Annotated in this window: 54 protein-coding genes and 3 tRNA genes (1 of these 57 running past the window's edge); 24 read left to right on the plus strand and 33 right to left on the minus strand. The window is 68.8% G+C overall.

All coding sequences use genetic code 11. The features are described from left to right. Positions 1 to 1,326, minus strand: a 1,326-nt coding sequence (locus tag ACSF8R_RS12120) for a BTAD domain-containing putative transcriptional regulator (RefSeq protein ID WP_434812134.1), incomplete at its 3' end; no start/stop codon positions are given. Positions 1,327 to 1,485: 159 nt separating this feature from the next. Between ACSF8R_RS12120 and ACSF8R_RS12125 the strand changes: the two genes are divergently transcribed. The 9 genes from ACSF8R_RS12125 to ACSF8R_RS12165 all read left to right on the plus strand — a co-directional run bounded on the left by ACSF8R_RS12125 (position 1,486) and on the right by ACSF8R_RS12165 (position 8,754). Next, positions 1,486 to 2,994 (plus strand): ATP-binding SpoIIE family protein phosphatase, encoded by a 1,509-nt coding sequence (locus ACSF8R_RS12125; RefSeq protein WP_434812135.1) that lies wholly within the window; start codon positions 1,486 to 1,488, stop codon positions 2,992 to 2,994. Further along, a complete protein-coding gene (locus ACSF8R_RS12130; RefSeq protein WP_434812136.1) occupies positions 2,991 to 3,299 on the plus strand; it encodes an STAS domain-containing protein in 309 nt (102 codons plus the stop codon). Before ACSF8R_RS12125 ends, ACSF8R_RS12130 begins: the two co-directional genes overlap by 4 nt. A gap of 9 nt (positions 3,300 to 3,308) precedes the next feature. Continuing rightward, positions 3,309 to 3,656, plus strand: coding sequence for an STAS domain-containing protein (locus tag ACSF8R_RS12135; RefSeq protein WP_312677308.1), 348 nt, complete (start codon positions 3,309 to 3,311; stop codon positions 3,654 to 3,656). 10 nt (positions 3,657 to 3,666) lie between these two features. Further along, on the plus strand, positions 3,667 to 4,362 hold the full coding sequence (locus tag ACSF8R_RS12140; RefSeq protein ID WP_312677310.1) for a hypothetical protein: 696 nt from the start codon (positions 3,667 to 3,669) through the stop codon (positions 4,360 to 4,362). Further along, the gene (locus tag ACSF8R_RS12145) at positions 4,359 to 5,489 is read left to right on the plus strand and encodes a hypothetical protein (RefSeq protein ID WP_434812137.1); all 1,131 of its coding nucleotides are present in this window, start codon (positions 4,359 to 4,361) and stop codon (positions 5,487 to 5,489) included. The genes ACSF8R_RS12140 and ACSF8R_RS12145 overlap by 4 nt, the downstream gene beginning before the upstream one ends. Then, complete coding sequence (locus ACSF8R_RS12150) at positions 5,477 to 6,745, plus strand: hypothetical protein (protein ID WP_434812138.1); 1,269 nt, start codon at positions 5,477 to 5,479, stop codon at positions 6,743 to 6,745. The genes ACSF8R_RS12145 and ACSF8R_RS12150 overlap by 13 nt, the downstream gene beginning before the upstream one ends. Next, positions 6,742 to 6,927 (plus strand): hypothetical protein, encoded by a 186-nt coding sequence (locus tag ACSF8R_RS12155; RefSeq protein WP_434812139.1) that lies wholly within the window; start codon positions 6,742 to 6,744, stop codon positions 6,925 to 6,927. Before ACSF8R_RS12150 ends, ACSF8R_RS12155 begins: the two co-directional genes overlap by 4 nt. A 164-nt stretch (positions 6,928 to 7,091) precedes the next feature. Next, on the plus strand, positions 7,092 to 7,337 hold the full coding sequence (locus ACSF8R_RS12160) for an alpha/beta fold hydrolase (protein ID WP_434812140.1): 246 nt from the start codon (positions 7,092 to 7,094) through the stop codon (positions 7,335 to 7,337). Next, positions 7,330 to 8,754 (plus strand): phytoene desaturase family protein, encoded by a 1,425-nt coding sequence (locus ACSF8R_RS12165; RefSeq protein ID WP_434812141.1) that lies wholly within the window; start codon positions 7,330 to 7,332, stop codon positions 8,752 to 8,754. Before ACSF8R_RS12160 ends, ACSF8R_RS12165 begins: the two co-directional genes overlap by 8 nt. Positions 8,755 to 8,842: 88 nt before the next feature. Here the strand turns inward: ACSF8R_RS12165 and ACSF8R_RS12170 are convergent. From ACSF8R_RS12170 to rplU, 10 genes are all read right to left on the minus strand, one after another. After that, positions 8,843 to 8,918 (minus strand) — tRNA-Ala (locus ACSF8R_RS12170). A 65-nt stretch (positions 8,919 to 8,983) separates the two neighbouring features. Then, positions 8,984 to 9,355, minus strand: coding sequence for a ribosome silencing factor (gene rsfS / locus ACSF8R_RS12175; protein WP_434812142.1), 372 nt, complete (start codon positions 9,353 to 9,355; stop codon positions 8,984 to 8,986). Then, positions 9,355 to 10,404, minus strand: coding sequence for a hypothetical protein (locus ACSF8R_RS12180; RefSeq protein WP_434812143.1), 1,050 nt, complete (start codon positions 10,402 to 10,404; stop codon positions 9,355 to 9,357). Before ACSF8R_RS12180 ends, rsfS begins: the two co-directional genes overlap by 1 nt. Continuing rightward, complete coding sequence (gene nadD / locus ACSF8R_RS12185) at positions 10,401 to 10,997, minus strand: nicotinate-nucleotide adenylyltransferase (protein ID WP_434812144.1); 597 nt, start codon at positions 10,995 to 10,997, stop codon at positions 10,401 to 10,403. Before nadD ends, ACSF8R_RS12180 begins: the two co-directional genes overlap by 4 nt. A gap of 10 nt (positions 10,998 to 11,007) precedes the next feature. Beyond that, positions 11,008 to 11,229, minus strand: coding sequence for a hypothetical protein (locus tag ACSF8R_RS12190; RefSeq protein WP_434812145.1), 222 nt, complete (start codon positions 11,227 to 11,229; stop codon positions 11,008 to 11,010). Positions 11,230 to 11,275: 46 nt separating this feature from the next. Further along, positions 11,276 to 12,541, minus strand: a complete 1,266-nt coding sequence (locus ACSF8R_RS12195) for a glutamate-5-semialdehyde dehydrogenase (protein ID WP_434812146.1) — start codon at positions 12,539 to 12,541, stop codon at positions 11,276 to 11,278. Positions 12,542 to 12,569: 28 nt separating this feature from the next. Beyond that, the gene (gene proB, locus ACSF8R_RS12200) at positions 12,570 to 13,394 is read right to left on the minus strand and encodes a glutamate 5-kinase (protein WP_434812147.1); all 825 of its coding nucleotides are present in this window, start codon (positions 13,392 to 13,394) and stop codon (positions 12,570 to 12,572) included. Next, positions 13,391 to 14,899, minus strand: coding sequence for a GTPase ObgE (gene obgE / locus ACSF8R_RS12205; RefSeq protein WP_434812148.1), 1,509 nt, complete (start codon positions 14,897 to 14,899; stop codon positions 13,391 to 13,393). Before obgE ends, proB begins: the two co-directional genes overlap by 4 nt. Before the next feature lie 81 nt (positions 14,900 to 14,980). Beyond that, complete coding sequence (gene rpmA / locus ACSF8R_RS12210; protein WP_434812149.1) at positions 14,981 to 15,238, minus strand: 50S ribosomal protein L27; 258 nt, start codon at positions 15,236 to 15,238, stop codon at positions 14,981 to 14,983. Between the two features lie 17 nt (positions 15,239 to 15,255). Next, positions 15,256 to 15,564, minus strand: coding sequence for a 50S ribosomal protein L21 (gene rplU, locus ACSF8R_RS12215; RefSeq protein ID WP_434812150.1), 309 nt, complete (start codon positions 15,562 to 15,564; stop codon positions 15,256 to 15,258). A gap of 193 nt (positions 15,565 to 15,757) precedes the next feature. On the opposite strand from rplU, the gene ACSF8R_RS12220 reads away from it, so the two are divergent. Then, on the plus strand, positions 15,758 to 16,030 hold the full coding sequence (locus tag ACSF8R_RS12220) for a DUF4031 domain-containing protein (RefSeq protein ID WP_434812151.1): 273 nt from the start codon (positions 15,758 to 15,760) through the stop codon (positions 16,028 to 16,030). Positions 16,031 to 16,035: 5 nt separating this feature from the next. Here the strand turns inward: ACSF8R_RS12220 and ACSF8R_RS12225 are convergent, their stop codons facing one another. After that, a complete protein-coding gene (locus ACSF8R_RS12225; RefSeq protein WP_434812152.1) occupies positions 16,036 to 18,330 on the minus strand; it encodes an Rne/Rng family ribonuclease in 2,295 nt (764 codons plus the stop codon). Positions 18,331 to 18,612: 282 nt separating this feature from the next. Here ACSF8R_RS12225 and ACSF8R_RS12230 point away from each other — a divergent pair, with 282 nt between their 5' ends. After that, the gene (locus tag ACSF8R_RS12230; RefSeq protein WP_434812153.1) at positions 18,613 to 19,212 is read left to right on the plus strand and encodes a vitamin K epoxide reductase family protein; all 600 of its coding nucleotides are present in this window, start codon (positions 18,613 to 18,615) and stop codon (positions 19,210 to 19,212) included. Positions 19,213 to 19,461: 249 nt separating this feature from the next. Here ACSF8R_RS12230 and ACSF8R_RS12235 read toward each other — a convergent pair whose 3' ends face one another. The 5 genes from ACSF8R_RS12235 to ileS all read right to left on the minus strand — a co-directional run bounded on the left by ACSF8R_RS12235 (position 19,462) and on the right by ileS (position 26,599). Continuing rightward, complete coding sequence (locus ACSF8R_RS12235) at positions 19,462 to 20,877, minus strand: DUF222 domain-containing protein (RefSeq protein ID WP_434812154.1); 1,416 nt, start codon at positions 20,875 to 20,877, stop codon at positions 19,462 to 19,464. Between the two features lie 227 nt (positions 20,878 to 21,104). Beyond that, positions 21,105 to 21,518 (minus strand): nucleoside-diphosphate kinase, encoded by a 414-nt coding sequence (ndk, locus tag ACSF8R_RS12240; RefSeq protein ID WP_434812155.1) that lies wholly within the window; start codon positions 21,516 to 21,518, stop codon positions 21,105 to 21,107. 1 nt (position 21,519) lies between these two features. Continuing rightward, entirely contained in the window at positions 21,520 to 21,924 is a 405-nt protein-coding gene (locus ACSF8R_RS12245; RefSeq protein WP_434812156.1) for a DUF4233 domain-containing protein, read from the minus strand. Next, the gene (locus tag ACSF8R_RS12250; RefSeq protein WP_434812157.1) at positions 21,912 to 23,264 is read right to left on the minus strand and encodes a bifunctional folylpolyglutamate synthase/dihydrofolate synthase; all 1,353 of its coding nucleotides are present in this window, start codon (positions 23,262 to 23,264) and stop codon (positions 21,912 to 21,914) included. The genes ACSF8R_RS12245 and ACSF8R_RS12250 overlap by 13 nt, the downstream gene beginning before the upstream one ends. Then, positions 23,261 to 26,599: an isoleucine--tRNA ligase gene (ileS, locus tag ACSF8R_RS12255; protein ID WP_434812158.1), complete on the minus strand. Its 3,339-nt coding sequence runs from the start codon at positions 26,597 to 26,599 to the stop codon at positions 23,261 to 23,263. Before ileS ends, ACSF8R_RS12250 begins: the two co-directional genes overlap by 4 nt. 258 nt (positions 26,600 to 26,857) lie before the next feature. On the opposite strand from ileS, the gene ACSF8R_RS12260 reads away from it, so the two are divergent. The 3 genes from ACSF8R_RS12260 (at position 26,858) to ACSF8R_RS12270 (ending at position 30,394) form a co-directional block, all read left to right on the plus strand. After that, positions 26,858 to 27,511 (plus strand): hypothetical protein, encoded by a 654-nt coding sequence (locus ACSF8R_RS12260; RefSeq protein WP_434812159.1) that lies wholly within the window; start codon positions 26,858 to 26,860, stop codon positions 27,509 to 27,511. A 79-nt stretch (positions 27,512 to 27,590) separates the two neighbouring features. Continuing rightward, the gene (valS, locus tag ACSF8R_RS12265) at positions 27,591 to 30,167 is read left to right on the plus strand and encodes a valine--tRNA ligase (protein WP_434812160.1); all 2,577 of its coding nucleotides are present in this window, start codon (positions 27,591 to 27,593) and stop codon (positions 30,165 to 30,167) included. Continuing rightward, positions 30,164 to 30,394, plus strand: a complete 231-nt coding sequence (locus tag ACSF8R_RS12270; RefSeq protein WP_434812161.1) for a hypothetical protein — start codon at positions 30,164 to 30,166, stop codon at positions 30,392 to 30,394. The genes valS and ACSF8R_RS12270 overlap by 4 nt, the downstream gene beginning before the upstream one ends. Positions 30,395 to 30,520: 126 nt before the next feature. On the opposite strand, the gene ACSF8R_RS12275 is transcribed toward ACSF8R_RS12270, so the two are convergent. From ACSF8R_RS12275 to ACSF8R_RS12285, 3 genes are read right to left on the minus strand one after another with little or no spacing between them, the layout of a single operon-like run. Further along, on the minus strand, positions 30,521 to 31,831 hold the full coding sequence (locus ACSF8R_RS12275) for an MFS transporter (RefSeq protein ID WP_434812162.1): 1,311 nt from the start codon (positions 31,829 to 31,831) through the stop codon (positions 30,521 to 30,523). After that, positions 31,828 to 32,028, minus strand: coding sequence for a hypothetical protein (locus tag ACSF8R_RS12280; RefSeq protein ID WP_434812163.1), 201 nt, complete (start codon positions 32,026 to 32,028; stop codon positions 31,828 to 31,830). Before ACSF8R_RS12280 ends, ACSF8R_RS12275 begins: the two co-directional genes overlap by 4 nt. Further along, entirely contained in the window at positions 32,025 to 32,657 is a 633-nt protein-coding gene (locus ACSF8R_RS12285; RefSeq protein ID WP_434812164.1) for a helix-turn-helix domain-containing protein, read from the minus strand. Before ACSF8R_RS12285 ends, ACSF8R_RS12280 begins: the two co-directional genes overlap by 4 nt. 79 nt (positions 32,658 to 32,736) lie before the next feature. Between ACSF8R_RS12285 and ACSF8R_RS12290 the strand changes: the two genes are divergently transcribed. After that, entirely contained in the window at positions 32,737 to 34,788 is a 2,052-nt protein-coding gene (locus ACSF8R_RS12290; RefSeq protein ID WP_434812165.1) for a M3 family metallopeptidase, read from the plus strand. Between the two features lie 17 nt (positions 34,789 to 34,805). Continuing rightward, positions 34,806 to 35,303, plus strand: coding sequence for a GyrI-like domain-containing protein (locus tag ACSF8R_RS12295; RefSeq protein WP_434812224.1), 498 nt, complete (start codon positions 34,806 to 34,808; stop codon positions 35,301 to 35,303). Here ACSF8R_RS12295 and ACSF8R_RS12300 read toward each other — a convergent pair. The 6 genes from ACSF8R_RS12300 to ACSF8R_RS12325 form a co-directional block, all read right to left on the minus strand. After that, positions 35,284 to 35,847 carry a dihydrofolate reductase family protein gene (locus ACSF8R_RS12300; protein ID WP_434812166.1) on the minus strand — a complete coding sequence of 188 codons (564 nt, stop codon included), beginning with the start codon at positions 35,845 to 35,847 and terminating at the stop codon, positions 35,284 to 35,286. The two genes, ACSF8R_RS12295 and ACSF8R_RS12300, sit on opposite strands and share 20 nt — an antisense overlap. A 38-nt stretch (positions 35,848 to 35,885) precedes the next feature. After that, positions 35,886 to 37,154: an ATP-dependent Clp protease ATP-binding subunit ClpX gene (gene clpX / locus ACSF8R_RS12305; RefSeq protein ID WP_434812167.1), complete on the minus strand. Its 1,269-nt coding sequence runs from the start codon at positions 37,152 to 37,154 to the stop codon at positions 35,886 to 35,888. 154 nt (positions 37,155 to 37,308) lie between these two features. After that, entirely contained in the window at positions 37,309 to 37,983 is a 675-nt protein-coding gene (locus tag ACSF8R_RS12310; RefSeq protein WP_434812168.1) for an ATP-dependent Clp protease proteolytic subunit, read from the minus strand. Positions 37,984 to 38,000: 17 nt separating this feature from the next. Next, positions 38,001 to 38,585 (minus strand): ATP-dependent Clp protease proteolytic subunit, encoded by a 585-nt coding sequence (locus ACSF8R_RS12315; RefSeq protein WP_434812169.1) that lies wholly within the window; start codon positions 38,583 to 38,585, stop codon positions 38,001 to 38,003. A 159-nt stretch (positions 38,586 to 38,744) separates the two neighbouring features. Next, positions 38,745 to 40,280: a trigger factor gene (gene tig, locus ACSF8R_RS12320; RefSeq protein ID WP_434812170.1), complete on the minus strand. Its 1,536-nt coding sequence runs from the start codon at positions 40,278 to 40,280 to the stop codon at positions 38,745 to 38,747. A gap of 73 nt (positions 40,281 to 40,353) precedes the next feature. After that, positions 40,354 to 40,427 (minus strand) — tRNA-Pro (locus tag ACSF8R_RS12325). Between the two features lie 95 nt (positions 40,428 to 40,522). Between ACSF8R_RS12325 and ACSF8R_RS12330 the strand changes: the two genes are divergently transcribed. Then, positions 40,523 to 40,596 (plus strand) — tRNA-Gly (locus tag ACSF8R_RS12330). Positions 40,597 to 40,907: 311 nt separating this feature from the next. Here the strand turns inward: ACSF8R_RS12330 and nhaA are convergent. Beyond that, a complete protein-coding gene (gene nhaA / locus ACSF8R_RS12335; RefSeq protein WP_434812171.1) occupies positions 40,908 to 42,755 on the minus strand; it encodes a Na+/H+ antiporter NhaA in 1,848 nt (615 codons plus the stop codon). Further along, positions 42,752 to 43,288: a gamma carbonic anhydrase family protein gene (locus ACSF8R_RS12340; RefSeq protein ID WP_434812172.1), complete on the minus strand. Its 537-nt coding sequence runs from the start codon at positions 43,286 to 43,288 to the stop codon at positions 42,752 to 42,754. The genes nhaA and ACSF8R_RS12340 overlap by 4 nt, the downstream gene beginning before the upstream one ends. A 132-nt stretch (positions 43,289 to 43,420) precedes the next feature. On the opposite strand from ACSF8R_RS12340, the gene ACSF8R_RS12345 reads away from it, so the two are divergent. Then, positions 43,421 to 43,906 carry a Dps family protein gene (locus ACSF8R_RS12345; protein WP_434812173.1) on the plus strand — a complete coding sequence of 162 codons (486 nt, stop codon included), beginning with the start codon at positions 43,421 to 43,423 and terminating at the stop codon, positions 43,904 to 43,906. Positions 43,907 to 43,960: 54 nt separating this feature from the next. Here ACSF8R_RS12345 and ACSF8R_RS12350 read toward each other — a convergent pair whose 3' ends face one another. The 5 genes from ACSF8R_RS12350 to ACSF8R_RS12370 are packed head-to-tail and all read right to left on the minus strand — an operon-like array spanning position 43,961 to position 48,886. Further along, the gene (locus ACSF8R_RS12350; RefSeq protein WP_434812174.1) at positions 43,961 to 45,460 is read right to left on the minus strand and encodes an amidohydrolase; all 1,500 of its coding nucleotides are present in this window, start codon (positions 45,458 to 45,460) and stop codon (positions 43,961 to 43,963) included. Further along, positions 45,457 to 46,110, minus strand: a complete 654-nt coding sequence (locus ACSF8R_RS12355) for an FMN-binding negative transcriptional regulator (RefSeq protein WP_434812175.1) — start codon at positions 46,108 to 46,110, stop codon at positions 45,457 to 45,459. The genes ACSF8R_RS12350 and ACSF8R_RS12355 overlap by 4 nt, the downstream gene beginning before the upstream one ends. Before the next feature lie 28 nt (positions 46,111 to 46,138). Beyond that, positions 46,139 to 47,134, minus strand: a complete 996-nt coding sequence (locus ACSF8R_RS12360; protein ID WP_434812176.1) for an Fpg/Nei family DNA glycosylase — start codon at positions 47,132 to 47,134, stop codon at positions 46,139 to 46,141. Beyond that, on the minus strand, positions 47,134 to 47,631 hold the full coding sequence (locus ACSF8R_RS12365) for a ribose-5-phosphate isomerase (RefSeq protein ID WP_434812177.1): 498 nt from the start codon (positions 47,629 to 47,631) through the stop codon (positions 47,134 to 47,136). Before ACSF8R_RS12365 ends, ACSF8R_RS12360 begins: the two co-directional genes overlap by 1 nt. 43 nt (positions 47,632 to 47,674) lie before the next feature. Next, positions 47,675 to 48,886, minus strand: coding sequence for a ferrochelatase (locus ACSF8R_RS12370; RefSeq protein ID WP_434812178.1), 1,212 nt, complete (start codon positions 48,884 to 48,886; stop codon positions 47,675 to 47,677). Positions 48,887 to 49,010: 124 nt separating this feature from the next. Between ACSF8R_RS12370 and pepN the strand changes: the two genes are divergently transcribed. From pepN to ACSF8R_RS12400, 6 genes are all read left to right on the plus strand, one after another. Continuing rightward, positions 49,011 to 51,551, plus strand: coding sequence for an aminopeptidase N (gene pepN, locus ACSF8R_RS12375; RefSeq protein ID WP_434812179.1), 2,541 nt, complete (start codon positions 49,011 to 49,013; stop codon positions 51,549 to 51,551). A 113-nt stretch (positions 51,552 to 51,664) separates the two neighbouring features. Further along, entirely contained in the window at positions 51,665 to 52,576 is a 912-nt protein-coding gene (locus tag ACSF8R_RS12380; RefSeq protein ID WP_434812180.1) for an ABC transporter ATP-binding protein, read from the plus strand. Continuing rightward, on the plus strand, positions 52,573 to 53,367 hold the full coding sequence (locus ACSF8R_RS12385; RefSeq protein WP_434812181.1) for an ABC transporter permease subunit: 795 nt from the start codon (positions 52,573 to 52,575) through the stop codon (positions 53,365 to 53,367). The genes ACSF8R_RS12380 and ACSF8R_RS12385 overlap by 4 nt, the downstream gene beginning before the upstream one ends. 64 nt (positions 53,368 to 53,431) lie before the next feature. Then, entirely contained in the window at positions 53,432 to 54,505 is a 1,074-nt protein-coding gene (locus ACSF8R_RS12390) for a mechanosensitive ion channel family protein (protein ID WP_434812182.1), read from the plus strand. Next, positions 54,502 to 54,981, plus strand: coding sequence for a globin (locus tag ACSF8R_RS12395; RefSeq protein ID WP_434812183.1), 480 nt, complete (start codon positions 54,502 to 54,504; stop codon positions 54,979 to 54,981). The genes ACSF8R_RS12390 and ACSF8R_RS12395 overlap by 4 nt, the downstream gene beginning before the upstream one ends. Further along, positions 54,978 to 56,000 carry the 5' portion of an FAD-binding dehydrogenase gene (locus tag ACSF8R_RS12400; RefSeq protein ID WP_434812184.1) on the plus strand. It continues 651 nt past the right edge of the window, so only the first 1,023 of its 1,674 coding nucleotides appear in the window; its start codon is at positions 54,978 to 54,980; its stop codon lies beyond the right edge, outside the window. Before ACSF8R_RS12395 ends, ACSF8R_RS12400 begins: the two co-directional genes overlap by 4 nt.

Consider the following 56,000-nt stretch of genomic DNA (forward strand, 5'->3'; position numbering starts at 1 on the left):
CCCCCCCCCCCCCCCCCCCCCCCCCCCCCCCCCCCCCCCCCCCAGCGCCGTGCCGAGGGCGACGTACACGCTGACGGTGTTGCGGCCGACTGTCTGCGCGCTGCGCAGCGCATCGACGGCTGCGACGTGGTCACCGGCCCGAGCATGCGCTTCTGCGGCGGTGACGAACCAGACTGCCGCGCTGCCATCGTCTCCCGCCGCGGCGAAATGACGGCCGACGCGGTCCGCGGCGGCCGGGCCGATCCCTGACCGACGGGCGAGTGCGTCAGCCGCACGCGCGTGGAGGAGTCTTTCACGGGCGAGCGGAAGGCCTTCTCGGCAGACGTCGGCGACGAGCCGGTGCGCGACCCGCACCTCCGAGGCATCCGTCGCCCCGGCCACAGTGATCAGCCCCACGCCCGTGCCCTCTGCAATCGCCGCGCCGGTCTCGTCGGCGGTGCGCCCAGCGACGTCACGCAGCAGATCGGTGTCCACAGGTGTCGCGAGCACGGCCAGCGCCTCGATGATCTGCCGTGTGGTGTCGCCGACGGCGAGCAGGCGATTGAGCACCCCCGCCGCCGCTCCCTCTACGGCGGCGAGTTCCTCATCCGGTCGCGCGGGCGCGGTCACCGCCGACCGTGCAATCGCGCGATCTGCGCTCTCCGGAGCCTGGAGCGTGCCGGTGCGCACGCGCTCCATGAGCGCCTGGGTGGTCGGCAGCGGTGCGATGCCGAGCTGGGTGTCCAGCACCTCGACGAGAGTCCTGTACGCGGCGAACGCTCCGGGGCGATCACCTTGGGCCGCGAGCAGGTGGATCAGGTCGACGTGCGCCGGTTCGGCGAGAGGATCCACGGCGATCCGCCGCCGGGCGTGGCCGAGCGCATCACCGGGGCGCCCTCCGCGCAGTGCGTGAGTGACGAGCATGCCCAGCACGAGGGACAGGTCATCGCGAAGGCTCGCAGCGATGGTCACCTGCCACTGGTCGAACTCGCGCGCGTCCCGAAGCGAGAATCCGTCGAGGAAGTCGCCGGTGAAGCGCTCTGCCGCTCGGCCCCAATCCGACGAGGCATCGGAAGCTACCAGGCGTCGAAACTCGACGGCATCGCAGCGAACGCGTCCGCCGTCCAGTGAGATCGCATCCCCGTCGACGATGATCTCCGGCACCGCGGCTGCAGCGACCGAGAGCGTGCGGCGCAGTGCGGCGCGCGCATGCGACCGGTCGAGATCGGTCCAGAGGATCTCGCACAGCGCGTCGCGGCCGATGGTCCGTTCTTCGACGCTGAGGTAGGCGAGGAGTGCGACGGCCTTTCGCGTGTCGAAGCGGACGTTCACCGCATCGCGGCGCACACGGGGTGGTCCGAGCCATCGGAAGTCCAGCATGCAGGCGACGGTAGCGCTCAACCGTAACGGCGGGCAATGCTCGAGTGTCCAGCCGTAACGCTCTCGGAACGCCCGCTGTGGCACCTTCGGGGCATGCCGAAGACCAGCCGTGCGGAGAGACGTGTTATGCGCGCCGAGCAGGTCCAGCCCGCCGAGCACATCGAGATCGAGATCGACGAGCAGGATCCGGTGCTGCGCTACCTCGCCACTACCTCGGGCCCCCTCGACATCGCCGCGCTGCCCCATTCCCCTGCGACTGAGCGGATGCGGGAGCAGGGCGTTCAGGTCATCGTGCCACTGGTCACCAGCGGCGAACTGGTCGCCCTCATCGCGCTCGGCCCGCGACGGTCGGAGCGCGGATACGCCCGCAGCGACAGGCGGCTGCTCGATGCGCTCGCGCGTTACGCCGCTCCTGCGCTCCGGCTCGGGCAGATGATGCGCGCTCAGGAGCGCGAGGCGCGCGACCGCGAGCGGATCGAGCAGGAGTTGCATGTCGCTCAGCTGATCCAGCAGCAGTTCCTCCCCACCGAGCTGCCCGAGCTCGGGGGCTGGCATCTCGACGCCTTCTACATGCCGGCGCGCACCGTCGGCGGCGACTTCTACGACGTGATCGATCTCGGCGGTGACCGTGTGCTGGTCGTCGCCGGAGACGTCACCGACAAGGGCGTGCCGGCCGCGCTCGTGATGGCGAGCACACATGCACTGCTGCGCTCGGCCGCTCAGAACTCGGCGCATCCCGGCGAAGTGCTGCAGCGCGTGAACGAACTGCTCGTGACGCAGATTCCCGCCAGCATGTTCGTGACGTGCCTGGCGCTGAGCATCGATCTGACCACCGGTGCGGCGACGTTCGCGAACGCGGGACACAATCTCCCCTACGTGCGCCGTCGAAGCGGCGAGGTCGAGCAACTCTCTGCCCGCGGCATGCCGCTGGGCTTGATGCCGGGCAGTCAGTACGACGAGACCCGCACCACGATCGGGCTCGGCGAACTCCTGCTGCTCTACAGCGACGGGATCACCGAGCAGCACGACGCGCACGGAGAGATGTTCGACTACTCGCGCACCGAGGCGGTCGTTCGGAATGCGACAGGCAGCGCCGACCTGGTCCACCGTGTCACGGCCGTCCTCGCGGAGTTTCAGGGCGACGTCGAGCAGGAGGACGACATCACGCTGGTGGCGCTCCATCGGGGCGCGGCGGGCGCGAGCACCGACACGGTGCGATTCGCGGTCCCCAGTGAGCTCGGCAACGAGCGCGAAGCCATGGATCGTGTCGCGGCCATCGTCGGCGATGCTCTCGCCGCGGAGCGCCTCGACGCGCTCAAGACCGCCGTGAGCGAGATGGCGATGAACGCGATCGAGCACGGCAACCGCGCCGATCCGCGACTGGACTGCGAAGTGACGGTGCGTCGCACGGCCGAGACCGTGGTCGTGGAGATCGCCGACTTCGGCCGTGGCCGCCACGAGATGCCTGACGTCCCCGACCTCGACCTCAAGCTCGCGGGGCTCCAGTCACCCCGTGGATGGGGCCTCTTCCTCGCCCGGAGCCTCGTCGATGACATCGAGGAGTTCAGCGACGGTGACCGACACCTCGTTCGTCTGACCATGCGCGTTCGCGCGGCCGAAGGAGTCAACCGATGAGCATCGACGTCTCCGTGAAGACCCTCGAGGACGAAGCGGTCCTGCTTCTCAGTGGCCGGATCGACCGCGAAGCCGCTGCCGAACTGGAATCGGCATGGATATCGGCACGCGCGACCTCGCCGTCCACTGTCCTGCTCGACTTCAGCAGGATCGACTACATCAACTCCACCGGCATCGCACTCATCGTGGGCTTCATCACGCAGGCGCGCGCCTCCGGCGTCAGCCTCCGAGCGGCCGGGCTCACTGAGCACTACCGCCACATCTTCGATATCACCCGACTCAGCGACTACATCGAGATCGCCTAGGAGCGCAGCATGCCCGCGAATCCAGCCACATTCATCACCACCGACCTCGGATCGGGCGCAGCATCCGTCGCGGTGCATGGCGAAGTCACGAACGCGTGCGAGCAGCCGCTGCTCACCGCGCACGAGCAGGCCACGGATGCCGGCGCCCGGCGCATCGTGCTCGACTTCACGGGCATGGACTACATGAACAGCGGAGGCATCGGCCTGATCGTCACGATGCTGGTGCGTGCTCAGCGCAGGAATCAGTCCGTCGCCGCGGTCGGTCTCACCGAGCACTACCGGCAGATTTTCCAGCTCACCCGTCTCGACGAGGCGATCGGCCTGTACGACGACATCGAGACCGCGACACGGAGTTGAGGTGGCGAAGATGACGAGTTCCGAGCCGGGCCCGCGCAACGAGGGCCACTGGGCGAAGCCGGTCGATCGCCTGCACGTCGAGGGTGCGGCGAGCGAGAAGGCTTTCAACGTCGAGGGCAAGCGGGTCGCCGGCCCGCAGCAGGCATTCGGCTCCCTCTGGGACCGCACCTTCACCATCGCCCTCGGCACCGCGATCGCCGCGGAGGCGCTGGTCGCCGACTGGAAGGCGCACTTCGGCGACTTCTGGCCGAAGAATGCGACCTTCCACGCCACAGGGACGATCAAGGCCGGCGACGTCACTCCGTTGACGACCGGCGGGCTCAGCACCGGAATCCTCGTGATGTACGAGGATGACACCTCGTTCTCGTACATCACGCCGGAAGGTCACATGTTCGGCGCCATGATTACTTTCTCGGCGCGCAGTGAGGATGCCGGAACGGTCGCCGAGATCCGGATGCTGGTGCGCCCCTACGACCCGGTCATCCAGCTCATGTTCCCCATGGTCGCGAAGGTCGAAGCGGACTTCTGGAAGCAGACGCTGCGCAATATCGCCGCCAAGCACGGTGTCGCGGGGGCAGAGCCGACGGAAGTCACCGTGTGCGTGGACCGGCTGTTCATCTGGCGCAACTGGACGAACGTCTTCCACGGCGTGTTGATGAGCAACGTTCGACACCGCCTGGCCGGGCGGCGGGGATCTTCGCAATGACCGTATCCGGGCCGACCGCTCCCATCCTGCGATACGCGCTGCTCTCGCTCGGTGTGGCCGCGTTCATCGTCGTCGGCGTCATCAGCACGGTGGCCGGCTCCCCGACGATGCTCATCTCCTTCACAGGGTTCTCCGTCGTCGGGGCGCTCATCCTGGCTCGGCAGCCCCGCAACGGCGTCGGCTGGCTGCTGTTCGGCCTGGGACTCATCGCGACGGCATCCGGCCTGCTCGAGATCTTCGCCAGACAGACGGGCTCGGTCCACGTGGAAGCCATCCATACAGGCATGGCGTGGCTCGTCTGGGGGACGATGCCACTGATCGGCCTGTTCTTTCCGACAGGCAGGGTGCAGACGCGATTCGGTCAGTGGGTGCTGCGGGCCGCGATCGCGGTGGTGGGTGTGGCAGCGATCGCAGCCCTCTTCGGCGATGAGTTGGAGTCAGGTCGGGCAAACCCGCTGGCGCGCACCGCGTTGGCGGCGCAGATCGATCTGTTCAACTCCGTTCTCATCTATCCGCTGTTCTTCGTGATCGTCATCTGCATCCTCGTCGACGTCGCGGTGCGCTGGGCGCGTGCCGGCAGCGTCGAGCGCCTGCAGTACCGGTGGCTGGTGTTCGGGCTGGCCGTCGTCATCGTCGACATCATCTCCGTAGGAATCCTGTCCGCGATCCTCCCCGACGATTCGCCGTGGTTCGCGGTCTTCGGCGTGCTCGGGGTTGTCGTCAACTTCATTCCTGTGGCGATCTACATCGCCGTCAGCCGCCATGGTCTCTACGACCTCGGCCGGGTCGTCTCCCGAACCATCAGCTACGGCCTCATCCTGATGGTCGTGGTCGGGATCTACGTCGGGGTGGTGATCGGGGTCGGCTCGCTCGTCCCCGCCGACAACCCGATCCCGGTCGCCGTGGCGACCCTCATCGTCGCGTCCGTGTTCCTCCCGCTGCTGCGCTGGCTGCAGCGCGGTCTGGACCGCCGGTTCGATCGCGCGCATTACAACGCCGAAGCCGTCGTCGAGACGTTCGGCAGCCGCCTCCGCTCCGAAGTCGATCCCGACACGATAGCTCCGGAACTGCTCGCGACCGTCGATCGCACGTTCCAGCCGACCACGATCGGCCTGTGGACGAGATGATCCGCCGGACCTGGATCGCCCATGCGCTCGCCCTCTACACCCTGACCGGGTTCGTCGCCTCCTTCTTCGCTCCGGAGGATCCGATCACCGCCGCGCGCCTGGCAGAGGCCGCGGGCAGCTCGAGCGGTGAGGCTCAGTCGTGGAATTCCGTCGTCGGGCTGCTGGCGATCAGCGTGTTCCTGCTCACCACACTTGCCACAGGCTGGCTGATCGCCTGGAAGCGCCCGGGCAACTCGCTCGGCTGGGTGATCCTCGCCATCCCGGTGCTGTTCGCGACCATGCCGATCCTGACCCTCGCCGGCTACTGGCTCATCCCCGTGGATGAGACCGCCGCAGGCTGGCTCCTGCTGATTGCGGGAGCCAACGGCGAGGCGAACATGAGCTGGCTGCCGCCCATCGGACTGCTCATGACCCAGGTGCCGTTGCGATTCCCCACCGGTCGTCTGCCGTCGGCCCGATGGCGCGCGTGGTCGTGGTTCACGATCGTCTGGATCGTGATCGCGACAGCGATCGGGAGCACCGCGCCCGAGGTCGCGGCACTCGGCGTCGGCTACGGAGTCGACAGTCCTCTCGCGTTCATTGCGTGGGGCGATGCGGCCGGCGTCGTCTCCGCGATCATCTTCAGCGTGCTCGGCATCGCCTTCTTCGGATCGCTCACCTCCCTGTTCGTGCGCTATCGCAGTGCGGATGCCCAGGAGCGCACGCAGCTGCGGTGGATGTTCTGGGGGTGCGCGGTCCCGATCACCCTGCTTGTGCTCTCGTGGGCGATCAGCGGTGCGCTGTCGGCAGAGCCGTGGGCCCGCGAGATGGACGTGACGGCGTTCGTTGCGCTGTCGTACTCGTTCATTCCGCTGTCGATCCTCTTCGCCGTCCTTCGCCTCGGGCTCTATGCGATCGACCGGATCATCTCGCGGACGATCTCCTACGCCCTCGTGCTGCTCACGATCGTCGGCATCTACGTCGGGATCGTGATCGGTGTCGGGTCGCTGTTCGACGGCGCCAACCAGGTGCTGGTCGCTCTTGCGACGCTGATCGCCGCGGCGGCGTTCCTCCCCTTGATGCGCTGGCTTCAGCGCGTGCTCGATCGGCGCTTCGATCGAGCACGGTACGACGCGGAGGCCGTCGTCGAGGAGTTCGGCAGCCGCATCCAGACTCAAGTCGACCCGGAGGCCACCGTCCCCGAACTCCGGCGCGCCGTCGAGCGCACACTGCAGCCCGCGACGGTGGGCGTATGGGTGCGCGGAGCCCCGCGATGACCAGGACCGCCGTGCTCTGGCATTCGATGCTGGTCGATGACCGCATGTGGGACAAGGTCGCGCCGGCGTTCGCTCAATCCCGCTACCTGTTGCGCATCAGCGGGCCGGGCCATCTCGGCGGCCCGCCGGCGCCGCGAGGATCATCACTCGACGACTGCGTGTCACTCGCTCGGAGCGGATGATGATGATCGCGCTCCAAAGCTCATTGCGCATCGTCGGCGCAACGCGCCCGATCCGACGAACAATCGCAGCGGGCATGCTCGCCGATCAGTCGAGGAAGCAGCGAACGGCAACCGCGTACCTGGATGACTGTCTGCTTCGCGCCGACAGATCGAGTCTGGCCCGCATGATCGGGGCAGTGTCGATCCGGCGGGCCGATCTCACCCCGCTGAGCGCCGACCTGACGATGCCCACGTTGTTCGTCTCGGGTGAGGAGGACCGCGTCTGGGGGCAGGAAGCCGCCCCCAGCCTGCGCCCCGCGCAACCGCCGCGCACCGTCGTCACCGTTCCGGGAGCGCGCCACCTCACCCCGTTCGAGGCGCCGACTGCCACGATGGATCTCGTGCACGCCTTCTGGAGTCGCGTTGACTGATCTCGATGCGGTCGTGGTCGGCGCGGGGGTCAACGGGCTCGTCGCGGCGGTCGTGCTGGCTGAGGCCGGGATGCGGGTCACGGTGATCGAGGCCGAGTCGCGCCCCGGCGGGGCGCTGCGATCCGAGGAGCTCACACTTCCCGGGTTCGTCCACGACATCGGGGCTACGGTCCTCTCGCTCGGCCTCGCCTCTCCCGCGATGCGCGCGCTGGGGATCACGCCCGCGGGGGTCGAGTTCCTGCACGCTGCGGCCCCACTCGGCCACGCGATCCGGCCGGGCGAGTCGGTGCTTCTCCGCCGGTCCCATCAGGAGACCGCAGCGGGTCTGGGACGAGACGGGCGACGTTGGTCGGCCGTGCTCGGCGGTCTCGCGGACCGATGGGAGGGACTCGCCGAGTCTGTGCTCGATCTCTCCCACCTCCCGCCCCGCGCCCCGCTCACGCTGGCCAAATTCGGTCTCCATGGCGGCTGGCCGGCGTCGACGCCGATCAGGCACGGCTTCCACCAGGAGCCTGCGCGAGCCCTGTTCGCCGGTCTCGCCGCCCACTCGTTCCTGCCGCTCACAGCCCTCGGGTCATCCGCGTTTGGGATCGTGCTCGGGTCCTTCGCGCACGCCGTCGGGTGGCCGGTCGCCGCCGGCGGGTCCGAGCGACTCGTCGACGCACTCGTCGCACGGTTGCGATCGCTCGGCGGCGACGTCGTCACCGGCACTCGGATCACCGACCTCGGCCAGCTGCCGAGCGCTCGGACCGTCGTCCTCGATGTGGATGCGCGGCAGTTTGCTCGCATCGCTGGAGACCGGCTGCCGGCACGCTACCGGCGTCGGCTCGAGCGCTGGCGCTACGGACCCGCGGCCTACAAGATCGACTGGGCGCTGGATGGGCGTATCCCCTGGACCGACGAGGAACTCGCCGCTGTCGGCACCGTTCACATTGGCGGCACCGCGGAAACAGTGATCGCGTCGGAGTCCGCAGTGGCCGCCGGTCGGGTCTCAGACGATCCGTATGTGCTGCTGGTACAGGCCAGCGTCGCCGATCCGTCGCGCGCGCCGATCGGCAAGCAGACGGGCTGGGCCTACATCCACGTGCCGAACGGCTGGCGCGGCGACGCGACCGTGCTTATCGAAGATCGCATCGAACGGTTCGCACCCGGGTTCCGCGAACGCATCCTCGCCCGCCACGTCTGGACGCCGTCCGCTCTCGAAGCGTGGGACGCGAACCTCGTCGGCGGCGACATCGGCGGCGGCGCGAACGATGTCGCGCAGCTGTTCGCCCGGCCGCGCCTGTCGCACGCGCCGTGGCGCACACCGCTCCGCGGCGTCTACCTGGCATCCACTTCGGTTCTGCCTGGCGGCGGTGCGCACGGGATGGCAGGTTGGAACGCCGCCCACGACGCACTGCGCCACCTCATCTCGTGAAGCACGCCGCAGTCCCCTCAAGTGCAGTGCCCGCAAAGGAGATGGAAGCCTGACCCGGAGTGAAGTTTTGGTGCTTTACCGGGAGTTTTGGTGGACCTGAGGGGACTCGAACCCCTGACCCCCTGCATGCCATGCAGGTGCGCTACCAGCTGCGCCACAGGCCCTCTGTCGCCGTCGAGGCAACTCGTCAAGCCTACTACATGCCGAACCGTGCTGAGGACCATGCCCGCTAATCGGCGCGGGCGGGGAGCTCCACAGGAATGACCGGACAGTCCTTCCACAGACGCTCCAGCCCGTAGAAGGTGCGCTCCTCTTCGTGGAAGACGTGGACGACGAGGTCACCGAAGTCCAGAAGCACCCAGCGCGCCTGGTCGCGGCCCTCGCGGCGCAGCCGCTTGAAGCCGTTCTCCAGCATCTTGTCTTCGATCTCGTCGGCGATCGCAGCGACGTTCCGCTCACTGCGTCCACTCACGAGCAGGAAGGCATCCACGAGCGGAAGAGGCTCCGACACGTCGAGCGCGACGAAGTCCTCTCCGCCCTTGCTGTCGGCGGCGGCCGCGGCGACCTGCACCAGTTCGCGGGTCTGTTCGGTGACGGCCATCAGAGCACTCCTGTCGCGATCGCCAGAATGAGCACGCCGGCGAGGGCCAGCGCGAGGACGCCCGCGGTGATCGCGAGGGCCATCATGAGTCGGCTGCCCTTTTCGGGTGCCGGCGGACGGATGATGTCTTCTGCACTCTTGATCGTGCTGATCGCCGAGCTCGCGGCGATCGGTGTCGGGGAGGATGCTGCCGGGATCTCGCCGTCGACGAGGACGGTGTCGACGTCCTTGCCATCGGCGGATCCTGGGACCGAACCGGTCGAGCCGTAGCTGTCGGGCAGTGAGAAGGTGCCGGTGATGATCACTTCGCCCGTGGCGGTGACGGGCGACGTCAGCGACGACGTCTCAGGCGTCTGAGAGAGGATCAGCGCGTTCGTCGACGACGAGGCGCCGTTGCCCTGGCGGGAAAGCAGGCGGTCGAACGACGGCGGCAATTCGACCTCGAGTGCGACGGGAGCCGGTTCTGCGGGTGCTTCCTCGGCAGCGGGCTGGTCCTCGGCCTGTTCAGCTTCGTCCTCGGCCTGTTCAGCCTCGTCCGCCGGTTCGGTCGATTGCTCGTTCGCGTCGGCGATGTCTTCCGAGACGGCGTCCTCGACGGCATCGGATGCCGACTCGTCCGCCTTCCCCGGGGCCTCGACAGCGGCAGTCGTGTCGGTGTCGTCATCGGATGCCGGTTCGACGACGTCCTCGACGACGTCCGCGTCCTCAGCGACATCCGGTTGCGCGGCGGCCCCATCGGCCGACTCCGGCGCGATGACCGGGATCGATGCGGTGCGCAGACGCTCCTGCTGGCGCGCCTGACGCCGCGTCAGCGCAGGGATCGTGAGGTCGACGGTGGCGTCAGCGACCGGTGGCTCTCCGATCATGGGCGGTACAGCGGGGCGAGGCAACGGCGCCTCGACGGGCGCCTCTGTCGCACGGGCCTCGGCCTCCGCATGGGCGGCCGCCTCGACGTCCGGGGTGATGATCGGGGTCGAAGCGGTGTTGCGCAGCTCGCGCAGCTGTCTGCGCGTGAGTGGAGGAGTCTCCGGCTGGTCGGGTTCAGTCATGCCTTGCTCCGGTAAAGGTGATGCTTCGCAATGTATTGGACGACACCGTCCGGAACCAGGTACCACACCGGGTGTCCGGAATGTACGCGCGCCCGGCAGTCGGTCGACGAGATCGCCAGGGCGGGGATCTCGAGCACGCTCACGTCGTCGCTGGGCAAGTCGGCCACGTTCAAGACGTGCCCCGGTCGCGACACGGCCACGAAATGGGCGAGGTCCCAGAGTCCATCATGATCGCGCCAGCTGAGGATCTGCGCAATGGCGTCCGCACCGGTGATGAAGAAGAGCTCGGCGTCGGGCCGCTGCGCCTTCAGATCGCGGAGGGTGTCGATCGTATAGGTCGGGCCGGAGCGGTCGATGTCGACCCGGCTCACCGTGAACTGCGGATTCGACGCGGTCGCGATGACCGTCATCAGATAGCGGTGCTCGCTCTCGGTGACATCGTCCTTCTGCCACGGCTCCCCCGTGGGCACGAACACGACCTCATCGAGACCGAACGACTGTGCGACCTCACTGGCCGCCACGAGGTGCCCATGATGGATGGGGTCGAACGTGCCACCCATGACCCCGATGCGGGGTCTGCGCGCGGAAGCCATCCGACCGGCCTCAGTGGTGGCCGTGCCCCGCCTGCAGTTCGGCGGCGTGCGACTTCGCGTAGGCCTCGGCCTTCTGCGAGTGGCGGTTCGCCACGTTGCGGAACGAGATGGTGACCAGCCCGAGCGCCAAGAAGATGACGAGGGCGATGATGCCGAAACCGACGTTGTCGAACAAGCCGACGTGGTGCTCCCCCTCGGCAGCGGCGAGGACGGCGGTTGTGGCGAAGGTCATTCCGGCTCCGATCGTGGTGGCGACGTGCGCTGTTCAGTCTATGCGTTCACGGGCGGATCTGCCCGTCGCCGCGCGCCAGCCACTTCGTGCTGGTGAGCTCTGGCAGGCCCATCGGGCCACGGGCGTGGAGCTTCTGCGTCGAGATGCCGACCTCTGCGCCGAATCCGAACTCGCCCCCATCGGTGAAGCGGGTCGACGCATTGGCCATCACCACGGCCGCGTCGACCTCTGCGAGGAATCGCTCGGCGCGTGCTGTGTCGTCCGTGATGATCGACTCGGTGTGCTGTGTGGAGTAAGTACGAATGTGCTCGAGCGCCGCATCCAGATCATCCACGACCCGCATCGAGAGGTCGAGGCTCATGTGCTCGGTGGCCCAATCGGCGTCTGTCGCGGGAACGGCAGACGGCACGAGCGCACGCACTGCCTCGTCTCCGTGGATCGTCACACCGGCGTCGATGAGTCCGGCGGCGACGGCGGGGACGAGGCGATCGGCCGCGTCGGCGAGCACGAGCACCGTCTCGACCGCGTTGCACACACTCGGGCGCTGGGCTTTCGCATTCACGACGATCTCACGCGCCCGCTCGGTCGGCGCCGTGCTGTCGAGCACGATGTGCACGACGCCCGCGCCGGTCTCGATGACCGGGACCGACGACTCGGTCACGACCGTCTCGATCAGTGCCGCGCTCCCCCGCGGAACCAGCACATCGACCAGCCCGCGCGCCTGCATGAGCGCCCGGGCGCCGTCGCGACCGAAGTCGTCGACGGTCTGGATGGCCTCGGGGTCGACACCGGCATCCGCCAGCGCGCTGCGCATCGTGGTGACGAGCGCCTGATTCGTGTGCAACGCGGCGGTGCCGCCGCGGAGGACGACCGCGTTGCCGGAGCGCAGCGCGAGTGCCGCGATGTCGACGGTGACGTTCGGTCGAGCCTCGTAGATCGAACCGACCACGCCGAACGGCACGGACACCTTTTGCAGGTGCAGCCCGTTGGGCAGCGTGCGCTCGTCGAGCACGCGCCCCACCGGGTCGGGCAGCGTGGCGACGGCGCGCACGGCGTCGGCGAGGGCCTGCACGCGGCCGGCATCCAGGGTCAGTCGGTCGAGCAGCCCCGTCGAGATGCCGTCCGTGCGACCGCGTTCCAGGTCGACGGCGTTGGCTGCGACGATCTCGCTGCTGTCGCGTTCGATGGCCGACGCGATGCCGTCGAGCAGTGCGGTCTTCGCCGCGTCGTCCAGCAGTGCGACGCGGCGGGAGGCGGCGCGCGCGAGCTCCATGCGCTCCTGGGCGGAGCGGGCGGCGATGGTCGTCGTCATGTCGCCAGTCTATCGGCGGCCCGCGTGCTCAGACGGTGCGCACCGAGCCCGTCCCAGACACCTGGGGCGCGTCGAGGGCCGGCGCGAACCAGGTGCCCACCGCGGCACCGTCCAGCGCTTCGGCGATGAGGTCGGCGCTCGTGACCAGCGTGCCCACACCCGCGTGCGCGGCCAGGCGAGCGGCCGTCGCCTTCGTCGCAGCACCGCCGGTGCCGACGCTGTTGACGACCACCGAGCCGAACTCGTACCCGGAGAGATCGTCGTCGGCATCCACCCGGTCGATCGGCCGCGCCCCCGGTTCACCGGGCGGGCGCGTGTACAGGCTCTCGATGTCGCTCAGCAGAATCAGCGCGTCCGCACCGATCAGCTGCGCGACGAGCGCCGCGAGCCGGTCGTTGTCGCCGAAGCGGATCTCGTGGGTCGCGACGGTGTCGTTCTCATTGACGATCGGCAGGATTCGAAGTCCCAGCAGACGGTCGAGCGCGCGACGCGCGTTGGAACGGTGTGTCGGGTTCTCGAGGTCGCCCGCCGTCAACAGGACCTGACCGGCGAGGATGCGAAACCGGTCCAGGGAGGTCTGATAGCGCCACATGAGCACGTTCTGCCCGACGGCGGCAGCGGCCTGCTGCGTCGCGAGATCGTTGGGGCGCCCGCCCAGATCGAGGAACGGGATCGCCGTGGCGATCGCACCGGACGAGACGAGCACCACCTCGGTGCCGCGACCGTGCACCGTCGAAATCGCCTCGACGAGAGGATCGATGCGAAAGGCCGCGTCGCCACTGATGGACGACGAGCCGACCTTGACGACGACACGACGAGCTGCGGGGATATCCGCGCGCTCGAGCACGGTCATTCGTCGTCCTCGTCGTCCCAGGTCGCGCCGGCGACGCGTTCGCGCTCGAGCTCCGCGCGTGCCTCGGCCTTCGCATCCATGCGGTCGTGGTACCGCTCGCGACGCTGCGACGTGGTGCGCCGCGGGTTGAGATCCAGACGCGGATCGGTGCCACGCGGCGCCGTCATGAGCTCCGCGGCAGAACTGAGCGACGGATGCCAGTCGAACACGATGCCGTCGCCGGGGCCGATGACGACCGTGGAACCGGCCTGTGCGCCTACGCGGAACAGCTCGTCCTCGACGCCGAGCTTCTCGAGCCGGTCCGCCAGGAAGCCGACAGCCTCCTCGTTCTGGAAGTCGGTCTGCTGCACCCAGCGCACCGGCTTTGCGCCGAGGATGCGATAGATGTTGCCGTACGTGCCGCCCTCGACGCGGATCTCGAACTCGCGTTCGGCGCCCTTGGGGCGGATCACGACACGCTCCGGCGGCACGTCCACGGCCTGCGCGGTGCGGTGCTGCGAGATGATGTCGCCGAGCGCGAACGAGAGCTGCCGCAAGCCTTCGTGGCTGACGGTCGAGATCTCGAACACCCGGTAGCCGCGCGCTTCGAGGTCGGGCCGGACGAGATCGGCAAGATCCTTCGCCTCGGGCACGTCGACCTTGTTGAGCGCGATGAGCTGCGGGCGTTCGAGCAGCGGCACCTGTCCTTCGGGCACGGGATAGTTCTCGAGTTCGCGCAGGATGACGTCGAGATCGCTCAGCGGGTCTCGCCCGGGTTCGAGGGTCGCGCAGTCGAGCACGTGGACGAGCGCGGTGCACCGCTCGACGTGCCGCAGGAACTCGAGCCCGAGGCCGCGGCCCTCGCTGGCTCCCTCGATGAGGCCGGGGACGTCGGCGACGGTGAAGCGGACGTCGCCGGCCTGGACGACACCGAGGTTCGGGTGCAGCGTCGTGAACGGGTAGTCGGCGATCTTCGGTCGCGCTGCTGAGACGGCCGCGATGAGACTGGACTTGCCCGCGGAGGGGAATCCGACGAGTGCAACGTCGGCGACGGTCTTCAGTTCGAGCTGGACATCGCCCTCCCAGCCCGGCGTGCCGAGCAGCGCGAAGCCGGGTGCCTTGCGCTTGGGTGAGGCCAGCGCCGCATTACCCAGCCCACCCTGCCCGCCGGGAGCGACGACGAAGCGCATCCCGGGGGTGACGAGGTCGGCGAGCACGTCGCCGTCTTCGGTCTTGACGACGGTGCCCACCGGCACCGACAGGTCGAGGTGCTCGCCCGCGGCGCCGGAGCGGTTGTCACCCATGCCGAACCCACCGTTGCCCGCCGAGCGGTGCGGCGAGTGGTGGTACGACAGCAACGTGGTGACCTGGGGGTCCGCGACGAGGACGACGTCACCGCCGTTGCCGCCGTTGCCGCCGTCGGGGCCGGCCAGCGGCTTGAACTTCTCGCGGCGCACCGAGACGCAGCCGTTTCCGCCCTTGCCTGCGCGCAAGTGCAGCGTGACGCGGTCGACGAAGGTCACCATGCCTGTCTCCCTCGGTCGATGTCAGGTGGATACAGGTGAGGGGCGAGCCGAAGCCCGCCCCTCACCGAGAAATCGTGTGGCTTACTCGGCCGCTGCGACGATGTTGACGACCTTGCGGCCGCCCTTCGCGCCGAACTCGACCGCACCTGCGGCCAGTGCGAACAGCGTGTCGTCGCCACCGCGGCCGACGTTGGCGCCGGGGTGGAAGTGGGTGCCGCGCTGACGGACGAGGATCTCGCCGGCGTTGACGGTCTGGCCGCCGAAACGCTTCACGCCGAGGCGCTGTGCGTTGGAGTCACGACCGTTGCGGGTGGAGCTTGCGCCCTTCTTGTGTGCCATGTCTGTGTCTCCCTGGCTTACTTGATGCCGGTGATCTTGACGCGCGTGAGGTCCTGACGGTGGCCCTGGCGCTTCTTGTAACCGGTCTTGTTCTTGAACTTCTGGATGATGATCTTCGGGCCGCGCTCCTCGCCGAGGACCTCAGCGGTGACCTTGACCTTCGCGAGCTTGTCGGCGTCGGTCGTCACGGCGTCGCCGTCGACGAAGAGGACGGCGGGAAGCTCGATCTTGTCGCCGACCTTCGCCTGCTGGCGGTCGAGCACGACGATGGTGCCGACTTCGACCTTCTCCTGACGGCCGCCGGCGCGCACAACTGCGTAAACCACTTCACACCTTGTTTCTTCTGTTGGAGCGCACGGCTCCGGTTTGTCCTGTGAGACTGGGAAGTCCTGGTGCGGAAGCTGAGCTCGGTCGCCATAGGCCTGCGACACGTGACGCACCAAGGGTCGAGTTTACCGGATGCGGAACGTGAGAGCAAAAGCGCGCCGCAGCGTGTTGCTCGCGGCTTACGATCACGGGATGACCATCCTCGTCGACGACCCACGCTGGCCCGCACACGGGCGGCTGTGGGCGCACCTGGTCAGCGACAGCGACCTCGACGAACTGCATGTTTTCGCGGCGGCGAACGGCATCCCGCGTCGCGCATTCGACCTCGACCACTACGACGTTCCGGACGACGCAGTCGGGCGGCTGGTCGCGGCCGGCGCCGTACCCGTGTCAGGGCACGAACTCGTGCGGCGGTTGATCGCCTCGGGTCTGCGCGTCACCGCCCGCGAACGTCGGGGGCGGTGACCCACTCACTCCACGTCGGGCGTCGCTGACACCGGCGTGCCGCTGAGTGCGGCAGTCGTGACCCGGCGACGACCGCGGCCCTGGCCCGGTGCTTTCGGCTCGGGGAGGGCGTTCAGCACCGAGTCGAGCAGCATGTCGGTCTCGGTCTTGGGAGCGCCGGCATCCGCCTTCTTGCGACGCGGCTTCTTCGGCCGTTCGACGGGGGCTTCTTCTTCGACGACGGGCGCGGCATCCGGCACCGGATGGATCGTGGATGCCGCGATCTGCGCGAGCGCCGACTTCGCACCCTCGGTGATCACGTGCGTCCCGCCGTTCGATGCGGGCGGCGTCGAGCCGCCACCGTTGGAGGCGTTCGAACCGTTCGAGCCGCGCGAGCGACGCTGGCCGCCGTTCTGCTGCGGTGAGCGGTGCTTGACGACGGGATCGTGGTGCACGATGACGCCGCGGCCGGCGCACACTTCGCAGGCCTCGCTGAAGGTCTCGAGCAGCCCGAGACCGAGCTTCTTGCGCGTCATCTGGACGAGGCCGAGCGAGGTCACCTCGGCGACCTGGTGCTTCGTGCGGTCACGGCTCAGGCATTCGACGAGTCGCCGCAGCACAAGGTCGCGGTTCGACTCGAGCACCATGTCGATGAAGTCGACGACGATGATGCCGCCGATGTCGCGCAGGCGCAGCTGGCGGACGATCTCCTCGGCCGCCTCGAGGTTGTTCTTGGTGACCGTCTCTTCGAGGTTGCCGCCCGATCCGACGAACTTGCCGGTGTTGACGTCGACGACGGTCATCGCCTCGGTGCGGTCGATCACGAGCGAACCGCCGGAGGGCAGCCAGACCTTGCGGTCGAGCGCCTTCTCGATCTGCTCGGTGACGCGGTGGGCGTCGAAGGGATCCTGTTCGTCTTCGTACTTCTCGACCCGCTCGAGCAGATCGGGCGCCACGCCCTTGAGGTACGAGGTGATGGTCGACATCGCCTCGTCGCCCTGGATGAGCATCTTCGAGAAGTCCTCGTTGAACACATCGCGCACGATCTTGACCAACAGGTCGGGCTCAGAGTGCAGCAGCGACGGCGCCTGCCCCGACTCGGACTGCGTGCTGATGTGCTCCCACTGGGACGTCAGGCGCTGCACGTCGCGGGTGAGCTGCTCCTCGGTGGCTCCCTCGGCTGCGGTGCGCACGATGACACCGGAGGACTCGGGCAGCACCTCCTTGAGGATCTTCTTCAAGCGCGCGCGCTCGGTGTCGGGGAGCTTCCGCGAGATGCCGTTCATGGCGCCGCCGGGCACATACACGAGGTAACGGCCGGGCAGTGAGATCTGGCTGGTCAGACGGGCGCCCTTGTGGCCGACCGGGTCCTTCGTGACCTGAACGAGCACCTTGTCGCCAGACTTCAGCGCCAGTTCGATGCGTCGCGGCTGGTTGCCGGTCTCGACGGCGTCCCAGTCCACCTCGCCTGAGTAGAGCACGGCGTTGCGGCCGCGCCCGATGTCGACGAAGGCGGCCTCCATGCTCGGCAGGACGTTCTGCACGCGACCGAGGTAGACGTTGCCGATGAGCGATGCGTCCTGGTTGCGGGCCACGTAGTGCTCGACGAGCACGTTGTCTTCGAGGACCGCGATCTGCACGCGACCGTTCTTGGAGCGGACGATCATGACGCGGTCGACCGCTTCGCGACGTGCGAGGAACTCGGCCTCGGTGACGACCGCGCGACGGCGACCGGCCTCACGGCCGTCACGACGGCGCTGCTTCTTCGCCTCGAGACGAGTCGATCCCTTGATGCGCTGCGGTTCGGTGACGACCTCGACGGCGCGACGGCGCGGTGATCCGCCGCCGCTGTCGGCGCTGGATCCGGAGTCGTCGCCGCCTCCCCCACCGCGACGCCGGCGTCGACGCGAAGATCCGCCAGATGCCGCCTGGTCGTCTCCGTCGGATTCGTCTTCGGGTCGGGCCGGGAGCGGCACGATCGCCGGTGCATAGAACATCAGCTGGGTCGAGACCGCCGAGACGAAGTTCTCGGGCAGGAGTCCGAGCGAGACCGCGGTCACGGGTGTCTCCGCCTCGGGCTCGGCTGCTTCCGCCTCGGGCTCGGCTGCTTCCGCCTCGGGCTCGGCTGCTTCCGCCTCGGGCTCGGCTGCTTCCGCCTCGGGCTCGGCCGCGTCAGGCTCGGCCGCGTCAGGCTCGGCCGCTGCGGGCGCTTCGTCGGTGGCCGGCGCCTCAGCGGTCGTGGCCTCCTCCGGGAAGGTCAGCGTCGGCGCCTCAACGTCGGTCGCATCGGAGTCGGGTGTCGTGTTGTTCTCGTCGGCCATCACTGGCGTACTCCTCGCGGGAGGCCGTGCCGTCCCGCTCATGTATCTGGCGGCGCCGCTGCGGTGAGCTGGTGCCGCGAATGCCATCGGTCTGCAGGCGGCGCGAGGCGCGTCCTGCGTGGGCGCTGTGGGCCCGAAGTCTTCTGCGACGCGGTCCGCGGGCGTTCCCGCGGGGGTGGTCGAGGACCATTATCGCACTAAGACGCGCGGCGCGTGGGATTGGCCTCGGCCGAACGCTTCGTCACGGCGGCCCGCCGCCGGCCCGATGGGATAATCGGGGCCATGCCGACGCGCCTCTCCCACACCCGCCCGCGAGTTCTCGCGATCTGGTTGATCGTCGCCGGTGTGGTCGGCTGGATCGCAGCCTTCGTGCTGACCATCGAGAAGCTGCACGCCGCCGAGAATCCCGGCACCGCGGCCTCCTGCGACTTCAGCATCGTCGTGCAGTGCACCGAGAATCTCGGCTCCTGGCAGGGGGCCGTCTTCGGATTCCCGAACCCCCTGATCGGCCTCACGGCGTGGATGGCGCCCGTCGTCGTCGGGGCGGCGATTCTCGCCGGGGCGCGCTTCGCCCGTTGGTTCTGGCTACTGTTCTGGGCGGGGATGACATTCGCCGTCGGATTCGTGATCTGGCTGATCGGGCAGTCGGTGTACGACCTGCACACGCTCTGCCCGTGGTGCATGGTCACCTGGGCGGTCACGTTCCCGTCGTTCTATGCCGTCACACTGCACGTGCTCCGCTCGGGCGTTGTCCCGCTCCCCGCGAAGGCGCGCGCAACCGCAGACACCCTCATGGGGTGGATGCCGCTGTTGACGGTCGTGACCTATGCGGTCATCGCGCTGATCGCCCAGCTCGAGCTCGACTGGATCTCGTACCTCTAGCCGAACGCCCCGGAGTCGTTCGCGACGGCACTCCCTTTCGCCTCGCTGCGCTCGCCCAACCACCGGGGTGCGCCGGTGTTGGCCGTTGCGCGAGGAGCGCAGCGACGAGACGAAACGCATGGGCGCGATGGCGGACGGCGTTCTGGGCTCGCCGCGCTCGCTCAATGACCGGGAGCACCGTGCGGGGCGGACCGTTTCGTTTCGCTGTGCTCGCTCAACGACCCGGGATGGCGGGTGGGGTGCGTGTCGTCAGAAGGGTGGTGGATCGTCGGGCGACCGTGGCCTGGGTGGGTGGTTGGTTTCGGGTGTGAAGTGGACGCCGAGGACGGGTGGCTTGTCGATGTAGACCCTGCCGAGGGGGCTGGTCCATTCCAGGATCCCGCCGCCGTGTTGTCGGACTTTCCAGGCGGTGAACTGCTTCATCGAATGATGCCGTTGACACAAGTGCTCGAGGTTGCAGACCTCAGTGGGCCCGTCGTGGGCGTGGTCGATGGTGTGGTCCTGTTCGCACCTGACGGCGGGCTGCCGGCACCCGGGGAACCGGCAGTGCCGGTCACGGGCGCGGAGGAACCGGTCGATCGCTGCGGTCCGGTGGTAGGTGTCACAGTGGAGCACGGCCCCGGTGACCGGGTGGGTGATGACCCGTTCCCACGGCCCTTCCATGACGGTGGCGAGTTCGCGGGCGGTGGCGGGGTCGATGGGTGCGTGTCCGACGAGGTCTGCCGGTGCCCGGTCGTCGCCGAGGAGGGTGAGCGCGGGGACCAGGATCTGCACTCTGCCTCGGAGCGCACCCAGCACCCCGGGGCCGTCGTCGGTGCGAGTCGGATCCGCGCCGGGTGCGCCGGTCAGCAGCAGGTCCGTGAACACGTCCGCCCGGAGCTGATCCATCGTCCTCGTATCAGGCCCCAGGCGCAGGTCAGCGTCGCCGGTGTCGGTGTCTGTGTCGGTGGTGCCGGCCCCGTCCGTGTGGGCGCGGGTGCGACCGAACGCGTCCACCAGTTGGGGGTGTTTCGCGGCGTCTTTCACCGCGCGGGCTTGCTGGGTGAGGCGGTCGTAGATCCCATCGGCCAGCACCGACGGGACGATCGAAGTGACTTCCGACATCCCATCCCCGATCGGGGTGACACACACCCGCCGGGCCTCCCTCGCGTCGACATGCCGTTCCTGCAGGGTGCGGGGATGGAGGCGTTCTGCGAGGAGCCGGAGCTCATCGCGGATCCGGCCGGGTGTGTCGTCGACAGCGCGTTGCACCGCGTGCGTTTCGAACGCTGCGCGTTCCCCGGGTGGGATGATCGCACCGGTCTCCGCGATCACCCGCACATGCCCCTGCGTGATCGTGCCCTGCTCCCACGCGATCATCGTGACCGGGAACTGCTCCACCAGGTCGAGGGCCTGCCCGATCCTGGCTTGCACGGTCCGGTCCGTGACCCGCAACACCCCGGCCACCTCCGCCGCGATTCCGCGGAGCGCCATGTCATGATCCCGCACCGCCTGCGGCGACCCCGCAGCCTGCTTCCGCGCCAGGTCACCGGCAGCGGCCAGCGCCCGGGTCTGCCGGGACAGCACCTCGGTCAGGATCGCCTGGGTCTTCTCGATCTCCGCGACGATCTCGGCCAGGACGGCGGTCTCCCCGTCGCTGAACCCGATCACCCCGTTCGAAGACATGTTCGAATCATGTCACGGACCTCCGACACTCACGCCACGCTATCCACAAGGGATCTCGATACACCGCGGCTGCGCCGCGGCACTCGATCACCGGGAGTGCCGGCTGCGCCACGGCACTCGATCACCGGGAGTTTCCGGATCCGCCGGGGCGGGCGATCACGGGGTCGGCGGGGCGTTTCGACTCGCTACGCTCGCGGGGCGACAGGGTCTACGGCATGGGCCGGACGTCAGAACCAGATCGCGAGTTCGCGCGCCGCCGACTCCGGGCTGTCGCTGCCGTGCACGAGGTTCTGCTGCACCTTCAGTCCCCAGTCGCGGCCGAAGTCACCGCGGATGGTGCCAGGGGCGGCGGTGGTCGGGTCGGTGGTCCCGGCAAGTGAGCGGAATCCTTCGATGACGCGGTTGCCGGCGAGGCGGATCGCGACGGACGGTCCCGACATCATGAACTCGAGCAGCGGCTCGTAGAACGGCTTGCCGGCGTGCTCGGCGTAGTGCTGCTCGAGCACGTCGCGGTCCGGTTCGACCAGGCGGATGTCGACGAGCGCATAGCCCTTCGCCTCGATGCGGGCGAGGATCGCGCCGGTCAGGCCCCGAGCCACGCCGTCCGGCTTGACGAGGACGAGGGTCTGTTCGAGGGTCATGTCAGTCTCCGTTCGTGTCGGTCGCCGCCCGCGTCGCATTCGCGCGATCGAGGGCTGCGCCCTTGATCGTCGCATACGCGTACATGGCACCGAAAATCAGGGCGACCACCGCGAGTGCGGGCACGAGGAACGCGCCGGCGCCGACGACCAGTTGCCAGAACCATCCGAGCGCGATCCCCCAGCGGTACCGCACGAAGCGGCCGCTGACGATCATCAGCACCGCCAACACGCTGCCTGCGACGATCCCCCACCAGTCGGGGATCGGGTCGGGCAGCGCTGAGGTGCCATAGATCACGAGGCCCGCGAGGAACGCGACGATCGCCTCGAAGCCGAGCACGATCGACGTGAGGGACTCCTCGGCGCCCCGGCGACGGCGTGGGCGTGGGACGCGAGTCAACGACCCCACCCGCTCTTCCATTCCTCCGACTCGGCAAGAGTGACCGCTTCGCCGGCGAGTACGACGCTGCCGGCGATGATGACGGCGCGACGCTCTGACGACGAGGCCCACTCCCGGGCGGCGTCGGCGGCGTCTGCGAGACCCGGGTGCACGGTGACCGGCAGGCCGGCGGCCTCGACGAGGTCGGCGAGCGTGTCGGGGTCGGCCGCCCGCTCTGAGTCGGGGCCGGTGGCGAACACGTGCGTCGCGACGGGGGCGAGTGCGGCGAGGATGCCGTCGGCATCCTTGTCGCCGAGCACGCCGAGCACGACGCCCCATTCGTCGAAGTCGAACGAGGTGCGCAGTGCCTCCGCGAGGGCCCGCGCGCCGTGCGGGTTGTGCGCGCTGTCGGCGAGCACGGTCGGGGCGACACCCACCAGCTGCAGGCGACCGGGCGAGGTCACCTCGGCGAGGCCCTCGGTGAGCACGTCAGCGGCGAGCGGCTGGGTGCCACCGCCGATGAGCGATTCGACCGCGGCGATCGCCAGGGCGGCATTCTGCCCCTGGTGCGCGCCGTACAGCGGCAGGTACAGGTCGTCGTAGGTGCCGGCCAGGCCGCGCACCGACAGCTGCTGTCCGCCGACGGCCAGGTGCTGGGCGGTCACGCCGAAGTCGGTCGGAGCGACGGCGAGGGTCGCCTCCTGTACCGTCGCGGCGGCACGCAGCACGGACTCGGCCTCGGGCACCTGCGGCGCTGAGACGGCGGCCGCGCCGCGCTTGATGATCCCCGACTTCACTGTCGCGATCTCACCGATCGTGTCGCCGAGCCGGTCGGCGTGGTCGATGTCGATCGGCGCGAACACGGAGACGTCGCCGTCGGCCGTGTTCGTCGAGTCCCATGCGCCGCCCATGCCGACCTCGATCACCGCGACATCGACGGGCGCGTCGGCGAACGCGACGAAGGCGAGTACGGTCAGCAGTTCGAAGAAGGTCAGCGGTGCATCACCGGTGGCCGACAGTTCCTTGTCGACGAGGTCGACGAGCGGGGCGATCTCGTCCCACGCGTCGGCGACCGCGGCGTCGGCGATCGGCTCACCGTCGATCATGATGCGCTCGGTGAACCGCGCCAGGTGCGGGCTGGTGAACAGGCCGGTGCGCAGGCCGTGCGCGCGCACGAGGCTCTCGACGATGCGACTGGTCGAGGTCTTGCCGTTGGTGCCCGTGACGTGCACGACGCGGTAGGTGCGCTGCGGGTCGTCGAGCAGTTCGAGCACACGGCGGGTGCGCTCGACGCGCGGCTGCACCCATTGCTCCCCCTGGCGGGTCAGCAGGGCCGCGTACACGGCGTCGGCGCGAGCTTCGTCTTTCATCGGTTCTCCTCCTGCAGACGGGTGACGGTGACCGTCACGGCGCCGCGGTTCGCGTAGGTGCCGGCATCGACGACCGCCTCGTGCTCGACGGTGTCGGGCAGCTCGCCGGCAGACGCGAGCGTGCCGGACTCGGCGCGAACCACGTACGCGAGCGCAAGCGTCTCCCCCGCCACGTCGGCCGCCTCGAACCCTGCGGTCACGGACTCGGCGTCGGTGGTGTCGGCGAACTGCAGCCCGAGGGCGATGCGGTCACTCACGTCGAAGCCGGCGGCCTTGCGGGTGTCCTGCACGGCGCGCACGATGTCGCGCGCGAGCCCCTCGGCTTCGAGGTCGGGCGTCGTCGCCGTGTCGAGCAGCACGAAGCCGCCGTCGCTCAGCAGCGCGATCGCGGTGCCTTCTGCGACACCGCCGGCCTCCAGGGCGAGCTCGTACTCGCTCGGCTCAAGGCGGATGCCGTCGACGACGACGCCGTCGGCATCCTCGGTCCATAGCCCCGCCTTCGCGCCGGCGATGACGTGCTGCACCTGTTTGCCGAGACGCGGACCAGCCGCGCGCGCGTTGACGGTGAGCCTGCGGGTGATGCCGTACGACTCGGCGACGGATTCGTCGAGTTCGACGAGGTCGACCGACTTCACGTTCAGCTCGTCGCGCAGGATCTCGTCGAACTGCCCGAGCGCCGCCGCATCGGCGACCGCGACCGTGAGACGCGGCAGCGGCAGGCGGACTCGCTTGCCCTCGCGCTTGCGGAGCGCGTTGGCGACGGAGGACACCTCACGCACGGCATCCATCGCCGCGCGGATGTCGCCCGCGTGGGCGAACTCGGCGGCATCCGGCCAGTCCTCCAGGTGCACGCTGCGGCCACCGGTGAGGCCCTGCCACACGCGCTCGGTGATCAGCGGCAGCAGCGGCGCGGCGACGCGGGTGAGCGTCTCGAGCACGGTGTAGAGCGTGTCGAACGCCTCGGTGGATGCCGGGTCGTCGGTCACGCCGACCCAGAACCGGTCGCGGGAGCGGCGGATGTACCAGTTGGTCAGCGCCTCGGTGAACTCGCGCAGCTTCGCGGCGGCCATCGTGGAGTCGAGGGCTTGGAGGTCGGCCGCGACGTCGCGCACCAGGTCGCCGGTGAGCGCCAGGATGTACCGGTCGAGCACGTTCGTCGAGTCGGTGCGCCGGCGCGCGCGGTAGCCGCCGGAGGCGTTCGCGTACGTCGCGAAGAAGTACCACGCGTTCCACAGCGGCAACTGGAACTCGCGGACGCCCGCCCGGATGCCCTCTTCGGTGACGACGAGGTTGCCGCCGCGCAGCACCGACGAGCTCATGAGGAACCAGCGCATCGCGTCGGAACCGTCGCGGTCGAACACCTCGGAGACGTCCGGGTAGTTGCGCAGAGACTTCGACATCTTCTGTCCGTCGCTGCCCAGCACGATGCCGTGGCAGGCGACGCCGCTGAACGCGGGCCGGTCGAACAGCGCGGTCGACAGCACGTGCATGACGTAGAACCAGCCGCGCGTCTGCCCGATGTACTCGACGATGAAGTCGGCCGGCGCATGCGTGTCGAACCATTCGCGGTTGTCGAACGGGTAGTGCACCTGCGCGAACGGCATTGAGCCCGAGTCGAACCAGACGTCGAACACGTCCTCGATGCGGCGCATCGTGGACTGACCGGTCGGGTCGTCGGGGTTCGGTCTGGTCAGCTCGTCGATGTAGGGACGGTGCAGGTCGACCTCGCCTTGCTCGTTGCGCGGCAGCGCGCCGAAGTCACGCTCGAGGTCAGCCAGTGAACCGTACACGTCGACGCGCGGGTGCTCGGGGTCATCGCTCTTCCACACCGGGATCGGCGAACCCCAGAAGCGGTTGCGGCTGATCGACCAGTCGCGCGCACCCTCGAGCCACTTGCCGAACTGGCCGTGCTTGACATTCTCGGGCGCCCAGGTGATCTGGTCATTGTGCGCCAGCATCCGGTCCTTGATCTCGGTCACGCGCACGAACCAGCTCGAGACGGCCTTGTAGATGAGGGGGTTGCGGCACCGCCAGCAGTGCGGGTACGAGTGCTCGTAGCTCGCCTCGCGCAGCAGGCGTCCCTCCGTTTTCAGCAGGCGGATGAGGGGCCGGTTGGCGTCGAGCCACAGTTCGCCGGCGACGTCGGTGACGGGCGAGAGGAACCGTCCGCCGTCGTCGAGGCTCATGATGAGCGGGATGCCGGCGGCTGCCGTGACCCGCTGGTCGTCCTCACCGTAGGCGGGTGCCTGGTGCACGATGCCGGTGCCGTCGCCGGTGGTGACGTAGTCGTCGACCAGGATGCGCCAGGCGCGCTCGGTGCCCCACGTCTCGGCGTCGGCGTAGTAGTCGAACAGCGCGTCGTAGTGGACGTCTTCGAGGTCGGCGCCGCGCACTGTCTGCTCGACGGCGGCGTGCGCTGCCTCGGCATCCGGGTAGCCCAGGTCCTTCGCGTATCCGCCCAGCAGCGGCTCTGCCAACAGGTACCGGTGCGACTCCCCCTCGGCGCGGTCTGCGTGCACATCGGCGGCACCGGACGGTCCGCCGGGGACGACGACGTAGTCGATATCGGGGCCGACGGCGAGCGCGAGGTTTGTCGGCAGCGTCCACGGCGTCGTCGTCCAGGCGAGGGCACGCACACCGGTCAGGCCCAGCGTCTCCGCCTTCGCGCCGACGAGCGGGAAGGTGACGGTGACGGACGGGTCCTGGCGCATCTTGTAGACGTCGTCGTCCATGCGCAGCTCGTGGTTGCTGAGCGGCGTCTCGTCGCGCCAGCAGTACGGCAGCACGCGGTGCCCCTCGTAGGCGAGGTCCTTGTCGTAGAGCTCCTTGAAGGCCCAGAGCACCGACTCCATGAAGTTGGTGTCGAGCGTTTTGTAGCCGCGCTCGAAGTCGACCCAACGCGCCTGGCGGGTGACGTAGTCCTCCCACTCGCGGGTGTACTCCAGTACCGAAGACTTCGCCTTCGCGTTGAACGCGCCGATGCCCATCGCCTCGATCTCGCTCTTCTCGGTGATGCCGAGCTGCTTCATCGCCTCGAGCTCCGCCGGCAGGCCGTGCGTGTCCCAACCGAAGACCCGGTCGACCTTCTTGCCGCACATCGTCTGGAAGCGCGGGAAGAGGTCCTTCGCGTAGCCGGTGAGCAGGTGCCCGTAGTGCGGCAGCCCGTTGGCGAACGGTGGGCCGTCGTAGAAGACCCACTCGTCTGCGCCTTCGCGCTGCTCGATGGAGGCGCGGAAGGTGTCGTCGCGCTGCCAGAAGGCGAGGATGTCGCGCTCGACGTCGGGGAAGCGGGGGCTCGGGACGACGGGCTCGTCGGCGTTCAGCGGGTAGGTCATCGTTCTCTCGCAGGTCTCGTGTGCTCCTGCGAGGACGATCCTTCGACCGCGGTACCACCTCGCTTGCGTCCGGGGACGCCCCTCTCCGACGGCTGTGACGGGCCTGCCCCGCGCGGTTCTAATAGCGCCGGTGGTCGAGTGCCGCTGGAGGCGGTGTATCGAGACAGGCGCGTTCTTCCGCGAGCTCCCCGGTGATGGCCGGATCGGTGCTGATCGCTCCATCATACGCGTCGTGGGGGTGCCGCGTAGGGTCGTGGCATGGCACGTCGAGACGAACCAGCACCGCCGCGCGATTGCACCCCGGACCTGCCCGACGAACTCGACGAGGTCGCCTTCCTCGCTCCGCGGGAGGAGGTGTTCGCAGCCCGCGTCGCGGGACTGGAAGGTGCGGTGCGCGCCGCGCATGCCAGGCTCATCGAGACCGAGCTCGTGCAGCCGCAGGTCGAGGTGTTCGACCTCGTCGGTGCGACGCTCACTGACGTGCGTGTCGACGGCATCCGGGCGGTCTCGCTGACCTCCCGCGAGGGACGCTGGCACAACGTGGCGATCACGGGCGGGCGCATGGGCACGCTCGACCTCGGGCACGCCGAGATCGACGGCCTCACCCTCACCGGGCTGCGCCTGGACTACTGCTCGTTCGCCGGCGCCAAGGTCGCAGACCTCACGCTGCGCGACTGCACGATCGGTACGTGGGATCTCCCCCAGGCGACGCTGCGCCGCGCGCTCGTGGCCGACACCCGCGTCGACGAGGTCGACACCCGCGGACTGGATGCCGACGACACCGATCTGCGCGGCCTCGACGCCGCCGTGTTCACCGATCCGCGCGGCCTGCGCGGCGCGACCCTCACCTCGATGCAGGCGGCGCTGCACGCCGAGTCGTTCGCCGCGGTCCTCGGCATCCGCCTGGCCTGACCGCCCGGTAGACTCGGCGTCACAATCCACATTCAGGCACGCTCACACAGTGCCGCACATATCGCTCGAGGAGACACCCATGACCGATGCGCAGATTCCCGACAAGCCGGCTCTCGAAGGCCTCGAGCAGAAGTGGGATGCCGCGTGGGCGGCGCAGGGCACGTACCTGTTCGACCGCGACGCAGCGAAGGCAGGGGGCCGCGCCGGTGTCTTCTCCGTCGACACGCCTCCCCCGACCGCGTCGGGTTCGCTGCACATCGGCCACGTGTTCAGCTACACGCACACCGACGTGAAGGTGCGTTTCGAGCGCATGCGCGGCAAGACCGTGTTCTATCCGATGGGCTGGGACGACAACGGCCTGCCCACCGAGCGTCGCGTGCAGAACTACTACGGCGTGCGCTGCGACCCCTCGCTCCCCTACGACGCCGACTTCACCCCACCGTTCAACGGTGACGCGAAGAGCCTGAAGCCCGCCGACCAGGTGCCGATCAGCCGTCGCAACTTCATCGAGCTGTGCGAAGCGCTCACCGAAGAGGACGAGCAGCACTTCGAGAACCTGTTCCGCCAGCTCGGCCTGTCGGTCGACTGGACCCAGACATATCGCACGATCTCCGACGACACGATCCGCACGAGCCAGCTGGCGTTCCTGCGCAACGTCGAGCGCGGTGAGGCTTACCAGGCGCTCGCGCCGACGCTGTGGGACATCGATTTCCGTTCCGCGATCGCGCAGGCAGAGCTTGAAGACCGCGACCAGCAGGCTTCGTACCACCGCATCGCGTTCCACAAGAGCGATGGCTCCGGCGACATCCACATCGAATCGACCCGCCCCGAGTTGCTCGCCGCATGTGTCGCCCTCGTGGCCAACCCAGACGACGAGCGCTACCGCGGCCTGTTCGGCACGACGGTGCGCACGCCCCTGTTCGACGTCGAGGTGCCGATCCTCGCCCACCCCCTCGCCCAGCAGGACAAGGGCTCCGGCATCGCGATGGTCTGCACCTTCGGTGATGTGACCGACATCATCTGGTGGCGAGAGCTCGACCTGCCCAACCGCACGATCCTCGGCAAGGACGGCCGCGTGCTGGCCGAGATGCCCGAGGCGATCGTGTCGGATGCCGGTCGTGCGGCCTATGCGGAGCTCGTCGGCAAGACGGTGTTCACCGCGCGAAAGACGGTCGTGGAGCAGCTGCAGGGATCGGGCGAACTGCTCGAGGTCTCCAAGCCCTTCAGCCACCCGGTGAAGTTCTACGAGAAGGGCGACCGCCCCCTCGAGATCGTCTCGACCCGGCAGTGGTACGTGCGCAACGGCGCCCGCGACGAAGACCTGCGCGACACGCTCATCTCGCTCGGCAAGGGCATGGACTGGCACCCCGACTTCATGCGCGTGCGGTACGAGAACTGGGTCGGCGGTCTCACCGGCGACTGGCTCGTGTCGCGCCAGCGCTTCTTCGGCGTGCCGATCCCGGTCTGGTACGGCCTCGACGAGCACGGTGAGCGCGACTACGACCGCGTGCTGACCCCCGACCACGCGAGCCTGCCGATCGATCCGACCATCGACGTGCCTGCCGGTTACACGGCGGACCAGCGCGGTGTGCCGGGCGGGTTCGACGCCGAGCAGGACATCTTCGACACGTGGGCGACGTCGTCGCTGACCCCGCAGCTGGCGGGCGGCTGGCAGCGTGACGACGAGCTCTGGAACCTCGTCGCACCCTTCGACGTGCGCCCGCAGGGCCAGGACATCATCCGCACCTGGCTGTTCTCGACGATGCTGCGCTCGGCGCTCGAAGACGGCCGTGCGCCGTGGACGGATGCCGCGATCTCGGGCTTCATCGTCGACCCCGACCGCAAGAAGATGTCGAAGTCGAAGGGCAACGTCGTCACCCCCGCCGACATCCTCGCGGGGCACGGTACGGATGCGGTGCGCTATTGGTCGGCCTCCAGCCGCCTCGGCGCAGACGCCGCCTTCGACCCGCAGAACCCGACGCAGGTCAAGATCGGCCGGCGCCTGGCGATCAAGGTGCTCAACGCGGCCAAGTTCGTGCTGTCGTTCCCGGTGCCGGAGGGCGCGCAGATCACGCACGCGCTCGACGCGTCGATGCTCGCGACGCTCGACCAGGTCGTCCGCGACGCGACGAAGGCGTTCGAGGCGTACGACCACGCCCGGGCGCTGGAGCTGACCGAAGCGTTCTTCTGGACCTTCTGCGACGACTACCTCGAGCTCGTCAAGGAGCGCGCCTACAACCAGACTGACGCGGGCCAGGCCTCCGCCGCCCTGGCGCTGCGCCTCGCGCTGTCGACGCTGCTGCGCCTGCTCGCCCCCGTGCTCGCGTTCGCGGCTGAAGAGGCGTGGTCGTGGTTCGAGGAGGGGTCGGTGCACACCTCCGCGTGGCCGACCCCGCTCGAGATCGAGGGCGACCCGGCGGTGCTGACTGCCGTGAGCGCCGCGCTCATCGGCATCCGTCGTGCCAAGACCGAGGCGAAGGCGTCGCAGAAGACCCCGGTGGACACGCTCACGGTCGCCGCGCCGGCCGCAGTGCTGGATGCCGTGCGCTCGGCCGAGGGCGACCTCAAGGCGGTCGGGCGCATCGCCGATATCGCATACGCCGACGCCGACACGCTCACCGTCAGCGACGTCGTGCTGGCGCCGCAGGAGGCATGATGCAGCTCGGCACGCGGTGGAGCATCGGCGCGGACATCCCGCGCGCGGTGCCCGCCGCGCTGCATCCGCACATCCGCGCCGTCGAGGCCGAGTGCGATGACCCACAGGCGCGCTGGACGCTCACCTTCCTCGAGGGGCGCGCAATCGCCGACCTCGATGTCGGTGTGCTCGTCGAGCAGCAGGCCGACGGGACGGTCACGGTGCGCGAGGACCTCGACGAGTTCTAGGTCCAGTCGAAGGTCAGCACCGCGAGCCGGCGAATCGTCACCTGCCCGATCGGACCGGTGTCCGCCGACGTCGGCACGTATGACACCGAGGAGAGACTGTCGCCGGCGATACCCACGCGGCTGAGCCTAGTCGTCGTGATCGGGCACCGCGTCGGCGCCCGCCTCACGCGTCCCGACGACGAGCAGTCGCGAGGCGATGAGCGCAGCGATCACCGCGATCGCGCCCCCGATGACGAACGGCGCGCGCAGGTCCCAGCGGCCGACGAGCCCGCCCAGCACGGTGGCGACGGGAAAGAGCCCCCACGTGAGCGTCCGGATGACGCCGAGGACCCGTCCGAAGATCTCCGGTGGCACGATCTGCTGGCGCAGGCTCCCCCACGGCACGTTCCACACCGATACGGCAGCGGCCGACACCGAGAACGCGGCGACCGCGAGCCACACGTTGGGAGCGAGGCCGGTGACGGCCATGGCGGTGCCCGAGACGAGGATCGCCGACAGCATGATGCGACCGCGGCCGAAGCGGGCGACCAGTCGGGAGGCGACGAGGGATCCGCCCAGTGCGCCGAGCCCGATGGCGGCGGTGAGGAAGCCGATCGCCGCGACCGGCACATCCATCGTCTCCAGGAAGAACAGGATGATGACCGCTTGCGCGAACGACAGGCAGGAACCGATCACCGAGGTGAACAGGACCATGGCGCGCAGGTAGCGGTGTCGCCAGAGGTAGCGAAGGGCCTCGCGGACGGGAATGCGCGCCGCGGCGACCGCAACCGGCTGCGCGGTCGCACCGACGGCGATGTCCGGGGCATTCGATGCGACCGCGCGCGCCGGATGCGGTAGATGCCGGGCCGCGGCGGCAGGCAGCAGCAGCGCGAGCACGATCGGGGCGATGTACCCGACGGCGCCGCACCACAGCGGTAGGCCCAGCGAGACCGCGAACAGCACGCCGGCGATGGGGGTCGCGACGAAGCTGTCGATCGTGATCTGGGCCGCCTGCATCCACCCGTTCGCACGGTCGAGCTGGCTGCGGCGCACGACGCCCGGGATGACGGCGTTCGTCGCGTTGTCGAAGAGCGTCTCGCCGAGCCCGAAGACGAGCGTGGCGGCGAACAGCGCCGTCAGCGAAAGGTCGCCGCCGACGGCGAGGATCGCCAGCCACAGGGCGACGCCGCCGCGGATCGTGTTGGCGAGGGCCATGAGCACCCGGCGGTCGAACCGGTCGACGAGCATTCCGGCGGGGAGGCCGAACAGCAGCCATGGGACGAATGCGAGCGCGCCGATGACGGAGATCGCCAGCGGATCTGTGGTCAGGGTGGTCGCCGCGAGCGGTACGGCGGTGCGGCCGAGCCCGTCGGCGAGGTTGCTGAAGGCGGCCGCGGTCCAGAGCTTGCCGAAGTCGCGCCCGAGCGGGGTCTTCGCGCGCGTCACGGTGGTCGTCATCGCGGCAGGATGCCGCTGCGATGCGCGGCGCCGCGCGTCTGCAATGCGTCGTCACCGTCGTCGCGACGACGACCGGAACGCCGGGCGATGCGCCGTTCGACAAGCGCTTCCGACGCGGCCGCTGCGCGCAGCAGCACGCTCTCGAAGACGGTCGGCGCCGGGCGGCACGCGGCGGTGGCGAGGGTTGCGGTGGTCATTGGGGGTCTCCTTCGTGCACGTCTTCCGCGTCTTCGGCGGGCTCAAGCGGGAACATGTCCGCGCGCACGGTGATCGGCCGCACGTCCGGCCCGGTCTGGTCGCGGTACGTTGTGGCCGCCTCGTCGAGCAGCGCCGAGAACTTGAGGGCGAGTTCGCGCAGCTGCGGTGCGGTCATGCGCACCGTGGTCGTGGAGAGCATCGCTGCCTCCTGCCACTCTTCCGGCTCCACGTCGTAGGCGTGTGCGAGGTAGTCCGCGAGCTGCCGGTGCCGGCGATCGAAGTAGGACGACATGACCACCTGGCTGGCGGCGCGACCGGCGGGGGTCTTCATCGCCTCGGGGTTGGCGAACGAAACGCTGCCCCGCGGACGCTCCCACCACCGTTCTCGGGCGGTGCCGCGACCCTCGACCTCTTGGATGAGGTCGTGTTTGGCGAGCGCGCGCAGGTGGTAGCTCGTGACACCGGACGACTCGCCCAGCCGGGCGGCGAGCGAACTGGCCGTCTGCGGACCGAGCTGCGACAGGATGTCGTAGATCTCGACGCGGATCGGATGCGCCAGCGCCTTCAACGCGCCCGGGTCGAGGATGCGCACATGGGCGAACGGGTCGCGGGGTTCGTCGGTCGTCATGTTCCAAAGATATCTTTGCAAAGACACATATGCAAGCATTTCTTTGCATCGGTCGACGCCTGGGCTCTAGGCTGGCGTGATGACGGATGCTTCGAACCCGCTGCTCAGCCCGACCACCCTCCCCTACGGACTCCCCGACTACCGTCTCATCCGTCCCGAGCACTACCTACCGGCATTCGAGGAGGCCTTCGCGCAGCACCGTGCCGAGATCGGCGCGATTACGCGGGTGCGATCGGCGCCGACATTCGAGAACACGCTCGTGGCGTGGGAGGAGTCGGGCGCGTTGCTGAACCAGGTCGCCCGCACCTTCTACACGGTGTCCTCCGCCGACGCGACCGACGAGATCCAGCAGATCGAAGAGACGCTCGCGCCGCTCATGTCGGCCCACCAGGACGCCATCCAACTCGACAGCGCCCTCTACGCACGCGTGCGCACCGTCTACGAAGCGCGCGACACGCTCGGGCTGAAGGGCGAGGACCGGCACCTCGTCGAACGACGCCACACCGAGATGACCCACGCGGGTGCCGCCCTCGACGACGCGCAGAAGGCGCGGCTGACCGAGCTCAATCAGCGTCTGTCGGTGCTGACGACGACGTTCGAGAAGCACCTGCTCGCCGACACCAACGATCTGGCCGTCGTCTTCGAGGACGCCGCGGAACTCGCGGGACTGACTGAGGGCGAGCTGTCCGCGGCGGCGGCAGCGGCCCGCTCCCGCGGCGTCGACGGCTACGTCGTCTCGCTGACGCTGTTCACAGGGCATCCCCACCTGTCGTCGCTGACCTCGCGCGAGAGCCGCCGTCGACTGCTCGACGCGTCGCGCAGTCGCGGGTCGCGCGGCAACGCGAACGACAACCGTGAGGTGCTGCTCGAGATCGTGCGGCTGCGGGCCGAACGGGCAGAGCTGCTCGGGTACGCCTCGCACGCCGCCTACATCACGAGCGACGAAACGGCCGGCTCCCCCGAAGCCGTCCACGCGCTGCTGCGCCGCCTCGCCGCCCCCGCTGCGGCGAACGCGCGACGCGAGCAGGCGGCGCTGCAGGCGATCATCGACGCCGGCGCCGAGCCGTTCCCGCTCGAGGCGCACGACTGGGCGTTTTACACCGAGAAGGTGCGCCAGGCCGAGTACGACCTCGATCGCACGGCGCTTCGCCCCTGGTTCGAAGCCGAGCGCGTGCTGCAGGACGGCGTCTTCCGCGCGGCGAGCGAGCTGTACGGCGTGACGTTCTCCGAGCGCGACGACCTGCCCGGATACCACCCCGATACCCGGGTGTTCGAGCTGCACAACCCTGACGGCAGCGAGCTCGGCCTGTACGTGCTCGACCTCTACACTCGCGACACCAAGCGCGGCGGTGCGTGGATGAACTCGATCGTCGACCAGAACGCGTTGCGTGGCACGCGACCGGTCGTCGTGAACAACCTGAATGTGCCGCAGCCGTCGCCGGGCAGCCCCACGCTGCTCACCCTCGATGAGGTGACGACGCTGTTCCACGAGTTCGGCCACGCGCTGCACGGCCTGTTCGCGACGGTCACCTACCCGCACTTCGCTGGTACGGCGGTGTTCCGCGACTTCGTCGAGTTCCCCAGCCAGGTCAACGAGATGTGGATCTACTGGCCCGAGATCCTCACCGCCTACGCGCGCCACATCGACACCGACGAGCCCCTGCCGGCAGCGGTCGTGGAGAAGCTGCGCGCATCCGAGGTGTTCAATCAGGGATTCGCCACCAGCGAGTACCTCGCGGCCGCGTGGCTCGATCAGGCGTGGCACTCCTTGTCCGCCGCGGAGGCGGCCGCGGTGACCGACGTCGCCGCGTTCGAAGCGGCGGCCCTCGCCGACATCGGCCTGGACAACCCCGTCGTGCCGACGCGCTACTCGTCGACTTACTTCGCGCACGTGTTCAGCGGCGGATACAGCGCGGGGTACTACTCGTACATCTGGAGCGAGGTGCTCGACGCCGACACTGTGGAGTGGTTCCATGAGAACGGCGGGCTGACGCGCGCAGGCGGCGACCGGTTCCGGGAACGGCTGCTGGGCGTGGGCGGATCGAAGGATCCGCTCGAGGCCTACCGCGACTTCCGGGGGCGCGATGCCGACATCGCGCCGCTGCTGGCCCGCCGCGGACTCGATTCCTGACCAGAACGGACGTGACCATGCTCGCCGACACCCCCTATGGTCCCGCGGACGACTTGGACCTCGCTCCCCTGCCGCTGGCGGCGGTGCGCCACGACGGTGTCACGATCGCCGACCTGACGCGCCTGTTCGATGCGGGCTTCGGGGCTCTGGGTGCTGCGGCCGCAGGCGGCGTCGTCACCCCGATCGGACCGGCCGTCGCGATCTATCACGGTGACCCGATGGCGACGTTCGACCTCGAGATCGCGTTCCCTGTCGCGACGCCGCTGACCGATCCCCTGCCCGGTGAGGGCGGCGTGCTCATCACGCCGTCATCCCTGCCCGCCGGCGCCGCGGTCGCGACGACGCACATCGGCTCCTACGACGGGCTGGGCAGCGGATGGGGCGGTCTCGTGGATCGCGCAGCGCAGCGCGGGATCCATCCCGCCGGCACTTGGATCGAGGTCTATGTGTCGGACCCGACAGACACACCGGCCGACGAACTGCGCACCGACCTCATCATGCCGACGGCGGTGTGACCGCGTAGACGACGCGGGCGAACTGCCCGACCGCCTTCGCCGAGACCAGTCGCAACCGGTCGGATTCGACGCGACGCGGCAGCAGTGGCGCCCCGCCGGTGAGCAGCACCGGGGCGATCGAGACGGCGATCTCGTCGAGCGCACCGGCGTCGACGAATTGGCCCGCGAGGTCTCCCCCGCCGACCACCCAGATGTCCTTCTCTCCCGCCGCCGCGCGCAGCTGCGGCAAAGCGTCTGCGACGTTGCCGCGGAGGAAGGTCACATCGGCTCCGTCGGGTACCGGGAGGTCGCGGTTGGTGAACACGAATGTCGGCCGATCGCCGTGGAAGTCATGCCACTTCTCAGGATGGTTCAGGATGTCGGATTCGGCGAGCACCCACTCGTAGGTCGTGGAGCCCTCGACCAGCACGCCCGCGTTGGTCGGCAGCACTTCGTCGTCCGGCGTCGTGCCGCCGTCGACGGCGAACAACCACGCGAGGGAGTTCTGCTCGTCGGCGATCCAGCCGTTGATCGTCGTCGCAGTGTCGAAGATGATGCGTCCCATGCCGGCCACCCTATGCGGGGGTTCGGACAGGGAACGGCTCAGGCGCTCTTGCGCTTCTGGCGGAGGACGAGCGTCGGTGCCGCACCGTCAGTGACCGATGCCCGGGTGACGATCACCTTGTCGACGTCTTCGGTCGACGGGATCTCGAACATGATCGGCCCGAGCACTTCTTCGAGGATGGCGCGCAGTCCGCGAGCGCCCGTCTTGCGCTCCATGGCGAGGTCGGCGATCGCACGGAGCGCATCGTCTTCGAACTCGAGCTCCACGCCGTCGAGCTGGAACATGCGCTGGTACTGCTTGACGAACGCGTTCTTCGGCCCGGTGAGGATCTGGATGAGCGCATCCTGCCCGAGCGGTGAGACCGCAGTGACGACCGGCAGACGGCCGATGAACTCGGGGATCAGACCGAACTTGTGCAGGTCTTCGGGCTGCACCTCGCTGAAGAGTTCGAGATCCTGACCCTTGTCGTGCAGCGGGGCGCCGAAGCCGACGCCGTGCTTGCCCACGCGCGACGAGATGATCTCTTCAAGGCCTGCGAAGGCACCGGCGACGATGAACAAGACGTTCGTCGTGTCGATCTGGATGAACTCCTGGTGCGGGTGCTTGCGCCCGCCCTGCGGCGGCACCGAGGCGACGGTGCCCTCGAGGATCTTCAGGAGCGCCTGCTGCACGCCCTCCCCCGACACGTCGCGGGTGATGGAGGGGTTCTCCGCCTTGCGGGCGATCTTGTCGACCTCGTCGATGTAGATGATGCCCGTCTCTGCCCGCTTCACATCGAAGTCGGCTGCCTGCAGGAGCTTCAAGAGGATGTTCTCGACATCCTCACCCACGTAGCCAGCCTCGGTGAGGGCGGTGGCGTCGGCGACGGCGAACGGCACGTTGAGGCGCTTTGCGAGCGTCTGCGCGAGGTAGGTCTTGCCGCAACCGGTCGGCCCGAGCAGCAGGATGTTGCTCTTCGCGATCTCGACCTCTTCGGCGCGCTGCTCTGCGGGCTGGATGACGGTGTGCGCACGCACGCGCTTGTAGTGGTTGTAGACGGCGACGGAGAGGGCGCGCTTGGCGGCATCCTGCCCGACGACGTACTCCTCGAGGAACGAGAAGATCTCGCGCGGCTTCGGGAGGTCGAATTCGGCGACGGCGCCGTCGGCCGATTCGGCCATGCGCTCTTCGATGATCTCGTTGCACAGCTCAACGCACTCGTCGCAGATGTAGACGCCGGGGCCCGCGATCAACTGCTGGACCTGCTTCTGGCTCTTTCCACAGAAGGAGCATTTGAACAGGTCGGCGCTCTCACCGATGCGAGCCATGCACTCCTCCTTGGTGTTCCGACGTTCGCCGGTCGTGCGGTGCACCTCCGAGCCTAACCTCAGACACCGACACTTCTGTGGATTGTGGCCGGTTCGCCGCACTCCGCACACGCGAACGCCCCCACCGGATGGCGGGGGCGTTTGCGTGTGCGGATCAGGAAGCGATCGAGGCCTGCTGCCGCTTGCGCGACGTGAGCACCTGGTCGACGATGCCGTACTCGAGCGCGTCGTTCGCCGACAGGATCTTGTCGCGGTCGATGTCCTTGTGGACCTCCTCCTGCGACTTCTTCGTGTGACGCGCCATGGTCTCCTCCAGCCACGTGCGCATGCGCAGGATCTCGGCAGCCTGGATCTCGATGTCGGATGCCTGACCGTGCCCGGCCTCACCGACGGCGGGCTGGTGCATGAGGATCCGGGCATTCGGCAGCGCGAGGCGCTTGCCGGGAGCGCCGGCCGCGAGCAGCACCGACGCAGCGGAGGCCGCCTGTCCGAGCACGACCGTCTGGATCTGCGGCGAGACGTATTGCATCGTGTCGTAGATCGCCGTCATGGCGGTGAAGGAGCCACCGGGCGAATTGATGTACATGACGATGTCTCGGTCGGGGTCCTGGCTCTCGAGCACGAGCAGCTGCGCCATGACGTCATCGGCCGAGGCGTCGTCGACCTGCACGCCCAAGAAGATCACGCGGTCCTCGAACAGCTTGTTGTACGGGTCCTGGCGCTTGTAGCCGTATGCCGTGCGCTCTTCGAACTGCGGCAGGATGTAGCGGCTCGAGGGCAGCTGCACGCCACCTGCGGCTCCGGGCATCGCGAAGGATGGGGTGTTCATCGTGAGGGTCCTCCGGTTCAGTTCTCGGTGCCGCCGCCACCGATGACATCGGTGGCGGATTCGCGGATGTGGTCGACGAAGCCGTACTCGAGGGCTTCGTCGGCGGTGAACCAGCGGTCGCGGTCACCGTCGGCGTTGACCTGCTCGACGGACTTGCCGGTCTGGGCCGCGGTGATCTCGGCCAGACGCTTCTTCATGTCGAGGATGAGCTGCGCCTGCGTCTGGATGTCGCTCGCGGTGCCACCGAACCCGCCGTGCGGCTGGTGCAGCAGGACGCGGGCGTTCGGCGTGATGTACCGCTTGCCCTTGGTGCCGCTCGTCAGCAGCAGCTGGCCCATGGAGGCCGCCATGCCGATGCCGACGGTGACGATGTCGTTCGGCACGAACTGCATCGTGTCGTAGATCGCCATACCCGCCGTGATCGAGCCGCCGGGCGAATTGATGTAGAGGTAGATGTCCTTCTCGGAGTCCTCGGCGGCGAGCAGGAGGATCTTCGCGCAGATCTCGTTCGCGTTCTCGTCGCGCACCTCCGACCCGAGCCAGATGATGCGGTCCTTGAGCAGTCTGTCGAAGACGCTCTGAGCCATGAGGGGTTCAGCCATGGGTGCTCCCGTTCCGATGTGTCGTTCACCGACGAATCTACCGACGCGGCGACGAGCCACCGGCCGTGTTCGCCGTCGGCGGAGTGCGTGGCGCGGCCGGGCGGATGGTGGGAACGACGAAGGGCGGATGCCGCAGCATCCGCCCTTCGTTCGATGGGATCACTCCGCGTCGGCAGCCTTCTTCGCGGGAGCCTTCTTGGCGGCCGGATTCTTGGCCGGAGCCTTCTTCTCGGCCGGTGCGTCGGCGTCGTCGGCCTTCTTGGCCGGGGCCTTCTTGGCGGCGGGCTTCTTCGCGGGAGCCTTCTTCTCGGCCGGTGCGTCGGCGTCGTCGGCCTTCTTGGCGGGGGCCTTCTTCGCAGCGGGCTTCTTCGCGGGCTTCTCGGCGGGCGCCTCCTCGGCGCCCTCTTCAGCCTCGTCCTCGACGGCGACGAAGCCGGTCAGGTCGACGGGCTTGCCGGCGGTGTCGACGACGGTGACCTTGCCCAGCGCAACGGCGATCGCCTTGTTGCGCGCGACCTCGCCGATCATGAGCGGCAGCTGGCCACCCTGCTGCAGCGCATCGACGAACTCCTGCGGAGCCATGCCGTACTGCTGCGAGGACTGGATGAGGTACTGGGTGAGCTCGTCCTGCGAGACCTGCACCTTGTGTGCCTCGGCGATCTTGTCGAGGATCATCTGCGTGCGGAACTGCTTCTCGCTCGCCTCGGTGACCTCGGCGCGGTGCTCGTCGTCCTCGAGACGGCCTTCGCCCTCGAGGTGGGCGTGCACCTCGTCCTCGACCAGCTGCGCCGGCACGGGGATGTCGGTCTGCTCGATGAAGGCCTCGATGAGCTTGTCGCGCGCGGCGTTGCCCTGCGCGAACACGCCCTGCTGCGAGACGCGCTCGACGAGGCTCTCGCGCAGCTCCGCGATGGTGTCGAACTCGCTCGCGATCTGCGCGAAGTCGTCGTCGGCCTCGGGCAGCTCGCGCTCCTTGACGGCCTTGACGGTGACCGAGACTTCGGCCTCTTCACCGGCGTGGTCGCCGCCGACGAGCTTCGAGCGGAAGGTGGTGTCCTCGCCGGCGGTCAGCGAGTCGATGGCCTCGTCGATGCCCTCGAGCAGTTCGCCCGAGCCGACCTCGTACGAGACGCCCTCGGCACGGTCGATCTCGTTGCCGTCGATCGTGGCGACGAGGTCGAGCTCCACGAAGTCGCCGGTGGCGGCCGGGCGGTCGACGGTCACGAGGGTGCCGAAGCGCCCGCGCAGGCGGTCGAGCTCCTCATCCACGGCGGCGTCGTCGGTCTCGACAGCGTCGACGGTGAGGGTGATCTTGTCGTAGGAGGGCAGTTCGAACTCGGGTCGGACGTCGACCTCGACCTCGACCTTGAGGTCGCCCGAGAAGTCCTTCTCGTTGGGCCACTCGACGACCTCGGCCGACGGGCGGCCGACGATGCGAACCTCGTTGGCCTGGACGGCTTCACGATAGAAGGTGTCGAGGCCTTCGCTGACGGCGTGCTCGATGACGGCGCCGCGACCGATGCGCTGGTCGATGATCGGAGCGGGGACCTTGCCCTTGCGGAAGCCGGGGATCTGCACGTCCTTCGCGATGTGCTCGTACGCGTGGGCGATGCTGGGCTTCAGCTCGTCCGGGGTGACCGTGATGTGCAGCTTGACCCGGGTGGGGCTGAGCGTCTCGACGGTGCTCGTGACCATGCTCTTGGTTCTCCTTGTGGATGCGTCCGCGCGCGAGCGCGCACGGTCGGTCTTCGGTCTTGGGGGGTCGTTGTCGGGGCGACAGGATTTGAACCTGCGGCCTCCCGCTCCCAAAGCGGGCGCTCTACCAAGCTGAGCTACGCCCCGGGCGCGCACGAGGCGAGCGCCGAAAAACGGCCATTGGTCAGTCTAGCCGACAACGCCCTGTAGACTCGTCAGGATGCCGCAGCGCATGCTGCTGCGGGGGTGTAGCTCAATGGTAGAGTCTCAGTCTTCCAAACTGATTGCGCGGGTTCGATTCCCGTCACCCCCTCCAATGTCCCGATGTGCACCCGCAGGGTGTGCAGCGGGACATTCGTGTTGATGCGAATCGAACCCTTGGGTGGGCCCACGCCGCCCGAGGCTCCGCGCGCCGCGCAGCGGCGTGTGGAGTGGCGGTGGGGACGATTCCCGTCACCCCCTCCAATGTCCTCACGTTCGGCAGCAGGCCGGGCGGGAGGACTTTCGTGTGGGGGAACGAGGGATTGACCACGGCTGCGAGTCCCTGATTCCAGCGTGAGTCGGACGTTCACCGCGGTGGGACTCATCGCGGAATGCCGGACTCACCGCCCGGCGACCATCGCGGGATCAGCCGAGCAGCGACGGCCGCTCCCCTGGTCGTCCCTCGATCGCGCGGATGAGCGTGTCGGAGTCGAACGGGCCCTTGTGCCGCTTGCCGTTGACGAAGAACGTCGGTGTGCCGCTGATGTCCATGATCTCGGCATCGAGCCGGTCGTCCTCGATGCGGTGGGCGACTTCGGGCGAGTCGAAGTCCTCAGCGAATCGGTCCATGTCGAGCCCGAGATGTGAGGCGTGGTCGAAGAGATCCTCGCGCCCGAGCCGATCCTGGTTGTTGAACAGGCAGGTGTACATCTCGGGGAACCTGCCCTGGCGGGCTGCCGCCTCGACGGCCTGCGCCGCCTGCTGCGCGTGCGGGTGCGGCCCGTCGAGCGGCAGATGCCGCCATGCGATGCGGATGTCGTCGCCGAAATGCGCGAAGACGGCATCCACAGACCCTGTCGCGCGGCTGCAGAACGGGCACTCGAAGTCGCCGTACTCCACCAGCGAGTACTTCGCGTCGGCGGGTCCGCGCACGTGGTCGCGTTCCATGTCGATCGGGCGTGCGAGCACGGCGCCGACCGGACGCGGCGGGCGGATGCGGTCGCCGATCGTGATGACGACCCAGCCCAGCACGAAGGCGATGACGGATGCCGCGAGCACGGCGATGCGGGCGATGTCCTGCGTGTCGTGGTCTTCGATGGCGATCGGCACGATGAACAGCGAGATCGTGAAGCCGATGCCCGACAGGGCCGCTCCCCCGGCGACGCGGTTGAGGCCGAGCCCGGGCGCGAGCGTGCCCTTGCGCAGCGCCACCATCGCCGCGGTCACTCCGGTAATGCCGATGAACTTGCCCAGGACGAGGCCGACGATGATCGCCCATGCCAACGGTGAGGCGACCGCTGCGGCGAGCGTGTCGCCGGTGATGCGCACGCCGGCGTTGGCGAGGGCGAACAGCGGGAGCACGAGGAAGGACACGTACGGTCGCCAGCTCTCGTCGATCCGTTCGTTCAGCGAGAGCGATTGCCGGAGGCTGCGCGTCACCGCCCGCGCGTACCCGGGACTCGGCGACTCGCGGAACGCCCGGGTCAGATCGGCGGTTCGCTCCACCTGGGCGCGACGCGGGGCGAAGACCGGAATGATGAGCGCGACGGCGACGCCGGCGAGTGTCGCGTGGATCCCCGACATGTCGACCGCTGCCCACAGTGCGACACCGATCACGAGGTACGCCGCACCCTGACCTGCGGGCAGGTAGCGCACGGCGACCAGCGCAGCCATCAAGAGCACCGCGACGACGAGTGGCCAGACGGCGAGGCCCGAGCTGTAGAAGACGCCGATGACGAGCAGCGCGCCGACATCGTCGATGACCGCGAGGGTGAGCAGGAACACCCGCAACCGCGCCGGGAAGCGCGGCGAGATGATCGCGAGCGCACCCAGCAGGAACGCGGTGTCGGTCGAGATCACGATGCCCCAGGCGTCGGCCTCGTCGGTGCGGCCGGCGATCAGCACGAAGAGCAGTGCGGGCACGACCAGCCCGGCCACGGCCGCCGCGATCGGCACGATGGCACGGGAGCGGTCGGTCAGCTCACCCAACAGGAGCTCGCGTTTGACCTCGAGCCCGATGAGGAAGAAGAACAGCGTCATCAACAGGTCGTTCACGAGCTCGTGCAACGTGAAGTGCAGCTGGAAGTCACCAGCCACCAGTTCGATGGGGAGCTCCCAGAACTCCTCATAGGCGTGCAACGGCCCGACGTTCGCCCACAGCAGTGCGATCGCGACGCCGACGAGCATGAGCGCCGCCGAGACCTGATCGTTCGACAGATTCTTCTTCTTCGCGTGGATGCGTGCTTGGAGCGTCGGCTGCACCTCGCCGCTCACGCGTCGGCCGCCCCGGCGTGCGCCGACGAGTGCTCACGGTAGATCTGCGCGTTGCGAAGGATGCCGGCACGTTCGTCGTCGGTGAGCGCCCGGCGTACCTTGGCCGGCACGCCCGCGACGAGCGAGCCGTCGGGAATCTCCGCGCCCTCGAGGACGACGGCACCGCCGGCGATGAGGCACCCCGCGCCGATGCGTGCGCCGGAGAGGACGACGCTCCCCATGCCGATGAGCGACCCGTCGCCGATGACGCACCCGTGCACGACGGCGTTGTGGCCGACGGAGACATCGCGGCCGATGACGACGGGATGGCCGGCATCCACGTGCACCGACACGTTGTCCTGCAGGTTGCTGCCTCGTCCGAGCGTGATGGGGGCGCTGTCGCCGCGGACGACCGCGTTGTACCAGACGCTGGATCCCTCTTCCAGGGTGACCTCGCCGACCAGGCGCGCACCCGACGCGACGAAGCTCGTCTCGTGCAGGTGTGGCGTCTTCCCGCCGACGGTGAGGATGCGGGCGTCGTCGGCGATCGTCATGAGCTGAGCCTAACCTTGCCGGGCGGAAAAGGCCCGGTAAGCCGAGCCTTTGCTTGCTTGCGGAATGTTCTCGCGCGAGTAGCGTTGGAGTCAACAGCGGGGCACGACCCCGCCGAACGGAGGCGAGAAGACATGACGAAGACCCACACCATCCCCATGACCGCTGCCGACCCCGAGGTCGCCGCGGGAACAGCCCAGTTCCTCACCCCCGTCGTTCTCGGGTTGCAGGCCCTCGCCGTCAACGGCAAGCAGGCCCACTGGAACGTCCGCGGCGCGAACTTCATCGCGATCCACGAGCTGCTCGACACGGTGGTCGCCAATGCGCAGAACGCCGCCGACCAGGCCGCTGAGCGCATCGTCGCCCTCGGCCTGCCGATCGACGCCCGCGTGAGCACGGTCGCAGACAAGGTGAAGGCGACCACCGTGCCCGCAGGCTTCGCGCAGTGGCAGGACGAGATCGTCGCGATCGTCGGCGACATCGACGCGGTGCTCGCAGATGTGCAGGCCGCGATCGACGGACTCGACGAGATCGACCTGACGAGCCAGGACATCGTCATCGGCATCAAGGCGGCGCTCGAGAAGGACCGCTGGTTCCTCTCGGCGCACCTCGCCAGCTGAACCGAACGAGACAACGCGCCCCGGACCTGAACGGTTCGGGGCGCGTTGTCTCGTTCAGGACAGGTGCGTCAGTCGACCGCCGAGCAGGGTCGCCGCGGTGCCCGTCGCGCGCAGCGAGGGCTCGTCGGCGCTGAGTGGATCGCGGTCGATCACCGCGAGGTCGGCGACGTCGCCCGCGTTCACCGTCGACCCCGTGACTGAGCCTCCACTGGTGGATGCCGCGAGGGCAGTCGCAGCATCCAATGCCTGATCGGGTCGCCAGGCGGGCCGTCCCCCGCGCGTGCGGAAGACCGCGGCGGCCATCGCCGCCCAGGGGTCCAGTGGTGCGACCGGCGCATCGGAGCCGAACAGCAGGTTCGCTCCGGCATCGGCCAAGGCGCGCAGCGGATACGGCAGCGCCGTCTGCTCAGCCCAGATCGTGTCGGTGAGGTCGCGGTCGTCCACCGCATGCTCGGGCTGCACGCTGGCACCGACACCGAGGCGCGCGAAGCGGGCGATGTCGGCGTGGGCCACCAGCTGCGCGTGCTCGATCGTGCCCTGCGCCCCCGTTGCGGCGAACGCGTCGAGGGCGTGCGTGTTGGCGAGGTCGCCGATCGCGTGAACCGCGACCTCGAGCCCCGCACCGGTCGCGCGGGTGAGGAGCTCGCCGAGGATGTCCGGCGCGATCGTCAGCAGCCCTCGGTTGCCCGGATCGCCCGGGTAGTGGTGCGAACACGCCGCCGTGCGGGTGCCGAGGGAGCCGTCGGTGATGAGCTTGAGCGGCCCCATCCGGACGAGCCCCGCGGGGTCGAGAGCGTCACCGGTGGCGAGCCCCTCGGAGATGGCGCGCTCGAGCAGCGCCGGGTAGACACCGAACCGGATACGCGTCGAATCGAACCCCTGCGCGAGGCGCCGTGTCCACGCTTCCGCGTTCCACGCCATGTCGAGGTCGACGATTCCCACGATCCCCAGCGCAGCGGCGCGGGCGAGGGCCTCGGTGACGAAGCGGTCCCCCACCGCTGGATCGACGGCGTTGAGCCGCCGCGAGATCTCGAACGCGGGCTCCTCGCGAAGCATCCCATCCTCGGTCGCGGCGAGCTGTTCGCGGGCGAACGCAGCGGTGTTCAGCCAGACGCTGTGCACGTCGGCGTTGATGAGATACGTCGGCACGTCCGCAGTGACGGCATCGAGCATTGCGCGCGTCGGGCGGTCCGGCCACAGGGCATCACGGAAGCCGGTGCCGACACGTCGACCGTCGTCGAGCGCGGGTGCGCCGCCCATCCGCGCCGCGGCGTCAGCGGCGGAGGTCGCGTCGCCGAGCGGCACCCGCTGAGCGACGAGGGCCCACTGCACGGTGTGCACGTGATGATCCCAAAGCCCGGGGATCAGCCAGCCACCGGCACCATCGAGGACAACGCCTGCGCGCGGGAGCGCGCCCGCCGGTGCGATGTCGATGACGCGACCGTCACGCAGGTGCACGTCGACGACGTCGTCACCGAACGGGTCCAGCCTGTCGGAGCCCGTCAATCGCACGTCGGCGACGACGTCGACCTGCGAACCGTGTTCGGCGGTCACGACTGCGCCCGCGCGGCGCGCATCGACTCGTGCGCGCGGCGCATCTCGCCCGCAAGTCGCGGGTCGGCATACGGCGACGCCCCGGATTCCAGCGCCGCGATGACCTGATCTACGCTGACGTCGCTCTTGTTCTGACTGAGTTTGCGTTTGGCGACGACCTTGGTGGGCGTCAGACGGAATCCGACGGTGCCACGCTCCATCCTTCGCACGTAGTCCTCGTCGTTCGGCGGCTCCCACATGAGGTGCGGCTGCGCCATCCCGGACTCGAAGCGCATGACGAGTCGGTCGAGCACCCGCAGGTTCTCCTCCGCTGCGAGCACTTCGGGCACGCCCGACAGGTGCACCGTCACAAAGTTCCATGTGGGAACGTTCGGGCCCGGCTCGTACCAGCCCGGTGAGATGTAGCCGTGGGGGCCTTGCGCGATGACCAGCAGTTCGGCGCCGGTGCCGAGCCCCAGCAACAGATCGTCGGGCCGGCCGACGTGTCCGACGATGGTGAGATCGTCGCGTGCCTCGTCGAGCAGCACCGCGTAGTGCGACGCGACCAGACCCTCGGCGCCCGTCGCGACGAGGGTCATCCAGGGGTTCTCTTCGATGACGCGGCGCAGTTCGCGGACGTCGGTCATCGCGAAACTGGGGTTCTGCCTCATGCCGTCGCTCCTTCTGTCCCCCCGACGCTCAACGTTGGCAGCTCGGGCACCAGTACAGCTTCCTCGTCGCCATCTCCTCGAGCACGATGGCGGTTCCGCACACCCGGCAGGGCAGCCCGGTGCGGTGGTAGACCCAATGGCGATCGTCGCGGCTCGCCATCGCCCGCCGATACGCCTCGGCATCCAGATCGTCCATCGTCATCATCTGGCCGGTCTCGACGCCGATGGCGAGCAGACGGACCCAGTCGCGCCACAGTCCGCGGACGGTCTCCTCGGGTACATCGCGACCGGGCGTGTGGGGATCGAGGCCGGCGCGGAAGAGCAGTTCGGCGCGGTAGACGTTGCCGATGCCGCTGACGACGCTCTGGTCCATCAGCAGCAGACCGATCGGTGTGGGCTTGCGACGCACGGTGGCGGTGAAGCGTTCCTCTCCGGCGTCGACGTCGTCGACGAGCGGGTCGGGGCCGAGCTTGGCGATGGTCGCCGCGACCTCGTCGGGGCTCTGCAGTTCGCACGCGGTCGGTCCGCGCAGGTCGGCGCACGTGACGTCGGTGAGCAGACGCAGCCGCACCTGACCGACGACCGCCGGCGGCCAGAGGTCGCCGTCGTCCGCGAGCCCCGTGGTCTGTTCGCTCATCCGCACGTGGACGCGAGTGCGACGGGGCGCGCCGATCGACGTCAGCGAATTCTCTCCGGCGTCGTCGAAGACCTGGTCGAGGTCGGTCCCCCGCTGATTGGTCTGCCCCATCCGCCCGTTCGCAGACGCGATCGTCGGGTCGACGAGGATCTCGCCTGCGAAATCCCACGCGCCGTACATACCCAGGTGTACGCGGAGCCACACATCATCCTCGAACCCGAGGAACATCTGCTTGCCGACCGCACGGACCTCGGTCGCTTCCCGTCCGGCGAGCACGGCCGCGCCCTCGGCGAACCTGCCCTGCGGGCTGGAGGCCTGGACCGTGCGCCCGACGATGTTGCGGTCGAACTGGCGCGCGATGCGGTGGACGGAATGCCCCTCGGGCATCAGTGGACCTGCGGGGCGCGGGGGTCCGGCTCGAGCGAGCCGTCGGTCTCGTACGCCGCGAGCTGACCGATGCGCCGCACGTGGCGCTCCTCGCCCGGGAACGGCGTCGCGATGAAGCGGTCGATGAACGACACGGCCTCGTCGAAGGTGTGCTGGCGCGCACCGATCGCGATGACGTTCGCGTCGTTGTGCTCGCGCGCGAGTTCCGCCGTCGAGAGGTTCCAGACCAACGCGGCGCGGATGCCGCGGACCTTGTTCGCCGCGATCTGCTCGCCGTTGCCCGACCCGCCGAAGACCACCCCGAGCGCCTGCGCACCGGCGGCCTGGTCCTCGACGACCGCCTGCGCTGCGCGAATGCAGAACGAGGGATAGTCATCGAGCGGGTCGTACGAAACCGGACCGTGGTCGATCACGTCGTGGCCCTGCGCGGCCAGGTGCTGCTGCAGCTGCGTGGAGAACTCGAGTCCGGCGTGGTCGGTGGCGATGTGGATCCGCATGCTCACAATCCTAGGGAGAAGGTCCGACCGCGGCGTCCGTGCGTCACGGCGCGAGCCCGGCCGCCGCGGGTTTGAATCCGGCGCGAACGTTCTCGCAGCATCCGGGGCGGCACACGTCGAACCACGGCCCGAGTGCCGTGCGGGCCGGGCGGTCGGATGCCGGGGTGCCCTGCACGCGCTCCATGACCAGATCGACGAGCCCGGCGACGTACGCGGGATCGATGCCGGGGGTCGGCGTGCGCACCGCGCGCAGTCCGGCGCCCGCCGCCGCTTCGATCGCCTCGGTATCGAGGTCCCACAGCACTTCCATGTGGTCGCTCACGAAGCCCAGCGGCACGATCACGACGGCCGCGAATCCGGCATCCGGCAGCGTTTCGATGACGTCGCAGATGTCGGGTTCGAGCCACGGCTGGCTCGGCGGTCCCGATCGCGACTGGTAGACGAGATCCCACGCAATGCCGGCGGCATCCGACCGGGCCTCGGCGAGCTCATCCATGATCACCTCTGCGACGGCGCGATGCTGCGCGGCGTACGCACCACCCTCGCCCCAGTCGACGTCGCGCGGCCCGGAGCGTTCAGCGTCGGCGAGCGGGATGCTGTGCGTCGAGAACAGCACCCGGATCGTGTCGGCGTCCACGCCGTCGTCGAGCATCCCGGCGACGGCATCACGCACGCCGGCACTCACCGGCGCGACGAAACCTGGGTGGTCGAAGAACTGTCGCACCTTGTCGATGGTGACCCGGTCGGAGACGCCGGCGGCATCGGCGACCCGGGCGAAGTCCTCGCGATACTGGCGACAGCTCGAGAACGAGCTGTACGCGCTCGTGGCCAGGGCGATCAACCGGGTGTGACCCGCATCGACGGCATCGGTGACGGCCTGCTCGAGGTAGGGCTCCCAATTGCGGTTGCCCCAGTACACCGGCAGGTCGATGCCCCGTCGGGCGAGTTCGTCCTCGAGGGCGGCCTTCAGCGCGCGGTTCTGCGCATTGATGGGGCTCACACCGCCGAAATGCCGGTAGTGGTGTGCCACCTCTTCGAGCCGCTCGTCGGGGATGCCGCGACCCCGTGTCACGTTCCGCAGGAACGGGATGACGTCGTCCTGGCCTTCTGGCCCGCCGAAACCGGCGAGCAGAATCCCGTCGTACGCGACGGGCTCTTCGACGTGTGCCGGGCCGGTCGCCGCGGCCGGTGAGGCCAGCAGCACGGGGGTGGGAACAGAGACGGTCGGAAGCGCAGATTCGGGGTCGGAACTCACACCACCATCCTCGCACCCGCGCGCGTCGGCTCGGCACGGCATAGGCTGTGTGCGGTGCCCGGCCGACCACGCCGGACGCCGCAGACCTGCCCGAACACCCCACGGAACCCCAGGGAGCAACGACGTGCCCGGAGAGAACCTCACCCGCATCGAGGCGCAGGAGCGCCGCGCGATCGTCGACACGCAGTCGTACGAGATCGCCCTCGACTTGACGAAGGGCGCCGAGGTCTTCGGGTCGCGCACCATCGTGCGCTTCACCGCGACACCCGGCGCGTCCACCTTCATCGACCTGATCGCACGCGACGTGCGAACGATCACGCTCAACGGCGCGCCCGTCGACGCTGCGGCGTTCGCCGATTCGCGGATCGCGCTGTCGGGCCTTGCCGCTGAGAACGAACTGATCGTCGACGCGGACTGCCTCTACACCAACACCGGTGAGGGCCTGCACCGGTTCGTCGACCCGGTCGACGGCGAGGTCTACCTCTACTCGCAGTTCGAGGTGCCCGACTCCCGCCGCGTCTTCGCCGTGTTCGAGCAGCCCGACCTGAAGGCGACGTTCCAGTTCACCGTGACCGCGCCGGCCGCGTGGAAGGTCGTCTCCAACTCCCCCACCCCCGAGCCCGTCGTCGACGGCGAGTCTGGCACGTGGTCGTTCGCCCCCACCCCGCGCATCTCGTCGTACATCACGGCGCTCGTCGCGGGCCCGTACGAGGCGACCTTCTCCGAGCTGACCAGCGCCTCGGGCCGGGTCGTGCCCCTCGGCGTGTACGGACGCAAGAGCCTGTGGCAGCACCTCGACGCCGACTACATCTTCGAGAAGACCCGGCAGGGCTTCGAGTACTTCGAAGCGAAGTTCGGCGTGCCCTACCCGTTCGAGAAGTACGACCAGCTGTTCGTCCCCGAGTTCAACGCGGGTGCCATGGAGAACGCCGGCGCGGTCACTTTCACCGAGACCTACGTCTTCCGCAGCAAGGTGACCGACGCCGTCAAGGAGCGTCGGGTCGTCACGATCCTGCACGAGCTCGCGCACATGTGGTTCGGTGACCTCGTCACCATGAAGTGGTGGAACGATCTGTGGCTCAACGAGTCGTTCGCCGAGTGGGCGTCGACGATCGCGACAGCCGAGGCCACCGAATGGACCGAAGCGTGGACGACGTTCAACGCCATGGAGAAGACCTGGGCCTACCGCCAGGATCAGCTCCCCTCGACGCACCCGGTCGTCGCCGAGATCAACGACCTCGAAGACGTGCAGGTGAACTTCGACGGCATCACGTACGCCAAGGGCGGTTCGGTGCTGAAGCAGCTGGCGGCCTGGGTCGGCATCGACGAGTTCTTCGCGGGTGTGTCGGCGTACTTCCAGAAGCACGCCTGGTCGAACACCGAGCTGAGCGACCTGCTCACCGAGCTCGAGACCACGAGCGGCCGGGAACTCGGCACGTGGTCGAAGAAGTGGCTCGAGACGGCGGGCGTCAACACGCTCGCACCTGAGCTCACGACCTCGGAGGACGGCACGATCACGCGTTTTGCGATCGTGCAGACCGCCCCGGCGGACTACCCGACGATCCGTCCGCACCGGCTCGGCGTCGGCTTCTACAGCCTGCAGGACGGCTCGCTCGAGCGCGTGCACTACGCCGAACTCGACGTCGACGGCGACCTCACCGAGGTGCCGGAGCTGAAGGGCCTGGCGCGCCCCGACCTCGTGCTCCTCAACGACCACGACCTCGCCTACGCGAAGATCCGACTCGACGAGCGGTCGCTCCAGACCGCGATCGAGCACCTCTCGGCGATCGGCGACCCGCTCGCACGTTCGCTGGTCTGGGGCGCCGCGTGGGACCAGACCCGCGACGCAGAGTCTTCGGCATCCGACTACGTCGATCTCGTGCTGCGCAACATCGGCAGCGAGACCGAGTCGACCACCGTTCGGACGACGCTGGCGCAGCTGCTGCTGGCCGCCAGTGCCTATGTCGCGCCCGAACGTCGCGCGGCGACGCGTGCGAAGGTCGCCGACGGCCTGTGGCAGCTGGCTCAGGATGCCGAAGCCGGCAGCGACAGCCAACTGCAGTTCGTCACGGCCTTCGCGGGAGCAGCCTCGACGGCCGCCCACTGGGAGACCGTGCGGACGCTGCGCGATGGCGCGATCGCACTCCCCGGGCTCGAGATCGACGCCGACCTGTCGTGGATCCTGCTCGTCTCGCTCGCCGCAGGCGGTGTCGTGGACGCGTCGGTCATTGATGAAGCGCGTGCTGCCGACAACACCGCGAAGGGCGGGGAATTCGCCGCTCAGGCCGCTGCGGCGCTACCGGCCGAAGCAGACAAGCGCGTCGCGTGGGCCTCGCTGGTCGACAGCGCCGACCTGCCGAACACCGTCGTCCGCGCGGCCGCCCTCGGCTTCGTGCACCCGGCCGGCGTCGAATCACTCGGCGCCTTCATCGACGACTACTTCGCCATGCTGCTGCCCGTGTGGAACCAGCGCACGTATCAGATCGCGAACTACCTGATCACCGGGCTCTACCCGGCGCCGCTGGCGAACACCACGCTGCGCGACGCGACACGTCGCTGGCTGAACGAGCACAGCGAGGCTCCCGCCGCCCTGCGTCGCCTGGTCGCGGAGAACCTGGCCGGCGTCGAGCGGGCGCTTGCCGTGCAGGCACGCGACGCCGAATAGTCCGACGACACGACGGCCTCTCCCGAGAATCATCCTCTCGGGGGAGGCCGTCCGCGTCGGAACACGACCATGGGCGGATGCCGACGCGACGCGCGAGCCCGTAGCGTCGAAGCATGATCGTCGCTGAACATCTCACCAAGCGCTTCGGCGCGAAGACCGCGGTCTCTGATGTGTCCTTCTCGGTGCAACCGGGCAAGGTCACCGGATTCCTCGGTCCGAACGGCGCCGGCAAGTCGACCACCATGCGCATGATCGTCGGACTTGACCGTCCGACATCGGGTCGCGTGAGCATCGACGGCCGCGACTACCGCTCGTTGCGCTCGCCCCTCACCGAAGTCGGCATCCTGCTCGACGCGAAGGCCGTGCACACGGGGCGGAGCGCCCGCAACCATCTGCGCGCGATGGCGGCGACCCACGGCATCCCGCGCAGTCGCGTCGACGAGGTGATCGAGCTCACGGGTCTGCAGAACGTCGGCGGCAAGCGTGCCGGCGGCTTCTCACTCGGCATGGGACAGCGCCTCGGGATCGCCTCGGCACTGCTCGGCGACCCCCGCACGCTCGTGCTCGACGAGCCGGTCAACGGGCTCGACCCCGAGGGCGTGCGCTGGGTTCGACAGTTCGTGCGGGCTCTGGCCGCCGAGGGGCGCACGGTGCTCCTCTCGAGCCACCTCATGAGCGAGATGGCCCAGACCGCAGACCACGTGATCGTGCTCGGCCGGGGCCAGGTCCTCGCCGACGCGCCGCTATCGGACCTCGTGCGGGCGTGGACGACGCCCGCCGTGACGGTCCGCTCCCCTCGGGCGAGCGACCTCGTCGCCGCGATCGATGCGCCCGACGTCGGCATCACGACGACCGAACCGGGCCTGCTGCATGTCACCGGCGTGACGGCAGCGCGCATCGGCGACGTCGCCGCCGAAGCCAGCATCCCCCTGCACGAATTGACGCCCGCCAGCGGTTCGCTGGAAGAGGCGTACATGGCCCTCACCGAGCAGGCCGTCGAGTACAAGAGCAAGGAACTGTCATGACCGCCGTCGCCGTCGAAACCGCCGCTCCCCGGACCGAGTCGCCGTACCGGCTCGGCTTCCTCCGCGTGCTGCGCGGTGAGGTCATCAAACTGCTGACCCTGCGGTCGACGTGGTGGTCGCTTTCGATCACCGTCGCGCTCGCGCTCGCGATCTCGACCCTCGTCGCCTTCGCGACACGGGACTTCCCGGGCTCCCCTGCGGTGCTCGGCATTGTCGCGCCCATCCAGTTCACGATGCTCGTCGCGGGCATTCTCGGCGCCATCAGCGTGACCGGCGAGTACTCGACCGGCATGATCCGGTCGAGCCTCGCTGCTGAGCCGCGCCGTGGGGTGGTGCTGCTCGCGAAGTCTCTCGCCGTCGCTGCGTTGCTCGCGGCGACCGCTGTCGTGACGACGGCACTGTCCGTCGTCGCCACATCGCTGGTCGGCGGAGCCGAGCTCGACTGGGCCGATCCCGTCGCGACCTGGATCCCGCTGGCGTGGGGCGTGATCGCGATGGCCGTCTTCGCGCTCATCGGTGTCGGCTTCGGGTTCCTCATCCGCAACGGTGGCGGCGCGATCTCAGCCACCGTCGGTGTGCTCTTCGTGCTCCCCATCGTGTTCAGCCTGTTCACGATCGGCGGGGAGTCGTGGCAGTGGCTGGTCGACGCCTCACGGTTCCTGCCGAGCAGCGCCGCAATGGCGCTGACGATGCCCGAGGGCGTCGAGTGGGAGCCGGTCATCACGCTCCTGGCGTGGCCCGCAGTGCTGCTGCTCGGCGGGTGGGCGGTCCTGCGCACGCGCGACGCGTGAGCGTCGGGTGATCGCGCGGGTGCGCTCCCGCGCGATCACCGCTGCGCTCGTTAGGATCGGATCGATGAATACCGCATGGATGACGGGCCTCTGGCCGACGATCCTCGCGTGGCTGCTCGATGCCGGCGGCACGCTGTTGACGGTCGCCGGCATCATCGTCGGCGCCATCGTGTTGGCGTGGGTGCTGCGCTTCGTGATCAGGCGCGTCGTGGACCGCATCGTCTCGGGCGCCAAATCGCGCGCCAACGTCGACGACACCCAAGCGCTCGAACGCTCCCCACTGGCGGCGATGCGGCTCGTGCAGCGAACTCGCACGCTCGGCTCGATCCTGCAGAACATCGTCAACGTCGCGATCGTGATCGTCGCGGTGCTGTTGATCGTGCACGTTCTCGCCCCCAGCGCACTCGGTTCTTTCGCGCTGCTGTCGGCTGCGATCGGCGCGGGCCTCGGCTTCGGCGCCCAGAACATCGTGAAGGACGTGCTCAACGGCATCTTCATCGTCGCCGAAGACCAGGTCGGCATCGGCGACGTCGTCGATCTCGGCCTCGCATCCGGCGTCGTCGAATACGTCAGCGTGCGCATCACCCACGTCAGGGACGTCAACGGCACCCTCTGGTACGTGCGCAACGGAGAGATCACGCGCATCGGCAACATGTCGCAGGGCTGGTCCCGCGTCATCATCGACCTCGCCGTGCCGGTGGATGCCGATGTCGACGAGGTCGAAGACACCTTGCTCGCGGCAGCGAAAGAACTCGCCGCGACCCCGAAGTGGCGTACTCGCATCATCGAAGAACCCGAGGTCTGGGGCCTCGAGTCGATCAGCGGCGATGCCCTCGTCATCCGCCTCGTTATGAAGACGCGGGCCAACGCGAAGGACGATGTCGCCCGTGAGCTGCGCATGCGACTCAAGCACGCGATCGATGAGATGGGACTCACCCTCCCACAGTTGAACACCATCACGCTGTCGGGCCAGGAGGCGGCGCAGCGGGTGCGCGGGGCGAACCCGCCGTTGACCCGTCCGACCCCGGTGCCGCCCGCCAAGGGCGTGTGGAAGGCGAAGAAGCGCGCCGACGCGCCCGTCGTGCCTGACGTCACGAAGCCCACAGCCGACACCGACGACGAGGAGGACCCGGCGTGAGCGACCTGCCGAGCTTCTACGACGAGATCGGCGGCCACGACACGTTCGTGCGGCTCGTCGACGCGTTCTATCGCGGCGTCGCCCAAGACGAGGTGCTGCGACCGATGTATCCCGAAGCCGACCTCGGGCCGGCGGCGGAGCGACTCACCCTCTTCCTCGAGCAGTACTGGGGTGGGCCGTCGACCTATAGCCAGCAGCGCGGGCATCCGCGTCTGCGCATGCGTCACGCACCGTTCCACGTGAACCCGGACGCTCGCGATCGCTGGCTGCAGCACATGCGGGCCGCCGTGGATGAGCTGGCCCTCCCGCCCATCCATGAAGCCACCCTCTGGGACTACCTGCACCGGGCCGCGTATGCGATGGTGAACACGTTCGAGCCGACCGGGATCGGCCCGACCCGCGGTGCACAGTCGACCGCCTTCCCGCTGCATCCGCAGACGCCGCCGACCGACACGACGAAGGAGTCGTCCGAATGAATGCTGCCGCCTCCTCGCAGACCACCACCGATGTGCTCGTGGTCGGGTGGGGGCTGGCGGGGCTCGTCGCCGCTTCGGAGGCGCTCGAGGCCGGTCGACACGTGACGATCCTCGACCAGGAGCCGCGCACGAACATCGGCGGCCAGGCGCACTGGTCGTTCGGGGGGCTGCTGTTCATCGACTCCCCCGAACAGCGGCGAATGGGCATCCGCGACTCGCTCGACCTCGCACGGCACGACTGGTTCGACACGGCGGGGTTCGACCGCGACGACGATGCCTGGCCCAAGCGGTGGGCGGAGGCGTATCTGCAGTTCGCGCACCAGGAGAAGCGGGCGTGGCTGCGCGAGAAGGGCGTCGGCTTCTTCCCCGTCGTCGGGTGGGCCGAGCGCGGCGGGTACACGGCGACCGGGCCCGGCAATTCAGTCCCCCGATTCCACATCACCTGGGGCACCGGGCCGGGGCTGGTCGAACCGTTCCTCCGCGCCGTCGAATCGGCTGAGGCCGCCGGGCGGCTCAGCATCCTCCCCCGCCACCGCGTCACACGGCTCGAGGTCGCAGACGGCGTCGTCGTCGGCGCGGCAGGCGACGTGCTCGCGCCGTCCGGTGCGGCGCGAGGCATCGCGACCACTCGCGAGGTGGTGGGCGAGTTCCGCATCGAGGCGGGGGCGGTCATCGTCTCCTCAGGCGGTATCGGCGGCAACCACGACCTCGTGCGTGCCGCGTGGCCCGACCGTCTCGGCACGCCCCCGAGCAGCATGCTCACGGGCGTGCCCGCCTACGTCGATGGGTCGATGCACCAGGTATGCGCGGACGCAGGGGCGCGCTTGATCAACGGTGATCGGATGTGGCACTACGTCGAGGGCATCCGCAACTGGGATCCGGTGTGGCCGCAACACGGCATCCGCATTCTTCCCGGCCCGTCCTCGGTGTGGCTCGATGCCACCGGTGCACGCCTGCCCGTTCCCCTCTTTCCCGGGTTCGACACGCTCGGAACCCTCGAACACCTCCGCCGCACCGGC

This window comes from Microbacterium sp. bgisy189 (genome assembly GCF_965345345.1).
In the GTDB taxonomy this organism is placed as follows: Bacteria; Actinomycetota; Actinomycetes; order Actinomycetales; family Microbacteriaceae; genus Microbacterium.

Coding starts and splice junctions, on each gene's coding strand:
- ACSF8R_RS12125 (WP_434812135.1), top strand. CDS start 1,486: ATGCGCGCCGAGCAGGTCCAGCCCGCCGAGCACATCGAGATCGAGATC.
- ACSF8R_RS12130 (WP_434812136.1), top strand. CDS start 2,991: ATGAGCATCGACGTCTCCGTGAAGACCCTCGAGGACGAAGCGGTCCTG.
- ACSF8R_RS12135 (WP_312677308.1), top strand. CDS start 3,309: ATGCCCGCGAATCCAGCCACATTCATCACCACCGACCTCGGATCGGGC.
- ACSF8R_RS12140 (WP_312677310.1), top strand. CDS start 3,667: ATGACGAGTTCCGAGCCGGGCCCGCGCAACGAGGGCCACTGGGCGAAG.
- ACSF8R_RS12145 (WP_434812137.1), top strand. CDS start 4,359: ATGACCGTATCCGGGCCGACCGCTCCCATCCTGCGATACGCGCTGCTC.
- ACSF8R_RS12155 (WP_434812139.1), top strand. CDS start 6,742: ATGACCAGGACCGCCGTGCTCTGGCATTCGATGCTGGTCGATGACCGC.
- ACSF8R_RS12160 (WP_434812140.1), top strand. CDS start 7,092: ATGATCGGGGCAGTGTCGATCCGGCGGGCCGATCTCACCCCGCTGAGC.
- rsfS (WP_434812142.1), bottom strand. CDS start 9,355: ATGGCCGTCACCGAACAGACCCGCGAACTGGTGCAGGTCGCCGCGGCC.
- ACSF8R_RS12180 (WP_434812143.1), bottom strand. CDS start 10,404: ATGACTGAACCCGACCAGCCGGAGACTCCTCCACTCACGCGCAGACAG.
- nadD (WP_434812144.1), bottom strand. CDS start 10,997: ATGGCTTCCGCGCGCAGACCCCGCATCGGGGTCATGGGTGGCACGTTC.
- ACSF8R_RS12190 (WP_434812145.1), bottom strand. CDS start 11,229: ATGACCTTCGCCACAACCGCCGTCCTCGCCGCTGCCGAGGGGGAGCAC.
- ACSF8R_RS12195 (WP_434812146.1), bottom strand. CDS start 12,541: ATGACGACGACCATCGCCGCCCGCTCCGCCCAGGAGCGCATGGAGCTC.
- proB (WP_434812147.1), bottom strand. CDS start 13,394: ATGACCGTGCTCGAGCGCGCGGATATCCCCGCAGCTCGTCGTGTCGTC.
- obgE (WP_434812148.1), bottom strand. CDS start 14,899: ATGGTGACCTTCGTCGACCGCGTCACGCTGCACTTGCGCGCAGGCAAG.
- rpmA (WP_434812149.1), bottom strand. CDS start 15,238: ATGGCACACAAGAAGGGCGCAAGCTCCACCCGCAACGGTCGTGACTCC.
- ACSF8R_RS12220 (WP_434812151.1), top strand. CDS start 15,758: ATGACCATCCTCGTCGACGACCCACGCTGGCCCGCACACGGGCGGCTG.
- ACSF8R_RS12225 (WP_434812152.1), bottom strand. CDS start 18,330: ATGGCCGACGAGAACAACACGACACCCGACTCCGATGCGACCGACGTT.
- ACSF8R_RS12230 (WP_434812153.1), top strand. CDS start 18,613: ATGCCGACGCGCCTCTCCCACACCCGCCCGCGAGTTCTCGCGATCTGG.
- ACSF8R_RS12235 (WP_434812154.1), bottom strand. CDS start 20,877: ATGTCTTCGAACGGGGTGATCGGGTTCAGCGACGGGGAGACCGCCGTC.
- ndk (WP_434812155.1), bottom strand. CDS start 21,518: ATGACCCTCGAACAGACCCTCGTCCTCGTCAAGCCGGACGGCGTGGCT.
- ACSF8R_RS12250 (WP_434812157.1), bottom strand. CDS start 23,264: ATGAAAGACGAAGCTCGCGCCGACGCCGTGTACGCGGCCCTGCTGACC.
- ileS (WP_434812158.1), bottom strand. CDS start 26,599: ATGACCTACCCGCTGAACGCCGACGAGCCCGTCGTCCCGAGCCCCCGC.
- ACSF8R_RS12260 (WP_434812159.1), top strand. CDS start 26,858: ATGGCACGTCGAGACGAACCAGCACCGCCGCGCGATTGCACCCCGGAC.
- valS (WP_434812160.1), top strand. CDS start 27,591: ATGACCGATGCGCAGATTCCCGACAAGCCGGCTCTCGAAGGCCTCGAG.
- ACSF8R_RS12270 (WP_434812161.1), top strand. CDS start 30,164: ATGATGCAGCTCGGCACGCGGTGGAGCATCGGCGCGGACATCCCGCGC.
- ACSF8R_RS12275 (WP_434812162.1), bottom strand. CDS start 31,831: ATGACGACCACCGTGACGCGCGCGAAGACCCCGCTCGGGCGCGACTTC.
- ACSF8R_RS12280 (WP_434812163.1), bottom strand. CDS start 32,028: ATGACCACCGCAACCCTCGCCACCGCCGCGTGCCGCCCGGCGCCGACC.
- ACSF8R_RS12285 (WP_434812164.1), bottom strand. CDS start 32,657: ATGACGACCGACGAACCCCGCGACCCGTTCGCCCATGTGCGCATCCTC.
- ACSF8R_RS12290 (WP_434812165.1), top strand. CDS start 32,737: ATGACGGATGCTTCGAACCCGCTGCTCAGCCCGACCACCCTCCCCTAC.
- ACSF8R_RS12295 (WP_434812224.1), top strand. CDS start 34,806: ATGCTCGCCGACACCCCCTATGGTCCCGCGGACGACTTGGACCTCGCT.
- ACSF8R_RS12300 (WP_434812166.1), bottom strand. CDS start 35,847: ATGGGACGCATCATCTTCGACACTGCGACGACGATCAACGGCTGGATC.
- clpX (WP_434812167.1), bottom strand. CDS start 37,154: ATGGCTCGCATCGGTGAGAGCGCCGACCTGTTCAAATGCTCCTTCTGT.
- ACSF8R_RS12310 (WP_434812168.1), bottom strand. CDS start 37,983: ATGAACACCCCATCCTTCGCGATGCCCGGAGCCGCAGGTGGCGTGCAG.
- ACSF8R_RS12315 (WP_434812169.1), bottom strand. CDS start 38,585: ATGGCTGAACCCCTCATGGCTCAGAGCGTCTTCGACAGACTGCTCAAG.
- tig (WP_434812170.1), bottom strand. CDS start 40,280: ATGGTCACGAGCACCGTCGAGACGCTCAGCCCCACCCGGGTCAAGCTG.
- ACSF8R_RS12340 (WP_434812172.1), bottom strand. CDS start 43,288: ATGACGATCGCCGACGACGCCCGCATCCTCACCGTCGGCGGGAAGACG.
- ACSF8R_RS12345 (WP_434812173.1), top strand. CDS start 43,421: ATGACGAAGACCCACACCATCCCCATGACCGCTGCCGACCCCGAGGTC.
- ACSF8R_RS12355 (WP_434812175.1), bottom strand. CDS start 46,110: ATGAGGCAGAACCCCAGTTTCGCGATGACCGACGTCCGCGAACTGCGC.
- ACSF8R_RS12360 (WP_434812176.1), bottom strand. CDS start 47,134: ATGCCCGAGGGGCATTCCGTCCACCGCATCGCGCGCCAGTTCGACCGC.
- ACSF8R_RS12365 (WP_434812177.1), bottom strand. CDS start 47,631: ATGCGGATCCACATCGCCACCGACCACGCCGGACTCGAGTTCTCCACG.
- ACSF8R_RS12380 (WP_434812180.1), top strand. CDS start 51,665: ATGATCGTCGCTGAACATCTCACCAAGCGCTTCGGCGCGAAGACCGCG.
- ACSF8R_RS12385 (WP_434812181.1), top strand. CDS start 52,573: ATGACCGCCGTCGCCGTCGAAACCGCCGCTCCCCGGACCGAGTCGCCG.
- ACSF8R_RS12390 (WP_434812182.1), top strand. CDS start 53,432: ATGAATACCGCATGGATGACGGGCCTCTGGCCGACGATCCTCGCGTGG.